The sequence below is a fragment of the Pseudoalteromonas sp. B160 genome (assembly GCF_037162485.1).
Classification (GTDB): Bacteria; Pseudomonadota; Gammaproteobacteria; order Enterobacterales; family Alteromonadaceae; genus Pseudoalteromonas; species Pseudoalteromonas rhizosphaerae.
The window spans coordinates 288,357-346,027 of sequence record NZ_JARLUX010000001.1 but is presented as its reverse complement, the minus strand read 5'-3'; the positions used below and the strand labels follow the sequence as shown (position 1 = coordinate 346,027).

At 41.6% G+C, this 57,671-nt stretch carries 40 protein-coding genes, 15 tRNA genes, 2 rRNA genes and 7 pseudogenes (2 of these 64 cut by a window edge); 46 read left to right on the top strand and 18 right to left on the bottom strand.

The features are described 5' to 3' along the window. The 8 genes and pseudogenes from P4S61_RS01495 to P4S61_RS01460 all read left to right on the top strand — a co-directional run. A pseudogene (locus tag P4S61_RS01495) lies at window positions 1–1,070 on the top strand (TIGR03503 family protein); it begins 271 nt to the left of the window's first position. A gap of 98 nt (window positions 1,071–1,168) precedes the next feature. Further along, window positions 1,169–1,244, top strand: a tRNA-Asp gene (locus tag P4S61_RS01490). Between the two features lie 27 nt (window positions 1,245–1,271). Continuing rightward, window positions 1,272–1,347: transfer RNA gene (locus tag P4S61_RS01485), tRNA-Asp, on the top strand. A gap of 41 nt (window positions 1,348–1,388) precedes the next feature. After that, window positions 1,389–1,464 (top strand) — tRNA-Asp (locus P4S61_RS01480). Window positions 1,465–1,495: 31 nt separating this feature from the next. Beyond that, window positions 1,496–1,572, top strand: a tRNA-Asp gene (locus tag P4S61_RS01475). 38 nt (window positions 1,573–1,610) lie between these two features. After that, window positions 1,611–1,686, top strand: a tRNA-Asp gene (locus P4S61_RS01470). A gap of 37 nt (window positions 1,687–1,723) precedes the next feature. Next, window positions 1,724–1,800, top strand: a tRNA-Asp gene (locus tag P4S61_RS01465). A gap of 54 nt (window positions 1,801–1,854) precedes the next feature. Continuing rightward, window positions 1,855–1,930: transfer RNA gene (locus P4S61_RS01460), tRNA-Asp, on the top strand. A 349-nt stretch (window positions 1,931–2,279) separates the two neighbouring features. Here P4S61_RS01460 and P4S61_RS01455 read toward each other — a convergent pair. Further along, window positions 2,280–4,226 carry a S9 family peptidase gene (locus P4S61_RS01455; protein WP_337117656.1) on the bottom strand — a complete coding sequence of 649 codons (1,947 nt, stop codon included), beginning with the start codon at window positions 4,224–4,226 and terminating at the stop codon, window positions 2,280–2,282. Between the two features lie 191 nt (window positions 4,227–4,417). Between P4S61_RS01455 and P4S61_RS01450 the strand changes: the two genes are divergently transcribed. Together P4S61_RS01450 and P4S61_RS01445 are read left to right on the top strand one after the other, a co-directional pair. After that, window positions 4,418–5,008 carry an ATP-binding cassette domain-containing protein gene (locus P4S61_RS01450; protein WP_337117655.1) on the top strand — a complete coding sequence of 197 codons (591 nt, stop codon included), beginning with the start codon at window positions 4,418–4,420 and terminating at the stop codon, window positions 5,006–5,008. After that, a complete protein-coding gene (locus P4S61_RS01445) occupies window positions 5,005–6,120 on the top strand; it encodes a DUF6136 family protein (protein ID WP_337117654.1) in 1,116 nt (371 codons plus the stop codon). The genes P4S61_RS01450 and P4S61_RS01445 overlap by 4 nt, the downstream gene beginning before the upstream one ends. 4 nt (window positions 6,121–6,124) lie before the next feature. Here P4S61_RS01445 and fadE read toward each other — a convergent pair. Beyond that, window positions 6,125–8,580: pseudogene (gene fadE, locus P4S61_RS01440) on the bottom strand (acyl-CoA dehydrogenase FadE). 298 nt (window positions 8,581–8,878) lie between these two features. Here fadE and P4S61_RS01435 point away from each other — a divergent pair. Continuing rightward, on the top strand, window positions 8,879–9,643 hold the full coding sequence (locus tag P4S61_RS01435; RefSeq protein WP_337117653.1) for a class II glutamine amidotransferase: 765 nt from the start codon (window positions 8,879–8,881) through the stop codon (window positions 9,641–9,643). A gap of 103 nt (window positions 9,644–9,746) precedes the next feature. On the opposite strand, the gene P4S61_RS01430 is transcribed toward P4S61_RS01435, so the two are convergent. The 5 genes from P4S61_RS01430 to cmoA form a co-directional block, all read right to left on the bottom strand. Next, entirely contained in the window at window positions 9,747–10,544 is a 798-nt protein-coding gene (locus tag P4S61_RS01430; RefSeq protein ID WP_404936108.1) for a DUF3108 domain-containing protein, read from the bottom strand. Beyond that, window positions 10,498–11,145 carry a phosphoribosylglycinamide formyltransferase gene (purN, locus tag P4S61_RS01425; protein ID WP_145242362.1) on the bottom strand — a complete coding sequence of 216 codons (648 nt, stop codon included), beginning with the start codon at window positions 11,143–11,145 and terminating at the stop codon, window positions 10,498–10,500. Before purN ends, P4S61_RS01430 begins: the two co-directional genes overlap by 47 nt. Next, window positions 11,145–12,197: a phosphoribosylformylglycinamidine cyclo-ligase gene (gene purM, locus P4S61_RS01420; protein ID WP_145242360.1), complete on the bottom strand. Its 1,053-nt coding sequence runs from the start codon at window positions 12,195–12,197 to the stop codon at window positions 11,145–11,147. Before purM ends, purN begins: the two co-directional genes overlap by 1 nt. 200 nt (window positions 12,198–12,397) lie before the next feature. Further along, window positions 12,398–13,366: a tRNA 5-methoxyuridine(34)/uridine 5-oxyacetic acid(34) synthase CmoB gene (gene cmoB / locus P4S61_RS01415; protein ID WP_337117652.1), complete on the bottom strand. Its 969-nt coding sequence runs from the start codon at window positions 13,364–13,366 to the stop codon at window positions 12,398–12,400. Window positions 13,367–13,386: 20 nt separating this feature from the next. Beyond that, the gene (gene cmoA / locus P4S61_RS01410; RefSeq protein ID WP_145242356.1) at window positions 13,387–14,112 is read right to left on the bottom strand and encodes a carboxy-S-adenosyl-L-methionine synthase CmoA; all 726 of its coding nucleotides are present in this window, start codon (window positions 14,110–14,112) and stop codon (window positions 13,387–13,389) included. 115 nt (window positions 14,113–14,227) lie between these two features. Between cmoA and P4S61_RS01405 the strand changes: the two genes are divergently transcribed. Continuing rightward, entirely contained in the window at window positions 14,228–14,917 is a 690-nt protein-coding gene (locus P4S61_RS01405; RefSeq protein ID WP_145242354.1) for a DUF3334 family protein, read from the top strand. A gap of 133 nt (window positions 14,918–15,050) precedes the next feature. On the opposite strand, the gene P4S61_RS01400 is transcribed toward P4S61_RS01405, so the two are convergent. Continuing rightward, window positions 15,051–16,307: an adenylosuccinate synthase gene (locus tag P4S61_RS01400; protein ID WP_182758884.1), complete on the bottom strand. Its 1,257-nt coding sequence runs from the start codon at window positions 16,305–16,307 to the stop codon at window positions 15,051–15,053. Window positions 16,308–16,429: 122 nt separating this feature from the next. On the opposite strand from P4S61_RS01400, the gene P4S61_RS01395 reads away from it, so the two are divergent. Continuing rightward, window positions 16,430–17,323, top strand: a complete 894-nt coding sequence (locus tag P4S61_RS01395) for a LysR family transcriptional regulator (protein WP_145242350.1) — start codon at window positions 16,430–16,432, stop codon at window positions 17,321–17,323. Window positions 17,324–17,371: 48 nt separating this feature from the next. On the opposite strand, the gene P4S61_RS01390 is transcribed toward P4S61_RS01395, so the two are convergent. Both P4S61_RS01390 and P4S61_RS01385 read right to left on the bottom strand, forming a co-directional pair. Next, the gene (locus P4S61_RS01390) at window positions 17,372–17,869 is read right to left on the bottom strand and encodes a M48 metallopeptidase family protein (RefSeq protein WP_182758883.1); all 498 of its coding nucleotides are present in this window, start codon (window positions 17,867–17,869) and stop codon (window positions 17,372–17,374) included. Window positions 17,870–17,908: 39 nt separating this feature from the next. After that, on the bottom strand, window positions 17,909–18,757 hold the full coding sequence (locus P4S61_RS01385) for a DUF72 domain-containing protein (protein WP_337117651.1): 849 nt from the start codon (window positions 18,755–18,757) through the stop codon (window positions 17,909–17,911). A 202-nt stretch (window positions 18,758–18,959) separates the two neighbouring features. On the opposite strand from P4S61_RS01385, the gene aspS reads away from it, so the two are divergent. Together aspS and P4S61_RS01375 are read left to right on the top strand one after the other, a co-directional pair. Beyond that, window positions 18,960–20,738, top strand: coding sequence for an aspartate--tRNA ligase (aspS, locus tag P4S61_RS01380; protein ID WP_145242380.1), 1,779 nt, complete (start codon window positions 18,960–18,962; stop codon window positions 20,736–20,738). 151 nt (window positions 20,739–20,889) lie between these two features. Beyond that, a complete protein-coding gene (locus P4S61_RS01375) occupies window positions 20,890–21,435 on the top strand; it encodes a pentapeptide repeat-containing protein (RefSeq protein ID WP_257326367.1) in 546 nt (181 codons plus the stop codon). Window positions 21,436–21,465: 30 nt separating this feature from the next. Here P4S61_RS01375 and P4S61_RS01370 read toward each other — a convergent pair whose 3' ends face one another. Further along, window positions 21,466–21,789, bottom strand: coding sequence for a hypothetical protein (locus P4S61_RS01370; RefSeq protein WP_182732238.1), 324 nt, complete (start codon window positions 21,787–21,789; stop codon window positions 21,466–21,468). A 176-nt stretch (window positions 21,790–21,965) separates the two neighbouring features. On the opposite strand from P4S61_RS01370, the gene P4S61_RS01365 reads away from it, so the two are divergent. Next, window positions 21,966–22,703, top strand: coding sequence for an alpha/beta hydrolase (locus tag P4S61_RS01365; RefSeq protein WP_337117650.1), 738 nt, complete (start codon window positions 21,966–21,968; stop codon window positions 22,701–22,703). Window positions 22,704–22,760: 57 nt separating this feature from the next. Here P4S61_RS01365 and P4S61_RS01360 read toward each other — a convergent pair whose 3' ends face one another. Beyond that, complete coding sequence (locus P4S61_RS01360; RefSeq protein WP_337117649.1) at window positions 22,761–23,963, bottom strand: bifunctional alpha/beta hydrolase/OsmC family protein; 1,203 nt, start codon at window positions 23,961–23,963, stop codon at window positions 22,761–22,763. Window positions 23,964–24,217: 254 nt separating this feature from the next. On the opposite strand from P4S61_RS01360, the gene P4S61_RS01355 reads away from it, so the two are divergent. Together P4S61_RS01355 and P4S61_RS01350 are read left to right on the top strand one after the other, a co-directional pair. Then, window positions 24,218–25,057 carry an isopenicillin N synthase family dioxygenase gene (locus P4S61_RS01355; RefSeq protein WP_145242335.1) on the top strand — a complete coding sequence of 280 codons (840 nt, stop codon included), beginning with the start codon at window positions 24,218–24,220 and terminating at the stop codon, window positions 25,055–25,057. Between the two features lie 209 nt (window positions 25,058–25,266). Next, on the top strand, window positions 25,267–26,670 hold the full coding sequence (locus P4S61_RS01350; protein ID WP_337117648.1) for a DEAD/DEAH box helicase: 1,404 nt from the start codon (window positions 25,267–25,269) through the stop codon (window positions 26,668–26,670). A gap of 56 nt (window positions 26,671–26,726) precedes the next feature. Here P4S61_RS01350 and P4S61_RS01345 read toward each other — a convergent pair whose 3' ends face one another. Further along, entirely contained in the window at window positions 26,727–27,473 is a 747-nt protein-coding gene (locus P4S61_RS01345) for a DUF3307 domain-containing protein (protein WP_149982955.1), read from the bottom strand. Further along, window positions 27,470–28,099, bottom strand: coding sequence for a hypothetical protein (locus P4S61_RS01340; protein WP_145242329.1), 630 nt, complete (start codon window positions 28,097–28,099; stop codon window positions 27,470–27,472). Before P4S61_RS01340 ends, P4S61_RS01345 begins: the two co-directional genes overlap by 4 nt. Before the next feature lie 154 nt (window positions 28,100–28,253). On the opposite strand from P4S61_RS01340, the gene P4S61_RS01335 reads away from it, so the two are divergent. The 13 genes and pseudogenes from P4S61_RS01335 to P4S61_RS01275 all read left to right on the top strand — a co-directional run bounded on the left by P4S61_RS01335 (window position 28,254) and on the right by P4S61_RS01275 (window position 39,660). Beyond that, window positions 28,254–28,760 carry a LabA-like NYN domain-containing protein gene (locus P4S61_RS01335; RefSeq protein WP_179959226.1) on the top strand — a complete coding sequence of 169 codons (507 nt, stop codon included), beginning with the start codon at window positions 28,254–28,256 and terminating at the stop codon, window positions 28,758–28,760. A 118-nt stretch (window positions 28,761–28,878) separates the two neighbouring features. Continuing rightward, on the top strand, window positions 28,879–29,307 hold the full coding sequence (locus P4S61_RS01330; RefSeq protein WP_182732233.1) for a hypothetical protein: 429 nt from the start codon (window positions 28,879–28,881) through the stop codon (window positions 29,305–29,307). A gap of 1 nt (window position 29,308) precedes the next feature. Further along, complete coding sequence (locus tag P4S61_RS01325; RefSeq protein ID WP_149982957.1) at window positions 29,309–29,521, top strand: helix-turn-helix transcriptional regulator; 213 nt, start codon at window positions 29,309–29,311, stop codon at window positions 29,519–29,521. Between the two features lie 377 nt (window positions 29,522–29,898). Continuing rightward, window positions 29,899–30,813 (top strand): N-acetylglucosamine kinase, encoded by a 915-nt coding sequence (nagK, locus tag P4S61_RS01320; RefSeq protein ID WP_337117647.1) that lies wholly within the window; start codon window positions 29,899–29,901, stop codon window positions 30,811–30,813. Next, window positions 30,813–31,931 (top strand): N-acetylglucosamine-6-phosphate deacetylase, encoded by a 1,119-nt coding sequence (nagA, locus tag P4S61_RS01315; protein WP_145242321.1) that lies wholly within the window; start codon window positions 30,813–30,815, stop codon window positions 31,929–31,931. Before nagK ends, nagA begins: the two co-directional genes overlap by 1 nt. A gap of 127 nt (window positions 31,932–32,058) precedes the next feature. After that, window positions 32,059–33,132: pseudogene (gene nagX, locus P4S61_RS01310) on the top strand (transmembrane glucosamine N-acetyltransferase NagX). Between the two features lie 216 nt (window positions 33,133–33,348). Beyond that, on the top strand, window positions 33,349–34,143 hold the full coding sequence (gene nagB / locus P4S61_RS01305; protein ID WP_182740045.1) for a glucosamine-6-phosphate deaminase: 795 nt from the start codon (window positions 33,349–33,351) through the stop codon (window positions 34,141–34,143). A gap of 132 nt (window positions 34,144–34,275) precedes the next feature. After that, window positions 34,276–35,199 (top strand): NAD(+) diphosphatase, encoded by a 924-nt coding sequence (gene nudC / locus P4S61_RS01300; RefSeq protein ID WP_337117645.1) that lies wholly within the window; start codon window positions 34,276–34,278, stop codon window positions 35,197–35,199. 61 nt (window positions 35,200–35,260) lie between these two features. Beyond that, a pseudogene (locus tag P4S61_RS01295) lies at window positions 35,261–36,426 on the top strand (cystathionine beta-lyase). Between the two features lie 121 nt (window positions 36,427–36,547). Continuing rightward, a complete protein-coding gene (locus P4S61_RS01290; protein ID WP_145242314.1) occupies window positions 36,548–37,366 on the top strand; it encodes an ABC transporter permease subunit in 819 nt (272 codons plus the stop codon). Beyond that, window positions 37,363–38,277, top strand: coding sequence for an ABC transporter ATP-binding protein (locus P4S61_RS01285; RefSeq protein ID WP_145242312.1), 915 nt, complete (start codon window positions 37,363–37,365; stop codon window positions 38,275–38,277). Before P4S61_RS01290 ends, P4S61_RS01285 begins: the two co-directional genes overlap by 4 nt. Beyond that, window positions 38,277–38,650, top strand: a pseudogene (locus P4S61_RS01280) (PH domain-containing protein). Before P4S61_RS01285 ends, P4S61_RS01280 begins: the two are co-directional and overlap by 1 nt. A 215-nt stretch (window positions 38,651–38,865) precedes the next feature. Further along, window positions 38,866–39,660 (top strand): putative porin, encoded by a 795-nt coding sequence (locus P4S61_RS01275; RefSeq protein WP_145242308.1) that lies wholly within the window; start codon window positions 38,866–38,868, stop codon window positions 39,658–39,660. Between the two features lie 86 nt (window positions 39,661–39,746). Here the strand turns inward: P4S61_RS01275 and P4S61_RS01270 are convergent, their stop codons facing one another. After that, on the bottom strand, window positions 39,747–41,591 hold the full coding sequence (locus tag P4S61_RS01270) for a M2 family metallopeptidase (RefSeq protein ID WP_182732229.1): 1,845 nt from the start codon (window positions 41,589–41,591) through the stop codon (window positions 39,747–39,749). A gap of 180 nt (window positions 41,592–41,771) precedes the next feature. On the opposite strand from P4S61_RS01270, the gene P4S61_RS01265 reads away from it, so the two are divergent. Beyond that, a complete protein-coding gene (locus P4S61_RS01265; protein ID WP_145242304.1) occupies window positions 41,772–44,048 on the top strand; it encodes an acyl-CoA dehydrogenase in 2,277 nt (758 codons plus the stop codon). Window positions 44,049–44,116: 68 nt separating this feature from the next. Here P4S61_RS01265 and P4S61_RS01260 read toward each other — a convergent pair whose 3' ends face one another. Beyond that, window positions 44,117–44,512, bottom strand: a complete 396-nt coding sequence (locus P4S61_RS01260) for a hypothetical protein (RefSeq protein WP_392352533.1) — start codon at window positions 44,510–44,512, stop codon at window positions 44,117–44,119. A 187-nt stretch (window positions 44,513–44,699) separates the two neighbouring features. Further along, window positions 44,700–45,668: a cysteine synthase A gene (cysK, locus tag P4S61_RS01255; protein WP_145242300.1), complete on the bottom strand. Its 969-nt coding sequence runs from the start codon at window positions 45,666–45,668 to the stop codon at window positions 44,700–44,702. Between the two features lie 421 nt (window positions 45,669–46,089). Here cysK and P4S61_RS01250 point away from each other — a divergent pair. The 12 genes and pseudogenes from P4S61_RS01250 to P4S61_RS01195 all read left to right on the top strand — a co-directional run bounded on the left by P4S61_RS01250 (window position 46,090) and on the right by P4S61_RS01195 (window position 51,643). Continuing rightward, window positions 46,090–47,240, top strand: a pseudogene (locus P4S61_RS01250) (dicarboxylate/amino acid:cation symporter). A 108-nt stretch (window positions 47,241–47,348) separates the two neighbouring features. Continuing rightward, complete coding sequence (gene uvrY / locus P4S61_RS01245) at window positions 47,349–47,999, top strand: UvrY/SirA/GacA family response regulator transcription factor (RefSeq protein WP_016707677.1); 651 nt, start codon at window positions 47,349–47,351, stop codon at window positions 47,997–47,999. Between the two features lie 9 nt (window positions 48,000–48,008). Further along, window positions 48,009–49,831: pseudogene (gene uvrC, locus P4S61_RS01240) on the top strand (excinuclease ABC subunit UvrC). Between the two features lie 41 nt (window positions 49,832–49,872). Next, complete coding sequence (gene pgsA, locus P4S61_RS01235; protein WP_145242294.1) at window positions 49,873–50,418, top strand: CDP-diacylglycerol--glycerol-3-phosphate 3-phosphatidyltransferase; 546 nt, start codon at window positions 49,873–49,875, stop codon at window positions 50,416–50,418. Window positions 50,419–50,634: 216 nt separating this feature from the next. Then, a tRNA-Gly gene (locus P4S61_RS01230) sits at window positions 50,635–50,710 on the top strand. A gap of 26 nt (window positions 50,711–50,736) precedes the next feature. Beyond that, window positions 50,737–50,809: transfer RNA gene (locus P4S61_RS01225), tRNA-Cys, on the top strand. 36 nt (window positions 50,810–50,845) lie between these two features. Continuing rightward, window positions 50,846–50,932: transfer RNA gene (locus P4S61_RS01220), tRNA-Leu, on the top strand. Window positions 50,933–50,998: 66 nt separating this feature from the next. Continuing rightward, a tRNA-Gly gene (locus tag P4S61_RS01215) sits at window positions 50,999–51,074 on the top strand. A gap of 39 nt (window positions 51,075–51,113) precedes the next feature. Then, window positions 51,114–51,200, top strand: a tRNA-Leu gene (locus tag P4S61_RS01210). A gap of 150 nt (window positions 51,201–51,350) precedes the next feature. Then, window positions 51,351–51,426: transfer RNA gene (locus P4S61_RS01205), tRNA-Gly, on the top strand. A gap of 18 nt (window positions 51,427–51,444) precedes the next feature. Beyond that, window positions 51,445–51,519 (top strand) — tRNA-Cys (locus P4S61_RS01200). Between the two features lie 37 nt (window positions 51,520–51,556). Further along, window positions 51,557–51,643 (top strand) — tRNA-Leu (locus P4S61_RS01195). Between the two features lie 931 nt (window positions 51,644–52,574). On the opposite strand, the gene P4S61_RS01190 is transcribed toward P4S61_RS01195, so the two are convergent. Further along, the gene (locus P4S61_RS01190) at window positions 52,575–53,996 is read right to left on the bottom strand and encodes an alanine/glycine:cation symporter family protein (protein ID WP_149983426.1); all 1,422 of its coding nucleotides are present in this window, start codon (window positions 53,994–53,996) and stop codon (window positions 52,575–52,577) included. A 606-nt stretch (window positions 53,997–54,602) separates the two neighbouring features. On the opposite strand from P4S61_RS01190, the gene P4S61_RS01185 reads away from it, so the two are divergent. Both P4S61_RS01185 and P4S61_RS01180 read left to right on the top strand, forming a co-directional pair. After that, a 16S ribosomal RNA gene (locus tag P4S61_RS01185) occupies window positions 54,603–56,144 on the top strand. A 296-nt stretch (window positions 56,145–56,440) separates the two neighbouring features. Beyond that, window positions 56,441–57,671 (top strand): 23S ribosomal RNA (locus P4S61_RS01180) (it continues 1,656 nt past the right edge of the window). The 16S and 23S rRNA genes sit together here, the layout of an rRNA operon.

Sequence of the window (57,671 nt, the reverse complement as noted above, 5' to 3'; positions counted from 1 at the left end):
AGCAGCCAATGCCTGGGCCTTGGCAGGTCGTTGGTAGTATTTTGCCGAAAAGCCGGATTGTGGTGTTAGGAGAAGTAGAATTACAAGCCGAACCATTACCCCCATTACTGTTTCGTGGCGAAACAGTTAAAATTACAGGGCAAATACTAAATGATGGTGAGCCGATTCAAGTGGGCTTGTTTCGGGATGTGGTCAGTTTAAATGTTGACTTTATTAGCACCAATAACAGTGACTTTGCAAACTTTGGCGCTGGCACTCAGAATGTTGCTGAATTTAAAGACGATGGCCGTGGTTTCGATGAGCGCCCTAAAGATGGTATTTTTACCGGTGAATTTAAATTAGTTTTCCCAGCCGGACAATGGCGACCAGAGCTATATATTGAAACCCCATTATTAAAGCGCACCGTCGTGCAAGATCTTATCGAAGTTAAAGAACCCCCTTTAGTTATGAAATCGCCTTAGCCGAAGATGACCTGCAAGAACATCAATTAACCATTACCCTCGATAACCAAATAGTGCAACCAGATACGGTATTGATCCAAGGTAAAATTTATTACCCCAATAATGAAGAGCAAATGTTTACGCTTGATGCTAAAAACAGTTTGACCCGTCAGCTGACGATTAAAAATTATGATTGGGGGCGATACAGTATTGAACTGTCTGTTTTTGGTACTAATGTTAATGGGCGCGAATTTATGGCGACTTTACCGACCTATAAATTTGAAATAGAACGACCAATAGAAGTGGTGCCTGAATTACCAGAACCAATTATTACCCCAGCACAGCAACAAGAAATAGAAAGAGTTGCTAAGGAAGCCGAATCAATGGCAACAATTACATTTATTAGTTTAATTGTTGGCGGGAATTTACTGGTTTTGCTGTTGGGTTGGTTAGCAATTCGTGTATTTGTGCAGAAAAAATCAATCATGCCGAAAATCAACTTACCATTTTTGAAGAAAAAACAGCAGTTGAAAATGAGCCGCAAAGTAATGAAAAAAAGAACTCGACAAAAATGGTTCAAAAAGTGATAGATCCGGTGAAATTTTAAACCTTTCGATGTCAGATGACTAAAAAACCTGTAAAAAAACAAAAAAGCCCTTGACGAAGTAGGGGTTGGTTCGTATTATTCACGCCGCTGTCAGGGGAGACTCAGACAGCAACGAAAATGTGGAGTGGTAGTTCAGTTGGTTAGAATACCGGCCTGTCACGCCGGGGTCGCGGGTTCGAGTCCCGTCCACTCCGCCAATTTTCGACAATTTGTAAGTAGACGCTGGAGTGGTAGTTCAGTTGGTTAGAATACCGGCCTGTCACGCCAGGGTCGCGGGTTCGAGTCCCGTCCACTCCGCCAACACTTACACAACATATGGTTGTAAAACATATTCTTATTATGGAGTGGTAGTTCAGTTGGTTAGAATACCGGCCTGTCACGCCAGGGTCGCGGGTTCGAGTCCCGTCCACTCCGCCAATAAGAAAAAGTAACAGTTTAAATATGCGCTGGAGTGGTAGTTCAGTTGGTTAGAATACCGGCCTGTCACGCCGTGGGTCGCGGGTTCGAGTCCCGTCCACTCCGCCAACTATTTAAACAATGTTATATTACAAAATTTGTATGCTGGAGTGGTAGTTCAGTTGGTTAGAATACCGGCCTGTCACGCCGGGGTCGCGGGTTCGAGTCCCGTCCACTCCGCCAACAAATTAAGTAATAACAAGTATAATGATATCTCTGCGGAGTGGTAGTTCAGTTGGTTAGAATACCGGCCTGTCACGCCAGGGGTCGCGGGTTCGAGTCCCGTCCACTCCGCCACTTGATATCAGTAATAAAATTAGTAAGTGCATTACCCCATGCACATACCACTGCGGAGTGGTAGTTCAGTTGGTTAGAATACCGGCCTGTCACGCCGGGGTCGCGGGTTCGAGTCCCGTCCACTCCGCCACTTGTTATTTCCTCAATAATAAGTTTATAAAGTCATTGTATACCTATTGCAATAAAACATACTTTGGCTATCAGCTATCAGCTATCAGCTATCAGCTATCAGCTATCAGCTATCAGCTATCAGCTATCAGCTATCAGCTATCAGCTATCAGCTATCAGCTATCAGCTATCAGCTATCAGCTATCAGCTATCAGCTATCAGCTATCAGCTATCAGCTATCAGCTATCAGCTATCAGCTATCAGCTATCAGCTATCAGTTATCTTATCTGAACTTGACAAAGAACATAATAAAACCTGCAATCTTGATCAGAATTACAGGCTTATAATTAAACTTCTAGTCAGCTTTAATATTAGCCTTGTGGGCCAAAGCGTTCTTTTAAGTAGGTATCTAAAAAGTTTAGATACGCGTTGGAGGCACTGATACGGTTTTCTTTTTTGCTAAAACCATGACCTTCATCGTCAAATAATACATATTCGACCGGTACGCCATTGGCTTTCACTGCGGCAACTAACTCATCACTTTCTATCTGTAATACGCGCGGATCGTTGGCGCCTTGAATAACCATTAATGGTTTGGTGATATTCTTAGCATGGAATAGCGGTGAGATTGCACGATGACGCTCGCCGTCCGTTGCAGGGTCGCCCATTTCATCGTACAACGCTTTTTTAAAGCTTTCCCACCACGGTGGAATTGAGTTGAGCGTTCTTACCCAGTTGGTGACACCAAAAATATTAATGCCCACTTTGAATTCTTCAGGCTCAAAAGCAAGCGCTGCTGCGGTCATGAAGCCACCGTAGCTGCCACCTATGATACCGATTTTTTCTGCATCGACCCAATCTAAACTTTGTAAGTGTTTTTTACCGTAAACAATGTCTTGTAAGTCGTCGGTGCCGTGTTTTTTATCATCTAAATGAAAAAAGGTTTTACCATAGCCTGAACTGCCACGGTTATTAACCGCAAAAATAGCATAGCCATGATTGACTAAATGTTGTTGCATTGCACTGTAACCAGTGCGGCTTTGGCCACCTGGGCCACCGTGCACCCAAATTAGCGCTGGCACTTTATTATTGCGACTGGCTTGCTTGGGTTTATAAAGTACGCCGGGTATCTCTAAACCGTCAAAGCTTTTAAAGCGCACTATGGTACTTTCAACTAAATCATTTTGATCTATCTCTTTGCTTAAAGTATTACTTAATTGCTGTGCCTTATCACTACCCACTTGCCAGACAAACAGGTTACTTGGCGAGGTATCTGAATTTAAGTAAAACGCCATGCTTTTTTCATCTGCAGAAAAGTTAACACCACGTAAGTTACCTGCGGGTAACTGAGGCATCGCAATCTCTTTGTCTGACTGGGTATCAATCACCGTGACTTTAGTGCTGGCATCGGCATTGACGCCACTGACTTGATAGCGCCCCGATTTAGAAAAATAAATAAAACTAACATCCCAGTCATCTTTGAGTGCTGGGCTATGTTCCCCTGAGGCTAAGTCATAGCGCCAAACTTGTGAAAACTCACCTTTTGCGTCTGTAGAGTAATATAGCGATTTGCTATCGGCTGAGAAGGTTTCAGGGCCATATTGAGCGGGTGTGTCGTGTTTGGAAATTAATTGTGGTTTGAGGGTCTTTTTATAAGTATCAAGAATAAACGTGTCGCTGTCTTTATTAGTGTTACTTTTAGATAGTGCAATATAGCGACCATCAGGGCTGATTGCACCGACATCTAAACCTAGGGTGTTTTGATAAACAGGGGTGATTTTATAGGTTTTACTATCAACGCGATATAAGTCCATAAATTTAGCATCGCGCTGGTTACTGGTAATAAAAAACTGACTGCCGTCTTCAGTAAACCCTGCAAAGCTTGCACGGGTTTCTTCCCCTGGAGTTAAATCTTTTACAGATCCGTCAAGTTCACGCACGTAGACATGAAAACGTTCATTACCCCCTGAATCTTTGCTAAATAGTACCCGTTCATCATTTGGAAAATAACGTACAGGGTAGGTACTATCCTGAAAATTTGTTAAGCGGGTTTTATCCCCTGTTTTTGCATCTACTTCATACAAGCTGTAAATGCCACTTTCATCGGAACTTACCAGTACTTTCTCGCCACTGGGTGAAAAGCTACTGCCCATAATTGAAGTAGTATCAAAAAAGGTTTTTGCGTTATATGTTTTAACTTGCTGAGTTTGTTGTGACTGTGCGGTAGTGGTGGTAGTCGTTGAGGTTGATTGACTACAACCGCTCAAGGCAAGACTAATTGCACAGGCAAGTGCAGCAAATTTTAATTTGTTATTCATCGGACATTCCTTGGTTTATTGTTATCTAATCATATTTTTACCGATTTTAGTGTTGCCCGAACATTATTTAAACGCAAGTTTTTAGCTTATTTTATCTGCAACAAAGTGTTACAAAGCGTGTATCGCTAAAAGTACAGCCCACGTTATAATGCCCACTTATATACGAAGGGATTTTCATTTAAAGGAAAGTGATGATTGAAGTTAGTGGTTTACATAAACAATTTGCACAGAATATTCTCTATAAAGATTACCGCATCAGCTTTACAACACCGAGAGTGTGTATTGAAGCGCCGAACGGGCAAGGTAAAACCACGCTATTGATGATGCTTGCTGGACTTGAAAAACCACAAAGCGGGCAGTTTCTGTTTGCAGGTAAAGTGCTGTCTGAGCCTTATAAACAGGTGGCTATTGCTAGTGATCGCATCGCGCTGCCAGATTTCTTAACTGCGAAACAAATTATTAATTTAACGGTTAGCAGTTTAGGCTGCAATTGGCCAGCTGAGCTCATTAGCGGTTTTAACTTTACCGAATTTTTAAATACTCGTTTTGATGCATTGTCATCCGGTAATCAAAAAAAGTGCCAGTTAATTTTAGCTTTAATGCGCGGTGCGCCGTATTTATTACTCGATGAACCCAGTGCTGCGCTTGATCAAGCCAGCATTAAATATTTACTTGGTTTGCTTGATGATTACTTAGCCGATAAAGCACATGGGCAAATCATTATCACTTGCCATGAACCGGCGCCGTTTATTGAGCATGGCTTTGAGTGTATGGCGTTATGAGCAATTTAGGCATTAAGCTGGTGATGGCACAATATCGCGCATTTATGGAGTATCGTTATCAGGCCTATAAAATTGAGCTGACACAATTACTACTGCAACTAAAAAACTTTGGTTTATTATTCTTAGTGATACTTGGCTCTGCCATGCTTGGTATGATTTTGCTGTTATTTTTAGGACTGGGCAAAATTATCGACAGCAGTGATGCGCCGCAGTATGGTGCCCAAATGGCGTGGCTGTATCTATTACTGCAAAGCGTGATGCTCAGTGCAATGAAATCAGCTATTAAAAATAACCAGCAGCGGTTCTTCCAACGTACGATTGTCAGGTCAAACTGGCTTAAGTTAATGGACATAAAACTATTATTTTTAAGCAATGGCTGGTTGCTAGCAAGTGCAGTGATTGCACTGGATCTAACCTTATCACAATGGCTAAGAGCACCGCATTTTGTGCTGTTTATGTTACTGCAGTTTGGCTTAGGCGTGCTGTGTTTGTATAAGCCAAGAGCATTAATATATGGCTTAGTATTCACTGCCATTTTAGTCTTGTTACCAATTAATATAGTGCCGTTAGCTTATCACTGTGGCTTTATTATATTATTTGCGCTGAGCATATTTCTGCCAGCATTTTCGCTGAGCGACCGATTATCGGTCAATTCATTATCTACTTTTTGGCTGAGCTTCTTTCTTCAACACAGTTGGATTTTAGTGTGGCGGGTGGCTTTATTGTTGTGTGTGTTTATGGCTGTTACTACTTTACTCAATGAGCGTAATGATTTAGCCGCAATATTTAGCGTTGTAGCGGTTGCTTTTATAGTACTATTTACCAGCTCACTGCAATTTGATTGTGGCAAGCTACATGATAAGTACCAGTTATTTTTTCAAGCAAATAACCAATCGTGGCTGTTTTTTATTAGCCAATTTATACCAAGTTGCTTGTTCCTTTTGATAACCCTGATCAGCTATCTGTGGTTTGTCGCTCAAATAGAGTGGCTATTAATGTGCCTGAGTGTTGGCTGGTGTGCATTGCAATTATATATAGCACAAAAAAAACCAGCGCATTTTGCGCTGGTTTGGATGATTACAACAGGCGGGCTGTTGGCTGTGTTAACTTAATATGTTAAGCAGCATTCGCCTTTTTTGCCGTGTTATTACGTGCGGCTTTGCCTGCTAATAAATCTGCAGGGTCAAAGTCGTCAACGTTAATAACATCTAAACGTGCTTTTTCAACGCTTGCCAGATGATCAGCCTCTGCTTGCGTTAAAATACCCGCTTCAAGTCCCATCTGAGCAACTTTATCAAGCTGGAAGAAAGGCAGTTTAACGCCTTTTTCACGACATACCTTATCAAATAAAGGTTCAACAGCTAGCACGTCTTTAAGCGTTTGCTCTTGACGACCAACTAAGTTAAGTGGTTCATTTGTTAAGTATACGTAGCTTGCTAAACGGTTACGTGTTTCGCTAGGTACTTGTAAAATTTGTGCTAATTTATGCTCAAGTTTATCAGTCGGTTTACGAACTGGACGACCGAACGGGAACAACATCAACTTAAGTGCTGCACGAAGCGGAGCTGATGGCATATTGTTAATTAAATCAGCAAGTGCACGTTGACAGTGGTAAAGGTGATCTTGACAGCTCCATTGTACAAGCGGTAAATCTTCTTTTTTACGGCCTTCATCGTTATAACGTTTCAGCGTTGCAGACACTAAATAAAGGTAACTAAGCAAATCACCTAAACGAGCGGAAATACGCTCTTTACGTTTTAGTGAGCCACCAAATACAGCCATGCTAATGTCTGACATCAATGCAAGTGACGCGCTAAAGCGTGACGCAGTACGGTAAAACTCAGCTGTTTCGTCTTTAAATGGTGTAGTTGCAAAACGGGCTCCGGTAAAGCTCATCCACTTAGTACGTACAAGGTTAGACATAGTAAAGCCGATGTGGCCCATTAACGCTTTATCAAATACCGCTAGCGCTTCTTCACGATCTTCGATTGCGCAGGCACCCAATTCAGTCAGTACAAATGGATGGCAGCGAATGGCACCTTGACCGTAAATAATCATATTACGGGTCAAGATATTTGCACCTTCAACAGTGATGGCAATTGGTGCACCTTGATAGCCACGACCTAAATAGTTATTTGGCCCAAGCATAATACCTTTACCGCCGTGAACATCCATTGCATGGTTGGTTGAATCTCGCATTTGCTCGGTTAAATGGTATTTAATGATTGCCGAAACAACCGATGGCTTTTCGCCTAAATCAACCGCACCAGTTGACATGCTAACAGCCGCATCTGAGCTGTACGCATAACCTGCTAGTTTTGCTAGTGACTCTTCAACACCTTCCATTTGGCCAATAGGTAAACGGAATTGACGACGAATACGGCTGTAGGCACCACTTGCAAGTGCAATTGTTTTAATACCACCCGTTGAGTTTGACGGCAATGTAATAGCACGACCAACCGATAAACATTCAACCAGCATGCGCCAGCCTTGGCCGGCCATTTCTGGTCCACCAATAATGTAATCAAGCGGTACGAAAATGTCTTTACCACGAGTAGGACCATTCTGAAATGGTACATTTAGCGGGAAATGACGACGACCAATTTCAACACCTGGCATGTCTGTAGGAATAAGTGCACAAGTAATACCTGGCTCTTTAACATCGCTTAGTAGACCATCTGGGTCTTGTAGTTTAAACGCCAGACCTAATACTGTCGCAACAGGCGCTAGCGTAATATAACGTTTGTTCCATGTTAGGCTAAGACCAATGACTTCTTCGCCTTCCCACATACCTTTACATACCACACCATAATCTGGAATGGCGCTGGCATCAGAGCCTGCTTCTGGTGAAGTTAAGGCAAAGCATGGGATCTCTTGACCACTAGCAAGGCGAGGTAAGTAATGATCTTTTTGTTCTTTAGTACCATAGTGCTGTAACAATTCGCCCGGACCTAATGAATTAGGAACGCCTACAATTGATGAAAGCAGGGTAGATTTACTGGTTAACTTTTGCAGTACACACGATTGTGCAAAGGCAGAAAATTGCAGGCCGCCATATTCTTTTTTAATGATCATGGCAAAGAATTTATTATCTTTTAGGTATTGCCAAACATCTTGTGGTAAATCGGTTAACTCATGAGTTGCTTCCCAGTCGTCCAACATACTACATACCACCTCAACTGGACCATCGATAAAGGCTTGCTCTTCGATTGTCAATTTAGGCATTGGGTATTGGTGTAATTTGTTCCAATCAGGACGGCCGCAAAAAGATCGGCTTCCCACCATGTTGTACCCGCATCAATGGCTGATTTTTCAGTTTCAGACATAGTTGGAGTAACTTTTTTAAACATGGCAAAAATAGGTTTAATAATATATTGCTGACGAATGCCAGTAACAGACAATGGCACTGCAATGATCAAGAAGATCAACCAGCTAATTGCGCCAAATGCACCTGCAAAGGTACCAATGACAAGTGTTGCGATGGAAACGCCAAGGGCAGTATTCCAGCTCGCTCTGTGGTAACTCGCGATGCTGAGCAGCACGATTAAACCAAGTGTAAATATAAGTGTCATGTATTCAATCCTTAATAGAGGTCAGACCACCTTTAGTTAGAGTAGCGCTAGAGTGAATAATTATCAAGTAGCTTAGTGAAAATATCAGTGACTGTTATTTGCAATCTGTGCACATCAGCATACGGATAAATGTGTGATTCGTCAGTATGATTTATTTGAGAAAAAATTAAGCTGTTTTCTTGCTTGCCTTGCCATTGCTTATGTTTAACAATGCCGCTAAGGCCTAAGTTACGGGTTTACGCTTTTTAAAAAGCAGTGTTTTAAAAGTATAAAAATTTTTGAAAGGTTAATTTATTTTATGTGTGAGTTGCTTGGCATGTCGGCGAATGTGCCTACAGATATTTGTTTTAGTTTTTCAGGGCTGTTAGAGCGCGGTGGTAACACAGGTCCGCATAAAGATGGCTGGGGCATTACTTTTTATGAAGGGAAGGGGTGTCGTACTTTTAAAGATCCTGAGCCTAGCTGTCAGTCTGAAATTGCCAAGTTAGTAAAGGCCTATCCCATTAAAAGTGTCTCGGTGATTAGCCATATTCGCCAAGGTAATCGTGGCCGTGTCTGTCTTGAAAATACGCATCCTTTTACCCGTGAGTTGTGGGGCCAGGAGCTGACCTACGCGCATAATGGTCAGCTTTCGAATTATCATGATTTAAAACCTGAATATTATCGGCCAGTAGGTAATACCGACAGTGAACTGGCGTTTTGTTGGTTACTCGATCAAATTCGTGAAAAGTACCCTAAACGTCCAGCTAATATGGCGTCAGTGTTTCGTTATGCGGCAAAGCTTGCACACACTTTACGTGAAAAAGGTGTGTTTAATATGTTGCTGACTGATGGTGTGTATGTGTTAGCGTATTGTACTAATAATTTGCATTGGATCACCCGCCGTGCGCCGTTCGGTAAGGCTACGTTAATTGATGCAGATATGGTGGTAGATTTTCAACAAGAAACTACGCCAAATGATGTCGTAACGGTGATCGCTACTCGGCCACTGACCAACGATGAGCGTTGGCAAAAAATGGAACCTGGTGAATTTGCGTTATTTAAAATGGGTGAGTTAATTTAGCCGTCAGTTTTAACGTTTGAACTTAATTAATGTGGTTATAAGCTGAAAAGCCCAAGTTATGATCGTCACACTTGAGCCTTTCGTCTTGCATCTTGAAAGCAATTTATTCTGGTGTTATTTCGTTTTTAACTTCTTCAGGTAATGCAACTGGGCTGGTTACCGTGAACGAGTTAAGTTGCACTTCAAATTGTTCTACGCCTTTTTCGCCTTTCCACATCCTGACTAGCATGTAATCCATTTCTGGGGCGAACCATGCAAGCGCTTGGCGTTTATCATTATCATATAAGCGTTTTACTTTGATCGCTTCGATATTACCGATTGGTAGGGAAATAGTCTCTTTACCAACGACCTCAAAGTTATACTCACGGCAGTTGCCTTTTTTATCAACTAACGGATACGAAAAGCTGGTTTTACCCATTTTTAATTCTTCGCGCACTTGTACTTGGTATGAAATTGAGTCTTGAAATTGCTCAGACCACTCACACTCAATAGGGTATTTACTTTCACTGCTGTTTACGAGTTTTTTAGTGTGGTCAAATTGCAGTGTATATTCTTTATCCGGGCCTGTGCCTGTGCGGATCATGCTATAACTTTCAGGCGTGATTTTTTTGTCGCTGAAAGTAAAATTTGATGTTTCTTTGCGTGAATCTGAGAATATCATCCACTCAATGTCACTGTGGTAGCTAACTTGGTAACTGTTATCTGCTAGTTTTTTTAATGTGCGGACGCCTTGACCATGGTTTTCGCCTTTGCGCAAAATATCATAGTTAGCTTCAAATTGAGTAAGTTCACCAGCAATTAAACTAGTAGGAAGTAATAAAGTGCCCGCACACAATAGCAAGGCACTTAGTTTTTTATTCTGGGTAGTGCGCGCCGTGTGCAGGAAGTTGTTTTTTGTCAAGAACTGCATAATCTGCTTCCATAGTAAGTCGTTGTTCACTGAACCACTTGACCACCAAAGGGTAAATTATATGCTCTTGTGCATGCACGCGTTTTGCTAATGTGTCAGCAGTATCATCTGCCAGCACGGGTACTTTGGCTTGAAGAATGACAGGACCACCGTCTAACTCTTCAGTAACAAAGTGCACACTTACGCCATGAATGTCATCTTTTGCATCAATTGCTCTTTGGTGGGTATTCAGCCCCTGGTACTTAGGCAACAAAGAAGGATGAATGTTCAACATTTTTCCTTTAAATTTTTGCACTAAGTTAGGAGTAAGAATACGCATAAACCCAGCTAATACAACTAGATTTGGTGCAAAAGAATCAATAACGTTCATTAATTGCGCATCGTAGGCTTCGCGCGAGTCAAAATCTTTATGGCTGAGCACTGCTGTTGCAATGCCCGCTTGCTTTGCTCGCTCAAGGCCATAAGCGTCTGCTTTATTACTAATAACAGCCGCTATGTTTGCATTTATCTCGCCGTTATTACAGGCGTCAATGATGGCTTGTAAATTAGAGCCACTACCTGAAATTAAGACTACTAGACGAGCAGGGGCCATTAATCACGGCCGCCTAGGATTTCTACTTGCTCTTCGCCAGCTTTGGCATCATGGATCTCACCAAGGTGCCAAGCATTTTCGCCAAGCTCTTTTAAGATGCTTAAGCTTTGCTCAAGTTTGTCAGCAGGCACAACCAATACCATACCTACACCACAGTTAAATGTGCGGTACATTTCGTGGGTGGTGATGTTACCGTTTTCTTGTAACCAATTGAAAATACCAGGCCACTGCCAGCTATCACCTTTAACAACTGCTTTTGCAGACTCTGGTAATACGCGTGGGATATTTTCCCAAAAGCCGCCGCCAGTAATATGCGAAAGAGCATGAACATCTACCTGCTTGAACAGCTCAAGTAATGGTTTAACGTAAATACGTGTAGGTTCAAGCAGAGTTTCGCCTAATGTTTTACCTTCAAATTCAGCACTTGTATCAGCATTTGATACTTCAAGTACTTTACGAATTAATGAGAAGCCATTTGAATGCGGGCCGCTTGATGCAAGCGCGATCAGTTGATCACCAGCAGCTACTTTTGTGCCATCGATGATATTTGCTTTTTCAACTACGCCAGTACAAAAACCAGCCATGTCGTAATCTTCGCCTTCGTACATACCTGGCATTTCAGCAGTTTCGCCACCAATTAATGCACAGCCAGAGATCTCACAGCCTTTACCAATGCCTGTTACTACGTCTGCGGCAGTATCAACATCAAGTTTGCCTGTTGCATAATAATCTAGGAAAAATAATGGCTCAGCACCTTGAACGATAAGGTCATTTACACACATAGCAACTAAATCGATACCTACAGTATCGTGTTTTTTAAGGTCGATAGCTAAGCGTAACTTAGTACCAACACCATCAGTGCCTGCAACAAGTACTGGTTGCTTATAACCAGCTGGGATTTCGCAAAGTGCGCCAAAGCCACCAATTCCGCCCATAACTTCAGGACGACGGGTTTTTTTAACTACGCCTTTAATACGCTCAACAAGTGCGTTACCGGCATCGATATCTACGCCCGCGTCTTTATAACTTAGAGACTGTTTTTGTTCGCTCACAGGATTTCCTCAAAAAAGTTGCATGGTTTTGCATGTGTATGCTTAGAAACGCGCGTATTTTACAACAATTGCAAGGGCGCGGCTAGTTCAAATATGAGTTTACTATTATTGACAAGGACACTTGTCCGTATAATGACACAATAGATTTAGGTAGCAGGTGCTAGGTAGTTCCTAGCACCTAAAACCGAGTTCCTTTAGTATTAAGCCTTTGCAGTCAAAATTGCACGCAACGGCGCTGGGTAACCTTCAATGGTTTTACTAGTATCGTTTGGATCTAAAAAGTCGATCAGGGACTCGTTTTCCATCCAATCTGATTTACGTTGTTCTTCAAGCGTTGTTATAGCGCAGTCTTTCACTTGCACATCTTTAAAACCAACACGTTCCATCCAGAGTTTAAGCGCTGCCGTGCTCGGAATAAACCACACGTTACGCATCTTCGCATAGCGGTCAGTGGGCACGAGTACTGTGTTTTCATCGCCTTCAATGACTAAGGTTTCAAGCACTAATTCACCTCCTGGGCGAAGCTGCGCTTTTAATTGTGCTAAAAAGTCGATAGGGGAACGACGATGATAAAGCACACCCATCGAAAACACCGTATCAAAGGCTTTTAACTCAGGCAGGGCTTCAACACCTAGCGGTAATAAATGCACGTTTTCATCTGGGTTAAAGTGTTTGATGGCTTGAAACTGACATAAAAATAAATCAGACGGATCAATGCCAACCACAAACTCAGCGCCTTCACCGCGCATCCGCCATAAGTGATAGCCAGAGCCACAGCCGATGTCTAAAACCGTGCGGCCTTTTAGCGGCTCAATGTGCGGTAATAAACGGTCCCACTTCCAATCGCTGCGCCATTCAGTATCAATTTCAATACCGTGTAGGCTGAAAGGGCCTTTACGCCATGGCATCATTCGTTTTAATAAGTGTGTAACTTGTTTTTGTTCGCCTTCGGTCATTTCGCCTGGGGCACCAATTTCAACTTTGTCGATAATATTGACGTGTTTGGTCGCCACTTCAGGCAAGTTTTTTAACACTTTCTGCCATTTTGGTAAATCACCGTGACTTGCCTCTAATTGCCAGTGTTTTAATTGGCTAGGTAGCGTTTCCAGCCAGTGACTTAGCGGGCTTTGTGCGATTGCGGCGTAAAATTGGTTAAACCATTGAGACATTGAATTACTCTTTATATTTGTTACTTGATTGCTACCAGTGAGCAAAAATTAAAACATTGATACCACACTTGGGTTTGGCTAAAGCCAATATCGGTAAGTCGAGAAAGGTGAGCATTTAAAGTATCTGGGCGCATTACATTCTCAATGGCGGTACGTTTTTGGCTAATTTCTAATTCAGAATAACCATTGTGGCGTTTAAAATCGTGGTGCAAGTCAATCAGCAAGTTATCGCATTGCTCGTTCTCGCCTTTGATTTTTTCGCTTAACAGCAATACACCACCAGGTTTTAAATTCGCGTATATTTTTTCAAGCACGGCTTGGCGCTGTGCGGGTGGAATAAACTGTAAAGTAAAGTTCATGGCGACCACTGACGCGTTTTCAATATTTAGCTCATTAATATCACCAAGCGTCACTGTAACAGGCACTTCTGAGCGAAAGCCGTGCAAATGTAATTTACAGCGCTCAACCATGGCTTGTGAATTATCAACGGCAATAATATGGCAATTATCAGTGCGGATATTACGGCGCATGCTTAATGTTACTGCCCCAAGGGAACAGCCCAAATCATAAAGGTTTGAATTGCTTTGCGCATATTCACCGGCCAATTTACCCATCGTACTAACAATGGTTGCATAACCCGGAACTGAGCGCTGGATCATATCTGGGAAAACTTCTACTACATGTTGGTCAAAGCTAAAGTCTTTAACCGCTTGCTCAGTGGCATAAATGCTGTCTTTTATGTTCACACAAACAGTCTCTTGAAAAATAATAGGGCTATTTTAGCATTTTATGCTGGATAGTCAGTGATAATTTCAGTAGCTTGGCTAGAATAATGAATAACAAGTAGAAAAAGAGAAGTTTATGAGCAAAAGTAAAGTGATCAGCACAGATGATATATTGGCAACCCTTTGCCATTCTGTAACGAGTGTATTGTCGTCGGCAAGTGGTAATAGCATTAGCTACTCAGCAATGGTACAAAAAATAACCCGCACCTGTATGCGTCCTGATATCGGTTGTTTTGTATTATTTGATGGCGGATTTACAGGACTGGTAATTACTAATTTCACCTCGCAAGCGGCGATGGAGATTTATCATGATTACATGCGTAATATGGGGATGCCTGAAGAAGAACTAGCTCATAGCCACTTATCGGACGACGTATCAAATGTACTCGGTGAATTGATGAACCAAATCGTTGGTGATTTTACTTCAAAGGTACGCGAGCAGTTACATACTTCAATTACCCAAAATCAACCGAAGATGATGGCCATCAATAAGCAAGTACAGATTTCGGTCGATACTACGATGGATAGACCGCAAGCACGGCGCGTGACATTTACCACCAGTAAACAAAATATCTTTTATTTAGAATTAGCAATGGATAAAACTGAGTTTATCAAATTACACGATTTTGATATTGCTGAAGCTATTGACCCAGATGACATCATTGAAAACGAAGCAAAGCATAAAGCAGAAAAACAAAAAGCTGCTGATGATGCTGCTAAAGCAAGTGATTTAGATGACGACTTTATGGCAGAACTTGGACTTTAAATAACACCTTGCAAGGACATTAAATCGCAGGTCAAAGCATTTAGTTATTAATACAGTGCATAATATTGGGTTTCGTAATGAAACCCAATATTATTGTGCTCAATTGAATGATAAAAAACGCTATGCTATAAATCTAGCGGATAATCATTTGCTCACGTTCAGGGCCCACAGACACCATACTTACAGGTACTCCCATCAGTACTTCGATGCGTTCTACGTAATGCTGCGCTGCAGCAGGCAGACTGTCGAAGGTACGACAATCGGTAATATCTTCATCCCACGCTGGCATGCTTTCATAGATTGGCGTTAAAGCCGCTGTTTGTGGCCAAATAGGGTTTTCGCTGTGATCGCCTGCATAACCAACGCAGATTTTTAAATCTTTCATGCCAGATAGGCAATCAATTTTGGTTAAAGCGATTTCAGTAGCTGCTTGTAATTCAACACCGTTACGGGTGGCAACTGCATCAAAATAACCCATATCACGTGGGCGGCCAGTCACTGCGCCATATTCGTTCGCGCTTTCACGAAAATTGTCTTGCTCTGCCATGGCGGTAACGAGTGTACCTGTACCAACAGATGAGCTAAATGATTTAGCCACAGCGATAACACGCTCAGGGCGCAAAGCTGGCAGTCCGCTGCCAATTCCTGCATAGGCAGCAGTAACGTTTGATGATGTAGTATACGGGTATTCGCCGTAAACTAAATCGCGGCCTGCGCCTAGCTGCGCTTCAAACAACAAGTTAGCATCTTGCTTTTGCAGTGCTTTTAAAGGCTCTGTTACATTACAAATAAATTCGCGCCAAGGAGCGCTGACAGCTAATAACCACTCAGTCATTTGTTCAGCTGTTTGTGAAAAATCACAGCTTGGGTAAAGGGCTTTTAGCTGTGGCATTTTCCAATCCAGCATAAATTGAATACGCTCTAATAAAACGTCTGGCTGATTTAACCAGCCAACTAAAATGCCTTTTTTCATTACTCGGTCGCCGTATGCAGGTGCAATTCCTTGACGAGTAGAGCCGTAAGCGGCATCGCCTAAGCGCACTTCTTCGAGGGTATCTTCAAGGGCGTGTAATGGTAAGCATAACGTTGCACGATCAGAAATACATAATTTTACATCAACACCGGCGGCGTTAACTTCGGCTATTTCTTCGCTTAATGCCGCAGGGCTTATCACCATGCCTGGGCCTAGTACTGCAATACAATCAGGATTAAATATACCGCTTGGTAATTGGTGTAGTTTAAACGTACCAAAGTCATTCACAACGGTATGTCCGGCGTTGTTACCACCTTGAAAGCGAATGCTCGCAGATGCGTTCTCAGCTAGAAAATCGACGATACGGCCTTTGCCTTCATCACCCCAGTTTGCACCTACAACAACAATTGACGGCATAATTTAATCTCCAAATTGATTGAACGAATATGGTATGCGCTCTATTAAAATAAGAGAAATTAATTATAATTATTATCTTGATAAGAATTTCATATCGATTTCACACCATTAAGGTCATAAAGATGCTAGATATTCACTGGTTAAAAACTTTTGTCACATTGGCTGAGTTAAAGCACTTTGGTAAAACAGCCAATGCGCTGCATATGACACAGCCAAATGTTAGCTTGCATATTAAGCAGTTAGAAAAAACGACACGGGTTAAACTGATAGAACGTAACCCCTTTAGTTTGACCCAAGCAGGTTTACGGCTATTAGAGTCTGGACAAAAAACCTTATGGGAATTACAGGTTTGCCAATCTGACTTAAATGCGATTAATGATCTCAGCCAAGGCACACTGACAATTGCCGCCAGTGATATAATTTCTCGTTTATTGTTGATTGAGCCTTTTCAGCTTTTTAAGCGCCAGTTTCCTGGCATTGACTTTACTTTGCTCAATACAACGTCTTCTCAAGCGTCAGCATTGGTTAAAAGTGCTGAAGCTGATTTAGGGTTTGTGATTGCCCAAAAAGAAAGTGAGCCGCTGCATTTTACGCAATTACAGCAGATAAAATGGTGTGCATTAGGTAATCATTTAAAGTTATGGCAGCAAGCCAAAAACGATAACAATGTTACACTGACTGAGCCGCCAACATTAATCTTACTCGGCCATGATACGCGAACCCGAGACTTGCTCGATAGTGCCTTGCCATCTTTAAACTTACCAAATTACCGGGTGATGGAAGTGGGCAGTGTCGATGCGCAAATTGATTGGGCTGAAGCGGGGTTCGGCGTTGCCATCGTGCCAGAGTTTTCCCTGCGCAGTAAAGCAAATCTAACCACCACAGTGACCGCATTACCGCAATTTCCAACTACCAGTTTAGGTTATATAGTGAGGCAAAATCAGGTACTTTCAAAAGCGATAAAGCAATTACTACATTGGGTCAATGAAGAAATCTCCCGTACTCATCTTGCATAGTATTTATATGTTAACTGTACGGCTATGTACTTTGTGATTCAGTTATTTTTATGTGTATGGGTTTTTACCTTCAGCTACTAGCACACAAAAAACCCGTAAATCTAATTCGAGTTGATGGTAGTTTGGCTCCATGTGGCAGCACAGGGCGTAAAAGCTTTTGTTGTGGTCTTTTTCCTTAAAGTGGGCGAGCTCGTGTACTACTAAAGCTTTGAGTAATTCCTCTGGTGCACGCAGTAAATCACTGTTGATGGCTAAATCGTGCTTGCGGGTTTTACCTTGCATACGATACGTATGAGTACCTAGCGCATTAGTGACCATATCGCCTTGTTTTTTAAACGCGGCGCGGCCAAACGGTGGCGCATTTTTTAAATAGCGCTTTTTAAGCTCAGTGGCGTATGCGTATAACGACTTGTCACTGGTAATATTATGGGAGCTGGGGTATTTTTTAGTTAAATACGCGCCGTGTTTATCATTTTCAATAAGCTGCATTACTTGCGTTACAATTTGCTCTGGATAGCCGCTAAAATAGCGTTTAAAATCACTCATTCAATACTTCTTTGTAGTTAATTAATTTTTCAAAGCGAGTCAAAAAAGGCTGGCTTGACTGGCTTCTTTTTCACCAGTGAAAGGGTTTAGCACGGGGTGCTGGTAACCTAAATCTTGGCAAAACTCGCGTGCTAATAATGGTGCTTGGCGGTTATCTGCAGTATGAAAAAATACATACGGGTGCTTACCCTCATCAAGCCATTGTTTTACTTTTTTAAGCCACGGTTGGTAATAGCTTTTATAGTCATGATCTAAATCGGCAATCACAAAGCGGGCCATAGGTTGATTGCCTGTTGCAATGGCATGCACGGGTAAATGGGGCTTTTTTTGTTGGGCATCGATGAGTGCTTCAGTGTTCGGCTTAACTGCAAATAATGCACGGGTGTCCATTGAGATACTGTTGACATTGTTTGCTATTAATAGCTGATTAAAGGCAATTTCGGCTGCGCCTTTCTTAAAAAATTCGGGGTGGCGAACTTCAACGCCGTAGTTTAAACCTGTCGGGAGCTTGGCAATAAACTGTGCTAATAACGGCAGTTGTTTGGGGCTAAAACTACTTGGTAGCTGCAACATGATCTGCCCAACATGAGACAATATTGGCTCGAATAAATTAAACCATGCAGTGAGTTCGTCATCGATATGAGTAAGCTGTAATTCATGACTAAAGCGTCGATGGAATTTAAAAGTAAATTTAAAGTCATTGCCGACAGCATCACGCCAGCGATTTAATGATTCAACACTAGGATCGGCATAAAAGCTGGTATTGCCTTCGACTGAATTAAACACCTGTGCGTATTCGTGCAACATATCGGCATTTTTGCAGTGACTTGATAATAAATTGCCTTTCCATGCGGTACTTGACCACTGCGGACACCCTAAATACAACATAAAACGGTTAACTGATTGTGTGTTTTGGTTAGTATATCAAATCTATAAATTGAAAGCATAGTAGCTGCTGCCGAGCTCGCATTTTCAAGTAACTTGGGTATAATGCTCCCCCTAAAATGATTTATAAATAGTGGCTATTCTCCCTCAAAAACAGCAATTCTTAGGGGAAGCGGCTATTCGTCTTTACACTGACAGGAAAACTATGCGCTCTATATACTGCGGACAGCTAAATAAAACTCACGTAGATCAAGAAGTTGAACTATGTGGTTGGATCAACAAACGACGTGACCTTGGTGGACTTATCTTTGTCGATTTACGCGATAGAGAAGGTTTAGTACAAGTTGTATTCGATCCTGAAGTTGAAGGCTTAATGGATACCGCGAATACATTACGTCAAGAATTTTGCGTACAATTAAAAGGTGTAGTTCGCGCACGTCCTGACAGCCAAATCAACAAAGATATGGCAACTGGTGAAGTTGAAATTTTAGGCACAGGCCTTACTATCATCAACCGTTCAGAGCCATTACCACTTGATTTTAATCAGGTAAACTCTGAAGAGCGTCGCTTAAAATACCGTTACTTAGACCTTCGTCGTTTAGAAATGAGTGACCGTATTAAACTACGCGCTAAAGCTAGCAGCTTTGTGCGTCGTTTCTTAGATGAAAATAATTTCTTAGATATCGAAACGCCAGTACTTACAAAAGCTACCCCAGAAGGAGCGCGCGATTATTTAGTACCGAGCCGTGTTCACAAAGGCAGTTTTTACGCATTACCGCAGTCTCCGCAGTTGTTCAAGCAATTGTTGATGATGTCGGGTTTTGACCGTTACTACCAAATTGTTAAATGTTTCCGTGATGAAGATTTACGTGCTGACCGTCAGCCTGAGTTTACTCAAATCGATATAGAGACCTCGTTCATGAGCTCTGCTCAGGTACGTGGTATCACAGAAAAAATGATCCGCGAAATGTGGCAGCAATTGCTAGACGTGGATTTAGGCGAGTTCCCAATCATGCCTTACGCTGAGGCAATGAGCTTGTATGGTTCTGATAAGCCTGATTTACGTAACCCAATGACATTAATTGACGTTGCCGATTTAGTAAAAGACGTCGAGTTTAAAGTTTTTTCTGGTCCTGCCAATGATGAAAAAGGCCGTGTTGCGGTATTAACAGTACCAGGCGGTGCATCACTTTCGCGTAAGCAACTAGATGACTACACTAAATTCATCGGCATTTACGGCGCGAAAGGGCTTGCGTGGATGAAAGTAAACGACCGCGGTGCAGGCGCTGAAGGCGTGCAATCGCCAATCGCTAAGTTCTTAAATGAAGAGGTGATCAACGAACTTCTTGCACGCACTAACGCACAAACTGGCGACATCATTTTATTCGGTGCTGATAAACGCAACACAGTAAACGAAGCTATGGGCGCGCTACGTATTAAGATTGGCCTTGATTTAGAGATCACTAATCTAAATAGCTGGGCTCCGCTTTGGGTTGTTGACTTCCCAATGTTTGAAGAAGACGACGAAGGTACATTGCATGCTGTTCATCACCCATTTACAGCACCAAAAGATGTAAATGCAAGCGAACTTGAAGCAAACCCAGCAGCGGCTATTTCAGATGCATACGATATGGTACTAAATGGCTACGAAGTAGGTGGTGGTTCGGTACGTATTCATAATACAGATATGCAAGAAGCAGCATTTAGAATCCTAGGTATTGATGCACAAGAGCAGCAAGACAAGTTTGGTTTCTTACTTGAAGCGCTAAAATACGGTACGCCACCACATGCTGGTTTAGCGTTCGGTTTAGACCGTTTAGCAATGCTACTGTGTGGTACTGATAACATTCGTGACGTGATTGCTTTCCCTAAAACAACCCAAGCGTCGTGTTTGTTAACTAACGCACCAAGTAAAGCAAATGCAGATTCGCTTACAGAGCTTGCTATTAGTGTTGTTGAAAAAGCTGAAAAATCAGCAGAATAAGCAATCCGATAAGTGATTTGTTGAAAACCCTTAGGCTCATACCTAGGGGTTTTTTCATTTAGATGTGTAGATAATTTTATTAGAGGATTTTATGGCTGTGAGTTATCAATTTTCACAAACAGACTACTACGACCAGCATTTTTCAAACTGCATGGCTAATACGCAGCGCTTTAGTGACATTGAGTTTGAACAGTGCCAGTTTATTGAATGTGATTTTAGTCATAGTCAATTTAGTAATTGTCGTTTTATTGAGTGCGAATTTATTAACTGTAATTTAAGCGATTTAAATTGGGGCTATAGTTCGTTAGAAGAAGTCTGCTTTGTTGATTGTAAGCTCAACAGTATTCAATGGGCGCAGGTAAATTGGCCACAATTGGCACTTACGTCATCGGTGAGTTTTAAAAATTGCCAACTTAGTCATAGCTCATTTTATGAGTTACAGTTAAAAGGCTTGATCATGATTGACTGTTTTGCCAAAGATGTTGATTTTAGACAGGCTAATTTAGCTACCAGTGATTTTAGTAACACTGACTTTAGAGATAGTCTATTTCTGCAAACAAACTTGAGTAAAGTAAACTTTGTCGGGGCGATGCATTTTAATATTGATATTAAAAATAATAATGTTAGCCGAGCTAAGTTTGAGCGCTTTGCAGCGTTAAACTTACTCAGCGGACTAGATATCGAGCTGGTGGATTAGCCGTTATGACACGGCTAATCTAATGCTTAATTAGCAGGCAGGACCATTTTTATTTCGTGCGCTGGCAAGTGCGCGGGCAATTTCAAGTAATGCAGGGGAAATATCACTGGCGCCATCTTTGATGAGTTTTGATACATCACCTGATGAATACAAACTATCGCGTGGTGATTTAATGCCTAATTCACGCACAAAATCTTTAGTCTTGCCAGTGCTGCCTGTTTCGATGAATTTAAAAATAATACGCTCGTTATTATTTTTTGGCTCTGTTTCTAGCGTTTCGATTTCATCTTGATACGCTTCAATTCTGCTTTGTAAAATATCGATACGTTCTTCGATGCTGTTGTATGATTTCATGGATAGGTTCTTTTCTAAATAGACGTTAGGACAATACGACTATTATCGCATAAATTTATAATAATTATTTTTTTCTTTAAAACTCTTCTGCTGTTTTAGGTACCTCGTTTTATTGCAACTAATATTCAAAAGCTTAAAGTACTTTATAATTTAAGTAAAATAAGTCGAGCAAATTAATGCCACTACCTTTTAAGTACCTTGTGAGCTTCTTCTTTCTCATAGTCAGTGCCGTCGCCAGTTCCGCAACAAACAGCGAAATGATTGTTGATAAAGCGCGTGACCGCGCGATCCCGATCAGTATTTCATTACCAGCATATAACGAGCATTGTAGCCAACAAACAAAATGCCCTGTGGTATTTATTAATGCCGGATATGGTATTGCGCATACTGACTATCAGTTTGCGGCTGATATATTTACAGCTAAGGGCTATTTAACCATTGCTGTAGCCCATGAATTAGACCGCGATCCTGCGCTCAACCGCACGCCACCTTATATGGCCACTCGTATGGAAAACTGGCATCGTGGTGTGGTCACTCTAAAATTTTTAGTGACCGAGTTGAGCTCTCGCTACCCAGAGTATGATTTTACGCAGTTAACGTTATTTGGCCATTCTAATGGCGGTGATATAGCCGCGCTTTACGCGGCGATTTATCCTAAGCAAGTGAGTCAAATTATTACGCTTGATCATCGGCGTATGTTGTTACCTCGTAATAATAACATTCGGGTTTTAACGCTTCGTGGCAGTGATTACCCTGCGGATAATCAGGTATTACTCAATGAAGATGAATTAGCACAGTATCCGGTTACGCAGATTTCGATAAAAAATTCACGCCATAATGATATGTATGACGGCGGGCCTAATTGGTTAGTAAAGTGGATGAGAAAAGAAATCAAAGCGTTTGTTGCAAACTAAAATAATTAAAACTTAGCGCGTAAACATAACAAGTTGCCACTCTTACGCGCTTGATAGTTATTTTACCAACTCACTTACAATCAGTGGGTTGTTATGCAGGGTTTTATGCACTGGGCATTTGTCGGCAATTTCTAATAGGCGCTGGCGCTGAGCGTCACTCAAATCACCCACTAAGGTGATTTTACGGGTGATGGCTTCGAGTTTGTCGGTTTGCTCGCAGTTATCGCAATCGGCGTGATAATCACGGCTGTGGTCCAGTTCTATCTTTACGTGTTCAAGTGGCAAGTTTTTACGACTTGCATACATACGTAAAGTCATCGCTGTGCATGCACCAAGTCCAGCAAGTAAATGGTGATAAGGGTCTGGGCCTAAATTATTACCGCCAACACTTAGTGGTTCATCGGCAAGCCAAGTATGATCCTTGGTACTTACATGCTGAGTAAAGACATGATCTTTCTCTTCAACTAATACATTGCCGCTGCTAAGTTTGGCACTGTACTTGTTTTTATCAAAATCCACATAACGTTTTGCCCATGATGCTATAACGTCTGCTGCGTAGTCAGCATCGTCTTTGTTAGTGAGTAAGTGGTCGGCGTTATCCAGACTAATAAAGCTTTTTGGATGTTTAGCAGCGGCGTAAATCTTTTCAGCTTCAGAGATATTTACTGTGGCATCAATAGGGGAGTGCATAACTAATAAAGCACGTTTTAATTTACTGATATGGCTGTGGTCGTAATTGGCAATGTCGTCCACAAACTGTTTTTTAATGGTAAATTCTCGCCCTGCTAAATTTACCTTGGCTTCGCCCTTGCTATTAATTTCATCAAGATGAGCGGCAAAGTTATGCGCTACATGTTGCGCATCTGATGGTGCGCCTATGGTGGTAATGGCTTGTACTTCAGCAATGTGTTCGGCAGCTGCTAGTACCGCTGCGCCCCCTAAACTATGACCGATTAATAATTGTGGCGCTTTAAAGTGTTCACGTAAGTGATCTGCCGCGGCAATTAAATCTTGGATATTTGATGAGAAATTACTGTTGGCAAAATCACCGTCGCTATTACCAAGGCCAGTAAAATCAAAGCGTAATACCGCAATACCTTGTTGAGTGAGTGCTCGGCTAATTCGACTTGCTGCGGCTATATCTTTACCACAGGTAAAACAATGGGCAAACAAGGCATAAAATTTAATATCACTGGCGGGTGTTTCAAGCTGACCGGCGAGTGTTAAATCACCACTTTTGAACGAAATTTTTTGGCGCATAGGTTACCTTTGCTTAATGAAAGAGGTTAGTGAAGAATAGACCATTAAAGTGCGTTTATAATTACAGTTGTTTTGGCGTTTTATCCACAATAGCAACATTTTGATTTGCATCAAGTAATAAACGCTTACCCAGCTAAAGAGGACATAAGTCCTTATGTTTTTTTGCCCGTTTTATTATGCTCGCGAAGCGCTACAATGGAGCAACTGCTATGATTAGCAAAGGCTTTTAACAACTTAATTCATTGGATACGAACATGCAATTACCTACCGTTGATTATAAAGCGAGCGATGCGGCCGCTCAATTTGTTGAGTCTCTTAGAAATACGGGCTTTGGTGTATTAAAAAACCACCCAATTCCACAGTCTCTTGTTGAATCAATTTATAAAAATTGGCAGGATTTTTTTAATTCTGAACAAAAACATGAATTCTTATTCTCTAAAGACACTCAAGATGGCTACTTTCCGCCTTCGGTATCAGAAGTTGCAAAAGGCTTTACAGTTAAAGATATTAAAGAATATTTTCATGTTTATCCAAAAGGCCGTGTACCAGCGCAGTTAGAAGCAGATATTCGCGAATATTATCGTTTAGCCAATGAATTTGCTGCGACATTGTTAAGCTGGGTGCAAGCTGAAGCACCAGCGGATGTGCGTGCTAAGTTTTCAATCGATTTAAAAGATATGATTGCTGATTCAGAGCAAACATTATTACGTATATTACATTACCCGCCGATGACAGGTGATGAAGAACCTGGCGCTATTCGTGCTGCTGCACATGGTGATATTAATTTATTAACGGTATTACCTGCTTCAAATGAGCCAGGCTTGCAAGTACAAAAAACAGATGGCGGTTGGTTAGATGTGCCATGCGATTTTGGCAGTTTAATTATTAACATTGGCGACATGTTGCAAGAAGCGTCAGGTGGTTATTTCCCGTCGACTATTCACCGTGTTATTAACCCTACTGGCAAAGCGTCATCTAAGTCACGTATTTCGTTACCGTTATTTTTGCACCCGCGTCCAGATGTGGTGTTATCAGCGCGTTATACTGCTGACAGTTACTTACAAGAGCGTCTGCGTGAGTTAGGTGTTAAATAGCATCACTCAAGTGATGATAGCTTTTCAACAGCGGCCACAGTGCCGCTTTTTTGTTTTTTAAGGTTGTGTTTTTTTAGTGAGTTATAGTGTGATGTGGCTAGTTAGATTTGGCTGACGCTATTTCAAACGTGAATATACCATGCATTATTGCGTACGATCGGTATAATGCGCCATTGGCCGATTGGGCCTTAAAATTATTGAGAGAAAATATGAGTTTTGATGGGTTAGGTTTATCACAGTCTTTAGTTAATGCGGTTTTAGAAAAGGGCTATGAAACGCCAACACCAATTCAGGCTCAAGCCATTCCAGCGATCATTGAAGGTCGTGATGTTATGGTTGCAGCGCAAACTGGTACAGGTAAAACAGCGGGTTTCACTTTACCGTTAATTGAGCGTTTATCAACAGGCCAAAAAGCCAAGGTTAACCAAGTTCGTGCTTTAATTTTAACCCCAACCCGTGAGCTGGCATTACAAGTAAGCGAGAACGTTGAAGAGTATGCTAAGCATTCTAATATCAGTTCTTTTGTTGTGTACGGTGGTGTTAAAATTAATCCGCAAATGATGCGTTTACGCAAAGGCGTAGATATTTTAGTTGCCACTCCGGGTCGTTTAATGGATTTGCATAACCAAAATGCCTTGAAGTTCGATAATCTCGAAGTGTTGGTGCTTGATGAAGCTGACCGTATGCTTGATATGGGCTTTATTCATGACATTAAACGTATCATCAGCAAGTTACCGGCTAAACGTCAAAACTTGATGTTCTCAGCGACGTTCTCAGACGATATTAGAGCGCTTGCGAAAGGGCTTATTAATGATCCGGTTGAAATTTCAGTCGCTGCAAAAAATACCACGGCAAAAAGTGTTACCCAATGCGTTTATGCGGTAGATAAAGCACGTAAAACCGCCTTGTTAAGTCATTTAATTCGTACTAATGATTGGCAACAAGTGTTGGTATTTAGCCGCACTAAACATGGTGCAAACCGTTTAGTAAAGCAGTTAGAGCGCGATGATATTGTTGGCGCTGCAATTCATGGTAATAAATCTCAAGGCGCGCGTGTTAAAGCGCTTGAAGGCTTTAAAAGTGGCGAAGTACGCGTACTTGTGGCAACGGATATTGTTGCCCGTGGTTTAGACATTGTTGAACTGCCACATGTAGTTAACTATGATTTGCCTAATGTGTATGAAGATTATGTGCATCGTATTGGTCGTACCGGCCGTGCGGGTGCATCTGGCGACGCAATTTCATTTGTAACACCGGAAGATGCTGATGACTTATACGGTATTGAACGTTTTATCGGTGAATTGATCCCACGTGCAAAAGAAGCTGGTTTTGAGCCAACAAAAGGAGTGCCTGAAAGAGAGCTTGATGCACGACCTATCAAACCTAAAAAGCCTAAAAAAGCGGGTCAGCCTTTTTCTAAACCTAAGTCTGATAGCAAAAAGCCAAATAATAACGGCGGTAATGGCACCGGCCCACGCCGTGGTGGCTCAGGTAAAAAACCTACTGCTAAAGCCGCTGGTGAGCAAACACAAAACCCATGGGCTAAGCGTCAATCTGTTGGTGGCAGTGGTCAACGTCGTCGCTCTGGTAATGATGGCGTGAGTAACACGTAATAATATTTTGATAAAAAACGCGCCTAAGCTGGCGCGTTTTTTTATGCTTTTTATTTCTATAATGCTTTAAGATAATTAACTGCTAAGCCAATAAATAAGGTGACGGTGACACTTAAAAGTGTACCGAGCATAACATATTCGGTGAGTTTTTTATCTTTACTGGCACGTAAGTCGCCAAAGCGAAATACCGATTTTGCTGCTAATAAAAAGCCAACGCCAGCCAACTGATCTAGCAAAATAAATGTAAGCATTAATACTCGCTCAAGCATGCCAATACTTTGCCCCGCTGCTGGTAAACTTCCTGTGGAGCTAAACCCGGTAGTGAGACGCTCTAACATCATACGAATGAACACAGCACTGGGACTCAATACCAGTAAATAGCCACATAGCACCCATAATGTAGTGGGGGTTATCAGCCATTGCCAAATACTGGTAATAAATTCACTGTTGTCGCTCAACCACACAGTCAGTAGTAGTATCACGACAAGATGAGCAAGTTGATCAATGATAAATGGCACAACTCCTTTGTTTGAATATGATTTTGCTAAATCAATTAAGTAGTGGGTCACGATAACAATAGCTGTGGCAATACCGATACGCGAGAGCTCTTGCCAGCCAAAACTAAACTCCCACCAGCTGACAATTGCTGCCGTAGTTAGACCGTGCACTAGCACATGCAAGTACAGTTTTTTAGCACGAAAGTGACGTGTATTACGGTTATTAACCCAACTCATTGGCTGCCAATAAAAATCAGCTAAAATATGACCGATAAATAATGCAACTAATAACAACATAAAACTCATTTTTTTACTCCTATCACGGCATTAGCAATGGCCTGCTCTGCATAGTCTAAAAAACGCTCGATCAACTGATAATGTGCAAGATTAAGTAACTTGGTCACATTCTCACGACTGGTTTTTAATTGTTTAGCAAGTTCACTATGTTGATTGTTTTCTGCGGTTAAATAGACATATAAGGCATTCGCTTGTTTGTGTGTCATTTTGCTCAGGAGCACGTCAATAAAAGCTAGATTAAGGGTTAAGCCATCATTTTTGAGTTCATCAATACTGCTAAGAGTAAAGCGTTGGTTATGGATTTCGTCAAGACCGCGCCCCGATAATGTAAATGCAGAGCCTGTTGCTGTTTTAATATCGGCTCTAGCATTATCTATTTCACCAATGGCAAGGCTTTGGCGAATTTCATAGCCGGTGGCTTTAAGATGTAAGTAAAGCAGCACTGCGACACGGCATACTTGGGGTGGTTGATTTATTTGCACCTGAAAAGCATCGCCTCGATAAATAATACTTTGTCCTAGATGGCGTTGAGTAATTGCTCGCAAACTTTGGTCGAGCTGGTAGAGCATCGCATCGTAGTCGTGCTTTGGAATATGTTGTGATTTGATCACATCACCGCTGATCACCGCAATCATAAATGTCCTTGATTTAAGTTACATAAAGAAAAGTAACCAATTTTGGTTACATGCTTCAATGTAACTAATTTAGGTTACTTGAAAGCTAAATGCAAGGGCTTGAAATTAATCAGGGTATGCTACAGTAGCGTGATTAATTTAAAAGGGATAACGCATGAGCCAAGAAATACATAGTACAACGGCGAAAAAGCCGAGAGTGGGGATTTTTGTCGATGTCCAAAATATTTATTACACCTGTCGAGAGAGCTACCGAAAAAACTTTGATTACAATGCCTTTTGGGCAAAAATCAGTGATGACTATGATATAGACTGCGCGATTGCATATGCAATTTATCGCGGGGACGAAAAGCAATCTCAATTTCAAAATATTCTTCGTGCGATTGGTTTTGAGGTAAAGCTAAAACCATTTATTCAGCGTAAAGATGGCAGCGCAAAAGGCGATTGGGACGTCGGCATCACCATCGACATGCTAGAACAAGGTAAAAACCTCGACAAAGTTATTTTACTCTCCGGCGACGGGGATTTTGCCTTATTACTGGGTCATTTACAGCATCATTATAATGTACCGTGTGACGTCTATGGCGCTGATAGACTGACGGCTGATGCATTAAAACAAAGTGCGGCACAGTTTTTTTGCATTGATGATTCCCTGTTACTTTGAAACTAATGTATTAAAAACATAACATCATGTTAAAAATATTTGACATGATGTGAGCCCATCTTATAGTCATTAATGTTAAGTATACTTAACATCAAATTTATTATTATAAGGGGGTGATATGAGTTATACACAAAAATCGCGGTTACTTGAGATGTGCATAACGATGGTTGTGTTGTTTAATTACTTGCAGTCAGTATTATCAATGACGCCAGAAGCTCAGATGGATCCGTTATTAGCAAGTGGCTTGTTGATATCACTTACGATACAAACCGTTGTAATGCTTATTGTGATGCACATTATCTTAGCGATATTTAATACTAAATATGCGAATCAAGCGAAAGATGAACGCGAACAGGCTATTGCCTTAAAAGCAAAAAGTGTTGCACTACTTATTTTACAATTAGGCGTTGTGAACGCGGTGTTTGCAATGCTGATTGACCCACATTTTGGGTTTGCAATTAGTCCGGTTCACCAGTTAGTAATCGCAGCGTTGGTGAGCGAGATAATCGGCGCTGGGGCCGAAGCTTGGCTATTATATAGAGGTTAGAATGGCAAAGTTAGCGATTACTAACACGATCCGTGCATTACGGTTTCAGCATAATGAAATGACGCAGCAGCAATTAGCTGAAGTCGTTGGGGTGACGCGTCAAACAATTGCCGCAATTGAAGCGGCAAGATATTCACCGTCGCTGGAGGTCGCTTTTAAGATCGCGATTGTTTTTAATCTACCACTAGAAAAAATATTCCAATATCGACAGTGAATCTTTACTAAATTATTATTTTTGGTAAACTGGATGCATATTCTGCATTTTTATTTATGTTTTTTGGCTATTTAAGTTATGAAAATAGTGTTATAAATCACCATTTTTGTTGTTTTTTTAGGTAATAATGTCATTTTTAAACCTTATTATTACGTTAAAAGATAGTCGACACTAATTTAATTGATATTAATTATTTATTTAATTCAGTTAATTAGAGATAAATGTGGGATATGTGAGATTTTTTATAAAAAACTTAATGACAACGCTGTCATTTGTTGTGTAACATTAATTCAACATGGGTTGAGGGTGAATCGCATTAAGATAATAAAAAAACATGCGATTAATACAAATATAAAACGAAGGTTAGAGGTCGTTAAATGATGGCTAAGAGTGCGAATGAGGACCAATTGTATATTGGTATCGACGGTGGCGGAACTAAGTGCCGTGCAACTATATACTCTGTGCAAAACGGGGTATTAGGAACAGGTTTAGGTGGCCCTGCGAATCCATTACATGGGTTGGAGCGCACATTAGAGTCAATAATGGTATCTACACAATTGGCGATGCGCGATGCAGGTTTGCCATTAGAGTCTATTCATCAAGTGTATGCCGGTTTAGGATTGGCGGGTGTTAATTTACCGAACTTATATGAAAAAATAACAGAGTGGGAGCACCCATTTAAACAAATGTTTTTAACTACTGACTTACATACGGCGTGTATCGGGGCTCATGAAGGCGGTGATGGTGCTGTGATAATCACGGGTACTGGTTCATGTGGTTTTTCATATGTAAAAGGGCAGTCGGTGAATTACGGCGGTCATGGTTTTGCACTTGGCGATAAAGGCAGTGGCGCATGGATGGGCTTAGAGGCAATTAAAGCGGTGTTAATGGAGCTAGATGGTTTAGGTCCTCACACGATAATGACGCCAGTGGTTAAAGAGCATTTTAATGTCACCACAGCAATGGGCATTGCAGAGCAAATGGCCGGACAACCGTCAAGTAGCTATGCAAAACTTGCTCGCTATGTATTTGATGCAGCACACCAAGGCGATCAAATCGCTTTAGCCATTGTAAAAGACGGAGCGCAATACGTGAGTCAGTTAGCGCATCGTTTATTAGAGAACAATCCTCCGCGTTTATCTATGATCGGTGGTCTTGCAGAGCCTTTAAATCAATGGCTTGACCCAGCAATTGCAAAACTCGTTGAAGTACCAAAGCAACCGCCTGAAATGGGCGCAATTTATTTTGCACAGCAATCAGTATTAGAGCAAAACCAAAAGGTAGCACTGTAATGAAAACCTTCTATCGCGCGACACGTTTATTCACGGCTGAAAAATTTCTAGATAATGCATTATTCAGCGTTGAAAATGGCGTTTTTCATCTTGAAACTTCCACCACAGGCAGTGTTATTGAGCTAGATGGTTTAGTTGCGCCAGGCTTTATCGATGTACAAGTTAATGGCGGTGGCGGGGCATTTTTTAATGCTGAGCAAAGCACACAATGCTTAGATCGTATCGCAAAAGCGCATGGTCAATTTGGTACAACGGCACTGATGCCAACACTTATCACCGATAAAGTTGAAACCATGCAAGCAGCTGCTGATGCAACAGCAAAAGCAATATGCGAAGGGGTCGCGGGTGTATTAGGTATTCACTTTGAAGGTCCGCATTTGTCTTTTCCAAAAAAAGGCACACACAGTGAGCAGTTTATTCGCCCAATTAGCGAACAAGAATTTGCCATTTATGCGCGTCAAGATTTAGGTATCAAAATGGTTACCTTAGCGCCAGAAAATGTCAGCATTGCTGATATTGAGCGCTTAGTGGCGTGTGGTGTAAAAGTATCACTAGGTCACACTAATGCTGACTATACAACGACAATGGCGGCACTCAATGCTGGCGCCGATGGGTTTACACATTTATATAACGCGATGTCGCCGTTTACATCGCGTGAACCAGGCGTGGTTGGCGCTGCGCTTTGGCATGATAACAGCTGGTGTGGCTTAATTGTTGATGGGCATCATGTACATCCATTGTCTGCACAATTAGCTATTCGCACCAAACAGCGCGGCAAAATTATGTTAGTCACTGACGCAATGCCACCAGTGGGTACCGATGATATGGAATTTGATTTTTTTGACGGGCGCAAAGTAATTCGTACTGGGGATAGATTAAACTCAAGTACGGGCGAATTAGCAGGCAGTGTATTAGACATGGCCAGTGCAGTGCGTAATACCATTAATACATTGGATGTAAGCCTCAGTGAAAGTTTACGCATGGCTGCACTGTATCCAGCAGAATATTTAAACCTCAAGAAAAAGGGACGTTTACTTGATGGCTTTGATGCAGACTTTGTGGTGCTCGATGAACATCAGTTTGTAAAAGCCACTTATATTGCAGGTAATGCAGTGTAACGTTTCCTGTAAAAACCCCGCAGTTGTATCGCGGGGCTTTTTATTTAAGAGTAAAAATAATGACAACAGCACATACAGACACAAAGCCGAGTAAAAGCGCTTAGCATCTCTTGATGCTTTACGTGGCATGGATATGTTTTGGATTTTAGGTGGGCAATCTATTTTTGCCGCTTTATTTGTTTTAACCGGTTGGACTGGTTGGCAGGTATTTGAAGCGCATACGCTACACAGTGCATGGCATGGATTTACATTTTACGATTTGATTTTTCCGTTATTTATCTTTTTATCAGGTGTGGCGATGGGCTTAGCACCAAAACGCATCGATCACCTGCCATGGCAAGAGCGAAAAGTTTTTTATGCTAAAGCATTAAAGCGGTTATTGCTATTGTGCGGGTTAGGGGTGATGTATAACCATGGTTGGGGCACAGGTATTCCGCTTGCCTTCGATGAAATACGCTATGCGAGTGTACTTGGTCGAATAGCGATTGCATGGTTTTTCTGTGCAATGCTAGTGTGGCATACCAGTATTCGCACACAGCTCTTTACAGCAATCGCTCTCCTGCTAGGGTATTGGATCTTGATGTGTTTTATTCCTGTACCAGGTGGTAACGCTGGTGATTTAAGTGCATAGGGGAGTTGGAATGCATGGTTTGATTCGCATTTTTTACCCGGTATTAGTTATCAAAATAGAGCCGTCGACCCCGAGGGCGTGTTATCGAGTCTACCAGCTATTGTGAATGCCATGTTTGGGGTATTTGCAGGACAACTAATCGCCAGAGCAAGTAAGGTTGGCGAGTGGCAAACAGCAGGCATATTATTTGTTGCAGGTGTTGTGAGTGTTTGCTTAGGTTGGCTTTGGGATTTACAGTTTCCAGTTAATAAAGAATTATGGACCAGTTCATTTGTTTTAGTCACAGTCGGGTGGAGCGCAATATTACTGGCTGTGTTTTATGCAGTGGTTGATATTCTCAATGGCCAAAAATTAGCTTATCCGTTTGTGATTATTGGTGCTAACTCAATCATTATTTATTTGGCATCAAGCTTAGTGAATTGGGAGTTTATAAGCCATAGCGTGTTTGGTGGCTTTATTGCAGCAGCAGCTACCGATTGGCAGCCACTGATTGGCGTGGTTGCGCTTTTGCTGGTCCAAATGCTTTTATTACATTGGATGTATAAGCGCAAAATATTTGTCAGTGTTTAGCTGGCTAATGTACAGCACAGTAAAAAAGGTAAATTTTTATTCACTTTTACTTTACAAACTAAAATTGAATGGTAATAATGACAGCGTTGTCATAATGGTATTGACCAAATAGTGTATCCCTGTTTGGTTTGATCTAAGGCCCAATCCGATTGCACATGGGGTTGGGACTTAGATCCCATTTTTTCATCAACTAATTTAATAACTGAGCAAATTAATATGCAAATAGTAATTTTAAATGATGCAGCAGCCGTAGCAGCATATGGCGCAAATATTTTCGCAACACAATTACAAAAAAAACCAACGTCAGTGCTCGGTTTAGCAACGGGCTCTACGCCAGTTGCGTTATATCAAGAATTAATCGCTAAAAATAAAGCGGGTGAGATTTCATTTTCACAAGCAACAACGTTTAATTTAGATGAATACTTAGGTTTAACGGGCGATCATCCACAAAGTTACCGCCACTTTATGAATGAGCAATTGTTTAGCCATATTGATATAAACAAAGATAATACCTTTGTACCGCCAGGGGATGCCCTAAACCCAATTACAGCATGCAAAGAATACGAAGACAAAATAGTTGCAGCAGGCGGTGTTGATGTACAGTTATTAGGCATCGGACGTAATGGTCACATCGGCTTTAATGAGCCTTCATCAGGTCTGCGTTCACGTACTCGCGTAAAAACACTCACAAAAGCAACGGTAGATGATAATGCCCGTTTTTTTGCTGCTGATGAATATCAGCCACAGTTATCAATTACGATGGGAATTGGTACGATTTTAGAGGCGAAAAAAGTCGTATTACTTGCAACGGGTGAAAATAAAGCGGATGCGGTACGCGCTATGATTGAAGGGCCACTGATGGCTGCATGTCCAGCGTCGGCACTACAGCTTCATCAAGATGCAGTGATTGTAATTGATCAAGCGGCGGCAAGTAAATTAGCCGATTTAGAATTTTATCAGCATATTGAAGCTGAAAATCAAAAATTACAGGCTCATTTAGCTACATTGTAATTACGACAGAATTTATTGTGTGTTTAAAAAAGTCCGTAAGGGCTTTTTTTTGCCTATTTGTCAGTGAGTAATAATTGGGTTTAAGTAAGTGTTATGGTAGTTTTAGCCATCTAAATAGTAAAAAGGATAAGCATGCTTAATTACAGCCAGATGCCTTTAAACCGTGCATCAAACCTACGTAAAGAGCAACAATGGGTGGCAGCACAAATAAATGAGCAAAGCCGTTGGTTATTGGTGAATAACAATCACACTTTATTTGATATAAATAATATTGCTGTGACTTTTTTAAGCTTTAGTGATGTGGGTCACTTAGCATTAAACGAAGCGATTTTTTTAGGTTTAGATGAGCAGCAAACCAGTCATTTCGCACTTGATGTAAGCAAGCTAGACGAAGCCGTCTTAAGTCAGCTGATAGGTGACGCTGAGTTTGTTGATATTCGCCGCTTTGGGGTGCAAGTGGAAATCGCGCAAGGCTCAATGGCTGCACTGGCACGAGGTTTGTGTTACTGGCATGCAACTCATCGTTTTTGTGGACGTTGTGGCAGCGAAAACGAGCTTGTTGAAGCTGGTCATTCACGTTTATGTAGTAATGATGGGTGTAAACACCAAACGTTTCCGCGAACTGATCCGGCCGTGATCATGGTGGTTACTCGTACATTTGCTGATGGTGTTGAACGCTGTTTACTTGGTCGCCAAGCAATATGGGCACCAGGTATGTATTCGTCTTTAGCTGGTTTTGTTGATCCGGGCGAAAGCTTAGAGCAAGCGGTGGCGCGTGAAGTGATGGAAGAAGCGGGCATTGTGGTTGAAAATGTTAAGTATATTGCCTCGCAGCCGTGGCCATTTCCATCATCGATTATGCTGGGCTTTACCGCTGAAGCTGTTACAGAAAATATCCAGGTTGATAAGGACGAACTAGACGATGCGCAGTGGTTTAGCCGTGAAGAGCTCGCTCAATTTGGCAATTGGCACGAAAAGGGGGAGCATTTAAAGCTACCAAGAGCTGATTCTATTTCGCGCTATTTAATCGACTATTGGTGTAATTTGCAAGATTAAGCATAGTGCAGAGTATGTTCTAACGAAATATTTTAAGGATTAATGATGACGAAAAAAAGCAATAAAAAATACGCTGTTAGTAAGTACCGGACGTAAAAAAGCATATACTCATGGGGTGGTTAACCCCGTAGTGCAACGTGCATCGACAGTTGTTTTTGATTCAGTGGCAGAGCTTAAAGAAGCGGCAAAAAAACGTGGCGATAAAACACTTTTTTATGGTCGTCGTGGTACTACTACACATTTTGCATTACAAGAAGCGATCACTGAGCTTGAAGGTGGTGAGGGATGTGCGCTTTATCCATGTGGTGCAGCGGCCATTAGCAGCACACTATTGGCTTTTTTGAAAGCGGGCGATCATATCTTAATGGTAGATAATGCCTATGAACCAACGCGTGATTTTTGCGATAAAATTTTAGCTGGCTTTGGCGTTGAGACGACTTATTATCCACCAACAATTGGGGCAGATATTAAAGCGCTGATCAAAGACAACACCAAAGTGCTGTTTTTAGAGTCGCCAGGTTCTATCACCATGGAAATTCAAGATGTACCAGCCATGGTTGCAGTTGCCAATGAGCATGGGGTAATGACCATGCTTGATAACACCTATGGTAATGGCTTGCATTATCGCCCACTTGAACACGGGGTGGATATTAGTATTCAAGCGGCAACTAAATACATTGTGGGTCATTCGGACGTGATGATGGGGGTGGCAGTGGCCAATAAAAAATACTGGCCGACACTTCGAGAAAATTCATATTTACTTGGTCAATGTACGTCGGCTGATGACGCTTATTTAGCGTTAAGAGGCCTGCGCACTATGGCGGTACGTTTAAATCAGCATGAAAAAGCCGCGATCGAAGTCGCTACTTGGTTAGAGCAACATCCGTTGGTTGACCATATTCGTCACCCGGCATTTGCAACGTGTCCGGGTCATGAGTTTTTTAAGCGTGATTTTGATGGTAGTAATGGCTTGTTTTCTTTTGTTATGAAACAAGGTAACCAAAGCGCGATTGATGCTTTTTTAGATAGTTTAGAGCATTTTAAAATGGGCTTCTCGTGGGGCGGCTTCGAAGTTTAGTGACTGCCAACTTAACTATGAAAGGTTTACGCTCAGCAACTGGTTGGACGCAAGGACCAGTGATCCGCTTACATATAGGCCTTGAAGATGTGGACGATTTGATTGCTGATTTAAGCCAAGCACTCGACATATACCAACAGAATTTGTAGCCTGCGGATCAATAAGACTACATTATTTGTTACAAAGCTCGTATTAATACGGGTTTTTTTGCTAGTAATTCAACACGTTTGCCCTTAGTGTAAGCTGTATATAGATTAATAAGGAATATCTGTGACGCAACTCCACCCTCAGCGATTATTAAAGATTGCCCAGTTTGAACTAGTGAGATTATTTTTGACCAAGCGCGGCTTACTTGCTGTTGCCGCATTTTCGATTTGTTGGTTATTGATTTTACGTTATCCGATAGGTCAAGCTGTCAGCTTAATTAGTTCGCCCCAAATAGCCGATTTAGCACAACAAGTGTTTGGCGCTATTGGGCTGAGTAAATTACTCGATTGGCCTGAAGCTGAATTAGCTATGTATTGGTTAATTGCATTGTATAGCTTTCCCAGCTTTTGCTTGTTTTTATGTAGCGACCAACTTGTTGGTGATAAACAACGAGGAACACTACGCTTTTTATCTCTTAGAGCTACCCGTAATGAAATGTTATTTGGCCGCTTTTTAGGACAGGTATTTATTTTAGCAGCATTACTACTTGTTACCTTGGTAGCTTCAGTTGCGGTTATGGTATTTAGAGATCCAGCATTATTAGTCAGCGGCATAAGTCGCAGCTTTATTTTGTTCTGTTATTTATTAATTGCTGTTTTGCCCTTTATAGCACTAATGACGTTGTTAAATACTTTTGCACGCTCAGCGCGTTTAACTGTAGTGCTTGCCGTATTATTTTTTGCTGGCGGAAATATTGTGGTCAGTATTTTAAGCTGGCAAATACCCGTTTTGGCAATGCTTGATTATGTTTTCCCTGGCGTACAACTTGATCAAATGGCAGGACAAAACGCAGGAATATTTAATAGCATTGGCATTCCGTTAATACAAACTACCGTGATGCTAGCGATTGCTCAGCGTATTTTTGCAAGGAGTTCTCTATGAGCACACTAATACACGCAACAGGTTTAACTAAGCAGTATGGTAATAAATTGGCCCTTGATCAGGTAAGTTTTGAGATCCAGCAAGGCGCGCCAGTAGCACTGGTTGGGCCAAATGGTGCAGGCAAAACCACCTTGTTTAGTTTGTTATGCGGTTATATTTTACCAACAAAAGGCACGCTCAATATTATTGGACATAATCCAGGCAGTAGTGAATTGTTTGGTAAACTCAGTGCGTTACCGCAAGATGCTCAACTTGATCCGCGCTTTAGTATCGCTCACCAACTGGCGTTTTATGGCCAGCTACAAGGGCTGTCAAATAAGCAAAGCCAAGCAGAAGCGATCCGCGTACTTGAGTTAGTCGGACTAGCTGACGTTGCTAAACAGCGTTCTGATGATTTATCACATGGAATGCGTAAACGTGTCACCATAGGTCAAGCGCTGATCGGGAAACCACAAATAGTCATGCTGGATGAAGCAACCGCTGGGCTTGATCCTATTCATGCTCGCGAAGTACGCGAAGTGGTTGCGAATCTTAGCAGTGAGGCTACCTTTATTTTAAGTTCGCATGATTTAACTGAACTAGAACGCTTATGTTCACATGTACTGCACCTTGATAAAGGTAAGCTCACAGAGCATCCAACGCACAGTGATAATAGCGAACTAGAGTCTGGATTTATTACATTGTTATTGAGCGAGCATTACCCGGATGTTGAAGAGAAAATACAAGCTTTAGCAGAAGTGTCTAAAGTGTATATGAGCCAAGCTAAAGAATATGTTATCGAGTACCAAAAAACGGCGACACCATTTGATATCACCATACTGCAACATTGTTATCAGCAAGGTTGGCGGTATCGCCAATTGGTAAACGGCCATACATTAGAAAATCAAATATTTAAACAGGAGCAAATATAATGGGTTTATTAAGTGGTTTAATGGGTAATGCCAGTGAAATTGATGACAATGATTTAGAAAAAGTATTGGCAAATACACTGATTGAAGGTGAACAAGTTGAAAAGGCCTATAAAGTGGTACGTGACATGTTTATTTTTACTAACAAACGTTTAATTTTGTTGGATAAGCAGGGGTCACTGGCTCAAAAATAGAGATGATCAGTATTGCTTATTCAAAAATTACTAAGTTTAGTAAAGAAAGTGCAGGTCATTTTGATTTAGATGCTGAATTAAAAATTTGGGTTGGCTCTGATCCAACACCGATCAGCAAAGACTTTAAATCGGGTGATAATATCAATGATGTGTACCGGATAATCAGCCAGTACGCGCTTTGATCATAATTGAGCTTTTAAAACGGTAGCGATTAACATTCCTATTCGCTACCTTTTTTTACATTTCCTTACATCCACTTACATTTTTATAATAAAATACAAGCACTTAGTTAAGTTTCAATTCAGTTTACTCGCGTTAGGATGTGCCCCGTCTTAACCAACCGGTTAAACGTTAAACCTTGTAGCAATAAAACAATGTAAAATAGGGAAATCTTTTTATGAAAAAATTAGCAGTTATTATTTCGAGTATTCTTCTTTCTAGTGCCGCGACTGCTGCGGATAACTATCAGTCAATCAGCCATTTAGGATATATGGATACCGATGGCAACGACACAGTTAGTGTTGATTCAAAATATTACTTCTCACCAAAAGCAACATTAGGTCCTTACGATCAATTTGAGTATATTAACAAGCAAACCAACGTATATGGTTCATACATTGATAATGACTTTAGCGATGTAACAACTATCGGTGGTGAGTACTTTGTTGAAAATTTTGTGGTAGGTGCTCAATATAGCAACCTTGATGTTGATTCTGTTTCAAGCAAAGACGTATTTAATGTATCAGCAGGTTACTTTTTTAATCCAAATTTATTATTAAAAGCGACATTCATTGACGTTGAAGATGGCGAAAATTCAGTAATATTTGATCTTGCTTATGATCATAAACTTAATAGCACAGATTACATCGGTTTCACTGTAACATCTGATGACGAGTTTGATTACCGCGCTGTGAACGCTAAATACTTCATGGATCTTAAGCAAGGTAACTACCTAACTGTTGAAGGTACTATTTCAGATACTGACGACAGTGGTAGTTCATGGGAATTAGGTTCTAATTACTACTTCACTAAAGCGACATCAGCGTTTGTTACATTTAATAAAAACGATGATTACACTTTTGGTGCTCAACATTTCTTCAACAAAAATGTTGGCTTAAAAGCTGGTTACGGCAATAACTGGGATGATTCTGGTTATGACGCTTACTTTGCAAATGTAAGCTTACAGTTCTAATCAAACTGTAATACTAGTACTGCAATACTAAAAAAGCCCGCTCAATTGAGCGGGCTTTTGCATTTTTGTTATTTAACTAAGTTTACTTACCAACCACATTGTCGGCCTTTATTTTGCTCATCAAGGTATTTTTGCAGTGGCGCAAAGTAATCAAGTAGGGCTGTTGCATCCATTTCAGGTTTACCTGTTACGGTGGCTAATGCTTCTTGCCAAGGGCGGCTTGAACCCATTTCTAGCATAGCATTGAGTTTTTCACCTGCTTCTTTAGAGTTGTATACTGAGCAGCGATGAATGGCTTCTTTGTTACCTGCTATTTCACATAAACTACGGTGGAAATCAAACTGTAAAATATGCGCTAAGAAGTAACGTGTATATGGTGTATTACCTGGCACATGATATTTTGCACCTGGATCAAAGTCAGCTTCGCTTCGTGTGATAGGTGCTTTTACACCTTGGTATTTTTCACGTAATTCCCACCATGCCTTATTGTAGTTTTCAGGGGTTACTGCACCTGAAAATACTTGCCAACGCCATTGGTCCACAAGTAAACCAAATGGAATAAACGCTACTTTATCTAGCGCCATTTTCATCAGTAAGCCAATGTCTTTCGATTCATCAGGCACTTGCTCTAATAAACCAATTTCTTTTAAGTAACCAGGTGTTACCGAGAGCGCAATAGTATCGCCAATGGCTTCGTGGAAACCGTCGTTAGCACTTTCTTGATAATAAAGCGGTTGGGTATTGTAAGCGCGTTGATAAAAGTTGTGACCTAACTCATGGTGAATAACTGAGAATTCTTCACCAGTACGCTGAATACACATTTTAATGCGTAAATCGTCTTTACTATCTATATTCCACGCTGAAGCATGGCACTGTACATCACGATCGGCAGGTTTAGTGAATAACGAACGTTGGTAAAAGGTGTCAGGTAAAGGTGCAAATCCCATTGAGGTGAAAAATTTTTCAGCGCCGCGTACCATTTTAAGTTCATCGTAGTTATGCTCGGCTAATAATGCGGTTACATCATAACCAGGATCGGCATTTTCAGGTGCGACTACATCATAAATGTTGCCCCACGATTGCGCCCACATATTACCTAATAAATGCGCTGGGATAGGTTGGTCTTGGGGTACTTTGTCTTCACCGTATTTTTCACCTAACTTGGCACGAACATGACAATGCAGCGAATCATATAATGGTTTTACTTGCCCCCAAATACGATCAAGTTCTTTGGCAAAATCATCTGCTGGCATATCATACTTACTACGCCACATTGCACCAGTGTCTGCATAACCAAGCTCTTTAGCGCCTTCATTGGTTAATACAACTTGTTGTTCATACAGTGGACGCATTGGTTTTGATACCTGGCGCCAACCTTGCCATAAATCAAGCAGTTCGTTGTAATCACGGCTGGTGGCCATTGTTGCAGTCATATCACCTAGGCTTAAACAGCTGCCATCGTCTTTACAATATTTACCTTTACCATATATACCGCCAAGTTCAGCCACAAGCTGTGATAGTTTTGCTGTTTTTTCTGCATCTTGTGGGGCAGGTAAAGTCAGTGCCAGTTTTAATTTGTCGAGTTTACGACGTGCGTCATAATCAAGTTCGAGAGAGTCAAACTGTGCAGCTTCGTTAGCAAGGCGAACCACCGCTTCGGTCATTTTACGATTTACTTCAGCTGATAGGGCTGATGTATCATGCGTTATAAAGTTAGCGTAAATCCATTCCGCGCGACTTGATTCTAGATATAAAGCACTGAGCTCTTGCTCTGTTGTATCTAAAAAGGCTTGCGCGTCTTTTGCAGTTACCGGCGCAGGGCTTGCAACTTGAGTTACTGTGTTAGTGGCTTCTTGGTTACAGCCGCTCAATGCTAATGTGCTGGCAACCATTATTGCGCTCAAACTGAGCTTAAAATGTGGAGTAGTCATGTTGGTCCTTATATTTGTTATTTATCGTGTAGGATGATAGCAGCGTCTATGTGTTAGGCAAAGTTTATCAATAACCGACTCTTAAGCTCAGGCCATGCGAGTTTATAGTGGCATTGTATTTATTAAAGGATCGGTCATAATTAAGTCAATCTGTTTTATTAATTAATAAGGATAGTTTCCATGTCAGTGTTTATTTTGTTACTGGTGTTGGTGATAGTTATTTTTGCGGTTAAAGATATCCGCTTAAATCTCGTCAGCCGCCCGACATTTAAAATGTTTAAAAAGGTATTACCGCCGCTTTCGCAAACTGAGCGTGAAGCGATGGAAGCGGGCGACGTGTGGTGGGATGGAGAACTATTTAGTGGCAATCCTGATTGGCAATTACTTCACAGCTACCCAAAGCCAGAGTTGAGCGAAAAAGAGCGAATATTTTTAGACAATGAAGTGGAAACACTGTTGGCGATGCTTGATGACTATCACATTGTGCAAAAAGATAAAGACTTGCCAAAAGAAGTATGGGATTACCTAAAGACCCAAGGTTTCTTTGCGCTGATCATTCCCGAGAAATTTGGCGGACGCCAGTTTTCAGCAATCGCAAACTCAACCATTGTAGCTAAAATCGCCACTAAAAGCTTAACAGCAGCAGTGACCGTGATGGTGCCCAATAGCTTAGGCCCTGGGGAATTACTATTACATTATGGTACAAAAGAGCAGCAAGAGCGCTGGTTACCTTCACTTGCGAAGGGGGATGATGTGCCGTGTTTTGCTCTAACAGGCCCTGAAGCCGGCTCTGATGCTGGCAGTATTCCTGACTCTGGCGTAGTTTGTAAGGGTGAGTTTGAAGGCCAAGAAGTTGTAGGCTTACGATTAAATTGGTCAAAACGCTATATTACGCTTGCACCCGTAGCAACGGTTCTTGGACTTGCTTTTAAAATGTATGATCCCGATGGATTACTTGGTAAACATAAAGAGCTAGGTATAACCTGTGCGCTGATCCCAACAGATCACCCTGGTGTGGAAACGGGGGAGCGCCATTATCCATTGAATATGGCGTTTATGAATGGCACAACCTACGGTAAAGATGTATTTATTCCTCTTGATTGGATCATTGGCGGTCAAAAAGGGGCAGGACGAGGTTGGCGGATGTTGGTTGAGTGCTTAAGTGCCGGGCGCGGTATTTCATTACCAGCATTGAGCAGTGCAACAGGGCATTTATGTGCCCGTATGACATCGGCCTATGCAATGGTACGTCAACAATTTGGTGTTTCTATCGGGCAGTTTGAAGGCGTGCAAGAGGCGCTGGCTCGCATTGGTGGACTAACCTATAGTCTTGAATCATGCCGCTTAATGACTGCCGGAGCCATTGATTTAAAATTAAGCCCATCAGTGGTGACTGCGATTGCCAAATATCATATGACAGAGATGGGCCGTACGGTAATGAATGATGCTATGGACATTCATTCAGGTAAGGGGATCCAAGTGGGGCCAAATAACTATTTAGCGCACGGTTATATGGGCATTCCAGTATCAATTACCGTTGAAGGGGCGAATATATTAACCCGTAATCTGATGATCTTCGGTCAAGGTGCAACTCGTTGCCACCCATTTGTACTCAAAGAAATGGAAGCCGCAGCAATGGAAGATGACGATCTCGCGTTAAAAGAATTTGATTCATTATTACTGCAGCATATTTTATTTGCCGCTACTAATGCGAGTATGGCTTTTATACATGGATTAACGCGAAGCTATTTTGCAAAATCGCCCGTTTGTGGTGAGACTGCTTCATATTATAAGCAATTAGGGCGTATGAGCCGAGGACTTGCCTTTAGCACTGATGTGGCAATGTTAGTACTTGGTGGTGAGCTTAAACGTAAAGAGATGATTTCAGCGCGTTTAGGGGATGTCTTAAGCCACTTATACTTAGCATCTTGTGTATTAAAACGTTTTGAAGACGAGGGGCGTCAACAAGCTGATCTTCCGTTCGTAAAATATGCGGTTGAATTGTCACTGTTTGAAATTGGCCAAGCATTTGACGGTTTTTTCAAAAACTTTTCAAACCCGGTTATTAACTTCATCCTAAAACGTATTGTATTTCCGCTTGGTAATCATTACCAGCGCCCAAGTGATGAACTTGCACAAACAATTTGTGAGCATATGACGCAACCAGGGGTATTTAGAAACCGCTTAACTCATTTATGTTATGTGGATGATAAAGCGGGTACTGGTGTGATGGAGAATGCATTTATAGCGATGCATGATACCAGCGCCGCCTTCAAACGATTGAAGAAATGGCAACGTGACGGCACACTTAACCGTAATGCTGATATAGCAACTGCAATCGACAGTGCGCTTGAAAAACAGTTAATAACTGATGAGCAAGGCGAAAAGCTACATGCTGCAAATAACCTACGCAAACAGGCTATTGCGGTAGATAATTATCAGCCAGGTGAACTGTAATAGCGAAAACTAACAAGCCTTGCTGCGAGCAAGGCTTGTTAAGTGGTCTAAATATTTAATATAAAGCGTTAGCGTGCAAATGGATCGGCATTGATTTTATCAACGTACCAATTGCCTTTTTTACGCACCATTTTTACGCTGCGCATATCATCAACTTTATTCCCATTGAAGTGGCCTGTGAAAATAAGGTTGATATTGGCTGTATCGCCATATTGTTCTCTTAAACTCATATTAGTCATATCAACTTCAATTACTACATCATCGTATTGCATGTTGACTAAATTGCGGGCAAATTGTTTTGAGGTGCCGTAAGAGTTCATGATCCGCGCCATTTTAGGTGTGGCCATAGTACTGGCTTTGCTTAGGTCGTTTTCGTTATAAAGCGTATCAAAAAATAGTGCAGCGCTATTTCCTGGAGTATTTTTTTCACCTTTTGGTGAATCTTCATTTCCACAGCCGCTCATTAGCAGTAAAAATGTAGCAGTGCAAAGAGTTATAAATGATTTCATTAGATAAATAGATTTATTAGTGATGATTTAGTGTGTGACGAAATGCGACAGATGTAAAGTTTACGGTAAGAATTAGTGATGTGAATGCAATAAATAATAAAAAAGGATGCAGTTTGCATCCTTTTTCAAAAGCTATTTAAACTTATTGAACCAGCTCTTGCTCTGAAAACTCTTCAGCAAAAAGTGGGCTTGATAAATAACGCTCAGTTGCACTAGGTAAAATTACTACGACATTTTTACCTGCATTTTCAGGTAACTCCGCAATGCGCTTTGCTGCAACAACCGCAGCGCCAGATGAAATACCAACTAATATACCTTCTTTTTTCATCAGCTCATGAGCCATTGCTATACATTCTTCATTAGACACTTGCTCTACACCATCGATCATTGATAGGTCTAAATTACCAGGAATAAAGCCTGCGCCAATACCTTGAATTTTATGTGGCCCAGGTTTAATTTCTTCACCCGCGAGTGTTTGGCTGATCACTGGCGAATTAGTTGGTTCAACAGCGATTGACTTTACATTAAGGCCTTTTTCAAGTTTCAAATAACGGCTGACACCAGTAATTGTACCTCCAGTACCCACACCAGCCACAAAGAAATCAACTTTTCCATCTAATGCATTAAAGATTTCTGGGCCTGTTGTTTCAAAGTGAATTTTAGGGTTTGCAGGGTTTTCGAATTGTTGTAATAAAATAAACTTTTCAGGGGCTGATGCTTGAATTTCCTTTGCCTTAGCTATCGCACCGTTCATACCTTTAGCACCATCTGTTAATACTAAATTAGCACCTAATGCTTTTAGTAACTTACGACGTTCAAGACTCATGGTGTTTGGCATTGTAAGCGTAAGTTTGTATCCACGCGAGGCCGCAACAAACGCCAAAGCGATACCTGTGTTACCTGAAGTTGGTTCAATCAGCTCTTTATCTTTAGTCAGCTCACCTGATTTTTCAGCTTCCCAGATCATTGATGCACCAATACGGCATTTAATGCTAAAGCTAGGATTACGAGATTCTATTTTAGCAAAAACATTACCTGTCGTTACACGGTTTAGTTTTACTAACGGTGTGTTACCAATACTGAGTGAGTTATCTTCAAAAATAGTAGACATAATGTTCCCTTAGGTGCAATTTATTCAATCGTGACCGATTTTTATGTAATCGTTCTGTAATAGTGACACTTTACTGCTGAATTAAAAAAACTAAAGTAAAGTTTGGCTATAAGATATATTTATTCGGCTTATAACTGAATGAAATAAAAACAGCGACTGCTTGTAAGTATAGTTATTAAGACAAAAATACTATCAGTTATGCTGACATAGGATTATCAGGGATACAAATACTGACCAAAATTTATATGCGCTAGATCATAATGAATTGCCTAGTTGATATTATAATGAACAAATTAGACGGGCGTTTAACGCTAAAAGTGATTGTATTTTGTGCAAACAGGCTGTTGTTGAGCGGTTTTATGATACATATAATTAAAAACATGCTAAAACCTCACCCATCAAAATTTATGAAGTGATGACAATGACGTTAATCTTAAAATTAATTGCCGGTATATTGGCCGGTATTTTAGTGGGCTTATATGTTCCACTAACAGGTGTTGAACTCCTTTACACGGTAAAAGAAATAATTGGTCAGCTGATCACTTTTACTATTCCACTAATTATTTTATTTTTTATAGCATCAGGAATTGCAGGTTTACCAAAAGGTTCAGGCCATTTGTTAGGTAAAACCGTTGGTTTCGCCTACGGTTCGACCATTATTGCAGGCACATTAGCTGTGATGGTTGTTAGTGCAATTATTCCGTTATTTGATGGCGGTTTAACCTTTGAAGCTGAAATAGCAACCGAAGTGGCAAGTTTTATTGATTTAGAGATCCCACCATTGATGGGTGTTATGACCGCGCTTGCCACAGCGTTTGTGTTTGGTATCGGTATGAGCCAATTAGAGCTAGAGACCTTGAAAAAAGTATCGGATCAGGGCCGCGATGTGATTGATGGTTTGCTAGCAAAAGTTATTATTCCAGCATTACCGTTTTATATTGCAGGTGTGTTTGCTGAGATGACAGTTGCAGGCACTGTTGTTGATACCTTACAAACGTTTGGTGTGGTGTTGATTGCTGCATTAATCATGCATTGGGTATGGTTGACTATTCTTTATATCGGTACGGGTATCTTATTAAAACGCAACCCAGTTGAATTAATTAAAAATATGCTCCCAGCTTACTTTACAGCCTTAGGCACTATGTCAAGCGCTGCGACTATTCCAGTGTCTTTACGCTCAAGCAAAGCAAATAATGTAAAAGAAGATGTTGCTAACTTTACTGTACCTTTGTGTGCGACTATTCATCTATCTGGCTCAACGATCACTATCGTAACTTGCGCGATGGCGGTGATGTTTTTATCACCAAACATGGATGTACCATCATTATTTGGGATGTTGCCGTTTATTATGATGCTAGGTGTGGTAATGATTGCCGCACCGGGTGCTCGGGCGGAGCTGTCATGTCTGCGCTGGGGTTGTTAACCAGTATGCTCGGTTTCAATGAAGGTGCTGTGGCGTTAATGATAGCGCTTTATTTGGCTCAGGATAGTTTTGGTACAGCCTGTAATGTTACCGGTGATGGTGTAATTGCTTTGTGGGTTGACCGCTTCAGTGAAAAAACGCCATCTTAAATTAGTTATCTGAAACGATAATTGAGTTATCGTTTCAGATTTTCTGTGTTAGTGTGACCAATTAAATTGTCATATTGACGTGCTATTAGGTTATATGAGGGTGTCCCATTGATTAATGTACTTTTAGTTGATGACCATGAGCTCGTACGAACGGGTATCAAACGTATTTTAGATGATGTTCGTGGGTTTAAAGTAATTGGTGAAGCTAAAACAGGTGAAGAAGCGGTACAATTTTGCCGTCAGCATTCTCCTGATATTGTGCTAATGGACATGAATATGCCAGGTATTGGCGGATTAGAAGCGACCAAGAAAATTTGTCGCTATTGCCCTGATGTGAAAATTATTGTACTAACAGTACATTGTGAAGACCCATTCCCAAGTAAAGTGATGCAAATTGGCGCTCATGGTTACTTAACCAAAGGGGCGGGCTCTGATGAAATGGTTAATGCAATTCGCGCAGTAAATGCAGGGCAACGCTATATTGCACCAGAAATAGCTCAACAAATTGCCCTTGCGCAAGTGACGGGTCGTACTGATGAAAGTCCATTTCAGAGTTTATCTGAACGTGAATTACAGATCATGTTAATGATCACTAAAGGTGAAAAAGTACAAGACATTGCCGAACGCCTTAATTTAAGTTCTAAAACAGTGAACAGCTATCGCTATAGAATGTTTGAAAAGCTGAATGTGGGTGGTGATGTTGAATTAACTCATTTGGCTATTCGTCATAAGATGATCGACATCGACAGCGCCCACTAGTGTTGCCCCATGGCAGAATTTGATCACGCCCATTTCTTAAAAACACTATCAAGCGAACCCGGCGTTTATCGGATGCTTGATAGTGATGATAAAGTTATTTATGTTGGTAAAGCTAAAAACCTTAAAAAACGTGTTAGTAGCTATTTTCGTAGCAATGTCACGGATGGCAAGACTCGCGCTTTAGTCAGTAACATTAGTGATATTGACATCACTTTAACCAATACTGAAACCGAAGCTTTACTGCTTGAAAATAACTTAATAAAAAAATATCAGCCACGTTACAATATTTTACTGCGTGATGATAAATCCTATCCGTATATTTTATTAACTGCTCATAAACATCCAAGACTTGCATTTCATCGCGGTAGCCGCAAAGTAAAAGGCGAGTATTTTGGGCCATTTCCAAGCGCTGGGGCTGTCTCTGAAAGTTTGCGGTTAATGCAGAAAATATTTCCTGTTCGTCAATGTGAAGATGCGTATTATCGCGTTCGCAGCCGACCTTGTTTGCAATTTCAGCTAAAACGTTGTTCTGCACCCTGCGTGAATGAAGTGAGTGACGATGAATACAATCAGCAAGTTGATTTTGTACGTAAATTTTTGACTGGCAAATCTCATGAAGTCATCGCAGCGTTGATCTCTAAAATGGAAGCTGCGAGCCACGCTTTGCAATTTGAACTAGCGGCTAAAGTACGCGATCAAATAATGCTACTGCGTAAAATGCAAGAGCAACAATCGATATCAGGTAATTATGCCGAAATGGATGTTGTGGGTTTTGCTCATTTAAATGGCCTCAATGGCATTCATTTGTTGATGATCCGCGATCATAAAGTACTCGGTAGCAAAACGTACTTTCCAAAAGTACCGAAAGATTCACAGCCACAAGAAATACTGGCTTCATTTCTTGGGCAATATTATTTAGCGCCAGGTGCAACAGGGCGAATTGCTAAAGAAGTTATTTTGCCATTTGCACTTGATGAAATTGATGTACTCAGTGAAGCATTAAGCCAAGTGAGTGAACGCAAAGTAACTTTAAAAACAGTTACACGGGGTGAGCGTGCGCAATACTTACAGCTCGCTAATAAGAATGCGCTTAATAGTATTACCGTGAAGCAAAGCACTCAGGATTCGATTAATAAGCGTTACGCACAACTTAAAGCGACGTTAGGGCTTGATGATATTAATCGTATGGAATGTTTTGATATCAGCCATACAATGGGAGAAAACACAGTTGCCAGTTGTGTGGTGTTTGATTCGCAAGGACCGAATAATAAAGAATATCGACGCTTTAATGTCACAGGGATCACTGGAGGTGATGATTATGCTGCAATGGAGTTTGCGTTAAACAAGCGTTACAACAAGTTGGTTGACGAAGATAAAATTCCTGATGTGATTTTTATCGACGGTGGTAAAGGACAACTTTCTCGTGCCGAGCAGTACTTTGCTAATTGGCCACATGCAAAAATGCCGCTGTTAGTCGGTGTGGCAAAAGGCACCAGTCGTAGGCCAGGCCTTGAAACACTATTAATTGATGGTGGTCGGAAAACAATTCCAATGGATTCAGACGCACCAGCGCTACATCTGATCCAACATATTCGCGATGAATCACATCGCTTTGCTATTGCAGGGCACCGTAATAAGCGGCAAAAACAACGCACTCAATCACTATTAGAAGAGATAGGTGGTATCGGCTCGGTACGACGCCAAACATTATTAAAATTTTTAGGGGGCATGCAGGGAGTAAAAGCTGCTAATATAGATCAATTAAAGCAAGTACCGGGATCAGCTCTGACATGGCTGAGAAGATATTTAACCATTTGCATGACAAGGGCTAGCCCTTCGTGCGAATATAGAAAAAAGACATCCCCAAGTAGTTATGTGGAATATTCCAAACACACTCACAACATTTAGACTTTTTCTTATCCCCATTTTTTTGGTGGTATTTTATCTGCCTTATTCATGGGCTTTCTTTGCTGCAGCTTTTATTTTCTGGCTTGCATCGATCACTGATATTCTTGATGGCTATCTAGCGCGCAAGCTTGAGCAGTCTACGCCATTTGGTGCATTCTTAGATCCTGTTGCTGATAAAGTGATGGTGTGTACAGCATTGGTTGCTTTAGCTAGTTATTATCAATCAATGTATATGACTATTCCTGCTTTAATCATAATAAGCAGAGAAATTGTTATCTCAGCACTTCGAGAATGGATGGCAGAGCAAGGCAAGCGTGGTAATGTAGCTGTATCAAATATGGGTAAGTTTAAAACTGCTGCGCAAATGTTAGCTATTATTGGACTCATTTGGCAATACGATAGTTGGATGATGTACTTAAGTTATGGCTTACTTTACATTGCGACCTTCTTAACGGTTACTTCTATGCTGCAATATTTGATAGCAGCGTGGTCTGAATTGACTAAAAATTGACTCTAAACGTATAATAACGCACCGTTTTAGATAAAAAATAATCAAACAGTTCAAAACTAGCATTTTTTGTATTGACGCGTTTAATAATCTCTGTAGAATGCGTCCGTGTTGAGAGGGCATAGCCCCCTAGATAAACAAAGTGACACTGGTTAAGTTGCTAGAATGTTTTACCGCGACAAGGTTGCGATGAAACATATTAATACTTACATGCGTTATGCGGCACTAGCTCAGTTGGTAGAGCGCGACCTTGCCAAGGTCGAGGTCACGAGTTCGAGCCTCGTGTGCCGCTCCAGTTTATCAAAGGTTACCCAGTATTGAGGCGGAATGGCAGAGTGGCCATGCACCGGATTGCAAATCCGTTTACCACAGTTCGACTCGGGTTCCGCCTCCAATCAACACTCCACACGCTTTAATTAGCAAACTCGATGCCCGAGTGGTGGAATTGGTAGACACAAGGGATTTAAAATCCCTCGACTAACAAGTCGTGCCGGTTCAAGTCCGGCCTCGGGCACCACTTTGTGGTTTAGTTGCATATACCAAATGTAACTTTTAAAAATGTAGTAATTAGAATTAATATGATGCGGCACTAGCTCAGTTGGTAGAGCGCGACCTTGCCAAGGTCGAGGTCACGAGTTCGAGCCTCGTGTGCCGCTCCATATTAGTTTTATCCACTTGCTTTAAATAGCAAACTCGATGCCCGAGTGGTGGAATTGGTAGACACAAGGGATTTAAAATCCCTCGACTAACAAGTCGTGCCGGTTCAAGTCCGGCCTCGGGCACCACTTTAAATTACTCAACCAAGGTAATTTAAGGGCGATAAAAAATATTTCTTACAAAGAATTATATCTAATTATGCGGCACTAGCTCAGTTGCCAGAACGTTTACCGCGACATAGTCGCGCACCAACGTACAAATTACTGACAAAGTTTTATGCGGCACTAGCTCAGTTGGTAGAGCGCGACCTTGCCAAGGTCGAGGTCACGAGTTCGAGCCTCGTGTGCCGCTCCAAATTATTTGTTACATTTAGGCGGAATGGCAGAGTGGCCATGCACCGGATTGCAAATCCGTTTACCCACGGTTCGACTCCGGGTTCCGCCTCCAAATAATTACTCCACACGCTTTAATTAGCAAACTCGATGCCCGAGTGGTGGAATTGGTAGACACAAGGGATTTAAAATCCCTCGACTAACAAGTCGTGCCGGTTCAAGTCCGGCCTCGGGCACCACTTTATCTTCACTATTACTTCATTTATACCTACAGCGTAAAAAACACACCCAAAATTGCTTATCTATCTATTAAATTAAACTTTCACCTTATAGCTTTTGTATGCGTTTAACTTTTATCCATAGCGCGTACGGACAATCTTAATACCAAAATATACGCAAATCACTTTGTTGATTGATGCCAGAGAAATTAGCTTAACTAACACTAATACCAATCTGCATAAAGATTAAGAAAATTTGATCCAATCTCTAGAGCATATAATTTTAACCGTATCAGGGACGGAGATGAATTTATTCCACGCTTGTGAAACCTGTTCGACTATTTCTTCATAACCACTAAATACACGATCAGATAGAGAGTGTTGTCGTATTCAACTCAATTGTTAAGGTAGTTTGAAATCCATTTTTGACACTGCCGCGTGCTGTATTTGGCCGCTTAGCAATATTCGTTCTGTTTCCACCCTCAAAGAATAATGAAACATCAAGCAGGCGTATGCGTTTTCTTGCATTAGGCTCTTTACGTGATAAAACTAAAAGTTGTTTGGATTCTTTTAAGTTCAATTCAGTAAAAGTAGATAAGTATCTGTGCGCTAATTGAGATCACATAATTTGACAGATTGGTATAAAAAGCAGCAGGCTTTACTTTTGTGGTGACGCTTGATAAATGGCCAATGCTGAGAACAGTAAAGCGTCACTATGCCAATTGCAGCCGCATGCATACCCAATAGATTCAGAGCAACACTCCTGTGTGGCGCTTCGCTGAAGCATTGTTGAAGCTGTAGCCAGATTTATAAAGCACTCAATAAGGGCCGCGCTTTAGCGATGAATATATTAGACGCTTGTGATAGCAAATCTGAATAACTACTAAGGCATTATTATTTTGATCAAAAAAGGGAGCACATAGGCTCCCTCTTTGATTGTAAATAAGCTTATTTACTTTTTATGCCAAATCCCTTTCGGGATGGTTTGATCAAGCTGAGTATTTTTGGTTGGATCAAATGTTGGTAATTTGCCAGCTTTGCGCTGTGTGGTGTAGTCGTTCGCAAGCCAGATCACCACGCCTGATAACATAAACAGTGCGATAACATTCACGATTGCCATGAGGCCCATCGAAATATCAGCTAAGGTCCAGATCAACCCCAGTTCACTCACAGAGCCAAACATCACCATACCTAATACTATAAGTCTAAAGATCAACATACCATGCTCATGATTATGCTCTAAGAATAATAGATTAGTTTCTGCGTATGAATAGTTAGCAACAATTGAGGTAAAAGCAAAGAATAATATAGCAATCGCAACAAAGATTGTGCCCCAGCTTCCAACATGTTCTTCAAGAGCAGCCTGAGTTAATGCAATACCAGTTACACCTGAGTCAGCTACTAATTGATCAGAGAGCAAAATCAGCGCGGCTGTTGCACTACATATAACAACCGTATCAATAAATACACCAAGCATTTGCACATAACCTTGTGAGGCAGGGTGGGGCGGATTTGGCGTCGCAGTCGCTGCCGCATTTGCTGCGCTACCCATACCTGCTTCATTTGAGAATAAGCCGCGCTTTATTCCTTGGATCATTGCTTGCATAACGCCATAACCAATCGCACCGGCACCCGCTTGCTCAATTCCAAAGGCACTATTAATAATACGCATAAATACAGTCGGTAATTGCTCTGCATTAATAGCGCACACATATAAAGCTACAAGTAAGTAAGCTAATGCCATAAATGGTACAACCAACTCTGCAAAGCGAGAAATAGTTTTCAGGCCACCAAATATAATAATGCCAGAGCCAACGACTAGTACTAAACCAACAACATAGTTTGGAATGTCAAAAGCGACTTTAAATGCAGCGGCTATAGAGTTAGATTGCACTGCATTGAATACTAGGCCAAATGCCAATATCAAACAGAGTGAGAAAACCACCCCCATCCAACGTTTACCCAAACCATATTCCATATAATAAGCAGGGCCTCCTCTGAAATTACCATGTTCATCACGAATCTTATAAGCTTGAGCCAAAGTACTTTCTGCAAAACTCGTTGCCATACCTATTAAGGCAATTAGCCACATCCAGAAAATAGCCCCAGCACCACCTAAATACAGTGCAACAGCAACACCAGCCATATTTCCGGTACCAACACGTGCGGCTAAGGAAGTACAAAAAGCTTGAAAAGATGAAATACCGTTTTTATCACACTGACGAGAATTGAACATGACTTTAATCATGTGGGGGAATTGAACAAATTGAATAAACTTGAGTTTAATAGTAAAAAAGAGTCCTGCCGCTATTAATAGGTAGACGAGAATATGACCCCAAAGCAGCCCACTAATACTATTTATTATATCTATCATGTTATATGCCTAATGAACGAGTTTAAAAAACAGCGGGCAACTTACCATAAGCAAAGCAGATAGTTTAGTGAAACGATGAAAAAAACGAGGTTATCCACAGGCTTCTGTGGGTAAGGTGTCAGTTTCTTTTGGGTATCTTGAGGGTATGAAATAAATGCGAATTTAATGATAAAAACGCTTGCGTAAAATTCGCCGCGCCCTATAATGCGACCCCACTGAGACGGCAGACAGCAACGCTTAGCGAGGCAAGAGTTAATCAGTTAGTCGAGTAAAACTTGAGTTTAGATTATTAAGAAAGTTTAAAATTAAGTATTGACAAAAAAATAGGGAAGCGTAATATGCGCAGCCCTAGCGAGATAAAGTTTAACTTTAACCGCAACGTTCTTTAACAATATAAAGCAATCATCTGTGTGGGCACTCGTACAGATTGAGTTCTAACATCCGAGCTTAGTTCGCTAAGCAAGGCAAAAAATTTAGAGTCTCAATTGAAACTGAGTGACCAACAGAAGTAACTTATTTATAAGTTGCTTCGGCACAGTCAATTCAATATCGAAAGATATTAAATAAATTCAGAATTCATTGAGCTGTCGAAAGACAAAAAACTTTTAATTGAAGAGTTTGATCATGGCTCAGATTGAACGCTGGCGGCAGGCCTAACACATGCAAGTCGAGCGGTAACAGAAAGTAGCTTGCTACTTTGCTGACGAGCGGCGGACGGGTGAGTAATGCTTGGGAATATGCCTTTTGGTGGGGGACAACAGTTGGAAACGACTGCTAATACCGCATAATGTCTACGGACCAAAGTGGGGGACCTTCGGGCCTCACGCCAAAAGATTAGCCCAAGTGGGATTAGCTAGTTGGTAAGGTAATGGCTTACCAAGGCAACGATCCCTAGCTGGTTTGAGAGGATGATCAGCCACACTGGGACTGAGACACGGCCCAGACTCCTACGGGAGGCAGCAGTGGGGAATATTGCACAATGGGCGCAAGCCTGATGCAGCCATGCCGCGTGTGTGAAGAAGGCCTTCGGGTTGTAAAGCACTTTCAGTAAGGAGGAAAGGGTAGTCTTTAATAGAGGCTATCTGTGACGTTACTTACAGAAGAAGCACCGGCTAACTCCGTGCCAGCAGCCGCGGTAATACGGAGGGTGCGAGCGTTAATCGGAATTACTGGGCGTAAAGCGTACGCAGGCGGTTTGTTAAGCGAGATGTGAAAGCCCCGGGCTCAACCTGGGAACTGCATTTCGAACTGGCAAACTAGAGTGTGATAGAGGGTGGTAGAATTTCAGGTGTAGCGGTGAAATGCGTAGAGATCTGAAGGAATACCGATGGCGAAGGCAGCCACCTGGGTCAACACTGACGCTCATGTACGAAAGCGTGGGGAGCAAACAGGATTAGATACCCTGGTAGTCCACGCCGTAAACGATGTCTACTAGAAGCTCGGAGCCTCGGTTCTGTTTTTCAAAGCTAACGCATTAAGTAGACCGCCTGGGGAGTACGGCCGCAAGGTTAAAACTCAAATGAATTGACGGGGGCCCGCACAAGCGGTGGAGCATGTGGTTTAATTCGATGCAACGCGAAGAACCTTACCTACACTTGACATACAGAGAACTTACTAGAGATAGTTTGGTGCCTTCGGGAACTCTGATACAGGTGCTGCATGGCTGTCGTCAGCTCGTGTTGTGAGATGTTGGGTTAAGTCCCGCAACGAGCGCAACCCCTATCCTTAGTTGCTAGCAGGTAATGCTGAGAACTCTAAGGAGACTGCCGGTGATAAACCGGAGGAAGGTGGGGACGACGTCAAGTCATCATGGCCCTTACGTGTAGGGCTACACACGTGCTACAATGGCGCATACAGAGTGCTGCGAACTCGCGAGAGTAAGCGAATCACTTAAAGTGCGTCGTAGTCCGGATTGGAGTCTGCAACTCGACTCCATGAAGTCGGAATCGCTAGTAATCGCGTATCAGAATGACGCGGTGAATACGTTCCCGGGCCTTGTACACACCGCCCGTCACACCATGGGAGTGGGTTGCTCCAGAAGTAGATAGTCTAACCCTCGGGAGGACGTTTACCACGGAGTGATTCATGACTGGGGTGAAGTCGTAACAAGGTAGCCCTAGGGGAACCTGGGGCTGGATCACCTCCTTATACGATTTAGAACTTATTTGTTCGTAGTGTCCACACAGATGATTGTTAATTAGTGCGTGTCCCTTTGGGATAACTAATTAATATGCTCTTTAAAAATTTGGAAAAGCTGATAATAAAATTCGTATGAATACAGTGTATTTGTACAGAGTTTTCAAAAGTAAAAAAGAATGATAGCAGTATCATTCAGTGCCATTTAATGAACGTTTACGTTTGTTGATTGGTATCTACTTTAGTATTCAATATTAACTTCTGGCGAAGTTAAACTGTCACAAAACAAAGACCCGTTTGGGTTGTATGGTTAAGTGACTAAGCGTACACGGTGGATGCCTTGGCAGTTGGAGGCGATGAAGGACGTATTAACTTGCGATAAGCCTAGTCAAGCTAGTAAAAAGCACTTGAGACTAGGATTTCCGAATGGGGAAACCCACCTGCTTGCAGGTATCGTTAACTGAATACATAGGTTAACGAGGCGAACGCGGAGAACTGAAACATCTAAGTACCCGTAGGAAAAGAAATCAACCGAGATTCCGAAAGTAGCGGCGAGCGAAATCGGAACAGCCCTTAAGCTTAATTGGTGTTAATGGAAGGCTCTGGAAAGTGCCACGATACAGGGTGATAGTCCCGTACATGAAAATCCCTTTTAAGTGAAATCGAGTAGGTCGGAGCACGTGAAACTTTGACTGAATATAGGTGGACCATCATCTAAGGCTAAATACTCCCAACTGACCGATAGTGAACCAGTACCGTGAGGGAAAGGCGAAAAGAACCCCTGTGAGGGGAGTGAAATAGAACCTGAAACCGTGTACGTACAAGCAGTAGGAGCCCACTTGTTGGGTGACTGCGTACCTTTTGTATAATGGGTCAGCGACTTATATTTTGTAGCGAGGTTAACCGAATAGGGTAGCCGTAGGGAAACCGAGTCTTAACTGGGCGATTAGTTGCAAGGTATAGACCCGAAACCCGGTGATCTAGCCATGGGCAGGTTGAAGGTTGAGTAACATCAACTGGAGGACCGAACCCACTAACGTTGAAAAGTTAGGGGATGACCTGTGGCTAGGAGTGAAAGGCTAATCAAACCGGGAGATAGCTGGTTCTCCCCGAAATCTATTTAGGTAGAGCCTCGGACGAATACTTACGGGGGTAGAGCACTGTTAAGGCTAGGGGGTCATCCCGACTTACCAACCCTTTGCAAACTCCGAATACCGTAAAGTAATATCCGGGAGACACACGGCGGGTGCTAACGTCCGTCGTGAAGAGGGAAACAACCCAGACCGCCAGCTAAGGTCCCAAAGTCATAGTTAAGTGGGAAACGATGTGGAAAGGCCCAGACAGCCAGGAGGTTGGCTTAGAAGCAGCCATCCTTTAAAGAAAGCGTAATAGCTCACTGGTCGAGTCGGTCTGCGCGGAAGATGTAACGGGGCTAAACTATGCACCGAAGCTGCGGATTCAGAATTTATTCTGAGTGGTAGGGGAGCGTTCTGTAAGCGGTTGAAGGTGTACCGGGAGGTATGCTGGACGTATCAGAAG

Coding starts and splice junctions, on each gene's coding strand:
- P4S61_RS01455 (WP_337117656.1), bottom strand. CDS start 4,226: ATGAATAACAAATTAAAATTTGCTGCACTTGCCTGTGCAATTAGTCTT.
- P4S61_RS01450 (WP_337117655.1), top strand. CDS start 4,418: ATGATTGAAGTTAGTGGTTTACATAAACAATTTGCACAGAATATTCTC.
- P4S61_RS01445 (WP_337117654.1), top strand. CDS start 5,005: ATGAGCAATTTAGGCATTAAGCTGGTGATGGCACAATATCGCGCATTT.
- P4S61_RS01435 (WP_337117653.1), top strand. CDS start 8,879: ATGTGTGAGTTGCTTGGCATGTCGGCGAATGTGCCTACAGATATTTGT.
- purN (WP_145242362.1), bottom strand. CDS start 11,145: ATGGCCCCTGCTCGTCTAGTAGTCTTAATTTCAGGTAGTGGCTCTAAT.
- cmoB (WP_337117652.1), bottom strand. CDS start 13,366: ATGTCTCAATGGTTTAACCAATTTTACGCCGCAATCGCACAAAGCCCG.
- P4S61_RS01405 (WP_145242354.1), top strand. CDS start 14,228: ATGAGCAAAAGTAAAGTGATCAGCACAGATGATATATTGGCAACCCTT.
- P4S61_RS01400 (WP_182758884.1), bottom strand. CDS start 16,307: ATGCCGTCAATTGTTGTTGTAGGTGCAAACTGGGGTGATGAAGGCAAA.
- P4S61_RS01395 (WP_145242350.1), top strand. CDS start 16,430: ATGCTAGATATTCACTGGTTAAAAACTTTTGTCACATTGGCTGAGTTA.
- P4S61_RS01390 (WP_182758883.1), bottom strand. CDS start 17,869: ATGAGTGATTTTAAACGCTATTTTAGCGGCTATCCAGAGCAAATTGTA.
- P4S61_RS01385 (WP_337117651.1), bottom strand. CDS start 18,757: ATGTTGTATTTAGGGTGTCCGCAGTGGTCAAGTACCGCATGGAAAGGC.
- aspS (WP_145242380.1), top strand. CDS start 18,960: ATGCGCTCTATATACTGCGGACAGCTAAATAAAACTCACGTAGATCAA.
- P4S61_RS01375 (WP_257326367.1), top strand. CDS start 20,890: ATGGCTAATACGCAGCGCTTTAGTGACATTGAGTTTGAACAGTGCCAG.
- P4S61_RS01370 (WP_182732238.1), bottom strand. CDS start 21,789: ATGAAATCATACAACAGCATCGAAGAACGTATCGATATTTTACAAAGC.
- P4S61_RS01365 (WP_337117650.1), top strand. CDS start 21,966: ATGCCACTACCTTTTAAGTACCTTGTGAGCTTCTTCTTTCTCATAGTC.
- P4S61_RS01360 (WP_337117649.1), bottom strand. CDS start 23,963: ATGCGCCAAAAAATTTCGTTCAAAAGTGGTGATTTAACACTCGCCGGT.
- P4S61_RS01355 (WP_145242335.1), top strand. CDS start 24,218: ATGCAATTACCTACCGTTGATTATAAAGCGAGCGATGCGGCCGCTCAA.
- P4S61_RS01350 (WP_337117648.1), top strand. CDS start 25,267: ATGAGTTTTGATGGGTTAGGTTTATCACAGTCTTTAGTTAATGCGGTT.
- P4S61_RS01345 (WP_149982955.1), bottom strand. CDS start 27,473: ATGAGTTTTATGTTGTTATTAGTTGCATTATTTATCGGTCATATTTTA.
- P4S61_RS01340 (WP_145242329.1), bottom strand. CDS start 28,099: ATGATTGCGGTGATCAGCGGTGATGTGATCAAATCACAACATATTCCA.
- P4S61_RS01335 (WP_179959226.1), top strand. CDS start 28,254: ATGAGCCAAGAAATACATAGTACAACGGCGAAAAAGCCGAGAGTGGGG.
- P4S61_RS01330 (WP_182732233.1), top strand. CDS start 28,879: ATGAGTTATACACAAAAATCGCGGTTACTTGAGATGTGCATAACGATG.
- P4S61_RS01325 (WP_149982957.1), top strand. CDS start 29,309: ATGGCAAAGTTAGCGATTACTAACACGATCCGTGCATTACGGTTTCAG.
- nagK (WP_337117647.1), top strand. CDS start 29,899: ATGATGGCTAAGAGTGCGAATGAGGACCAATTGTATATTGGTATCGAC.
- nagA (WP_145242321.1), top strand. CDS start 30,813: ATGAAAACCTTCTATCGCGCGACACGTTTATTCACGGCTGAAAAATTT.
- nagB (WP_182740045.1), top strand. CDS start 33,349: ATGCAAATAGTAATTTTAAATGATGCAGCAGCCGTAGCAGCATATGGC.
- nudC (WP_337117645.1), top strand. CDS start 34,276: ATGCTTAATTACAGCCAGATGCCTTTAAACCGTGCATCAAACCTACGT.
- P4S61_RS01285 (WP_145242312.1), top strand. CDS start 37,363: ATGAGCACACTAATACACGCAACAGGTTTAACTAAGCAGTATGGTAAT.
- P4S61_RS01275 (WP_145242308.1), top strand. CDS start 38,866: ATGAAAAAATTAGCAGTTATTATTTCGAGTATTCTTCTTTCTAGTGCC.
- P4S61_RS01270 (WP_182732229.1), bottom strand. CDS start 41,591: ATGACTACTCCACATTTTAAGCTCAGTTTGAGCGCAATAATGGTTGCC.
- P4S61_RS01265 (WP_145242304.1), top strand. CDS start 41,772: ATGTCAGTGTTTATTTTGTTACTGGTGTTGGTGATAGTTATTTTTGCG.
- P4S61_RS01260 (WP_392352533.1), bottom strand. CDS start 44,512: ATGAGCGGCTGTGGAAATGAAGATTCACCAAAAGGTGAAAAAAATACT.
- cysK (WP_145242300.1), bottom strand. CDS start 45,668: ATGTCTACTATTTTTGAAGATAACTCACTCAGTATTGGTAACACACCG.
- pgsA (WP_145242294.1), top strand. CDS start 49,873: ATGTGGAATATTCCAAACACACTCACAACATTTAGACTTTTTCTTATC.
- P4S61_RS01190 (WP_149983426.1), bottom strand. CDS start 53,996: ATGATAGATATAATAAATAGTATTAGTGGGCTGCTTTGGGGTCATATT.